The sequence below is a fragment of the Arthrobacter sp. genome, from assembly GCF_031179985.1.
In the GTDB taxonomy this organism is placed as follows: domain Bacteria; phylum Actinomycetota; class Actinomycetes; order Actinomycetales; family Micrococcaceae; genus Arthrobacter.
On record NZ_JAPSHJ010000008.1, the window covers coordinates 56498 to 112584 of the forward strand.

The following is a 56087-nucleotide window of genomic DNA, read 5'->3' on the forward strand; positions in this document are numbered from 1 at the left end:
GGGTCCAGCCCGCCCACCGGCACGATCTCCGACACCTGAACCACCGTGTGCCGGGCGGCGGCGGCCATAATGGGCCCGAAGTTGCGGGCAGTTTTGCGGTACACGAGGTTTCCCTTCCCGTCCGCCTTGAGTGCTTTGATGAGGGCGACGTCGGCGTGGATGGGAGTCTCGAAAACCTGTCCCCTTCCGTCGATGATCCTGGTTTCCTTGCCTTCAGCCAGGATGGTGCCGTAGCCGGTGGGGGTGAAAAAACCGCCGATCCCGGCCCCCGCGGCGCGGATGCGCTCGGCCAGGTTCCCTTGCGGTACCAGTTCCAACTCGATGTGGCCGGCCCTGTACTTGGCATCGAAATGCCACGAGTCAGACTGCCGTGGAAAGGAACAGATCATCTTGCGGACCCGGCCCTCCTTGATCAACAGAGCCAGCCCTTGATCCCCCTGGCCTGCGTTGTTGTTGACCACGGTCAGCTCCTTCGCGCCGCAATCCATCAAGGCGTCGATCAGCTCGAACGGCTGCCCGGCGTTGCCGAACCCGCCAATCATCACCGTGGAGCCGTCCTTGATTCCGGCAACGGCCTCTTCAACGGTGTCCATGACGTTCAACATGTCCTAGGCCTTCCAGTTGTCAGGGTCACCATCTGCAGCGACGTTTTCCAGGACCACTGCAAGCCCCTGCCCTACACCAATACAGATCGCTGCCACGCCCCACCGCTGACCGGATGCCTGCAGGCTCCGCGCTAAAGTGCCCAGGATCCTCGTACCGGAAGCACCGAGCGGATGTCCCATCGCGATCGCCCCGCCATGCTGGTTCACGATGGAAGGATCCACACCCCAGGCGTTGATGCAGGCCACTGATTGTGCGGCAAACGCTTCGTTTAGTTCGACGGCGCCCACCTGGTCCCAGCCGATTCCCGCCTTCGCGAGGGCCCTGTTCGCGGCTTCCACCGGGGCGTAGCCGAAGTACTGGGGGTCATTCGCGTGGGCTCCGCGACCGGCAATACGGGCCAGGGGGTTCATGCCGAGAAGCCCGGCGGCACGTTCGCTGCCGATCCAGGCTGCGGAAGCGCCGTCGGACAGCGGGGAAGAGTTGCCAGCTGTGACGGTGCCGTTCTCGGTGCGGAAAACGGTTTTGAGCCCTCCCAGTTTTTCCGCCGAAGAACCGGCCCGGATGCCCTCATCCCGCGTCAGATCGGTTCCGGGCACCACTGAGACGAGGCTGTCATAGAAACCCTCGTCCCAGGCCTTGGCGGAAAGATTGTGCGAGTCCGCGGCGAATCGATCCTGCTGTTGCCGCGTCACACCGTACTTTTCGCGGAGCCGTTCTGTGGCCTCTCCAAGGGAAATGGTCCATTCGGAAGGCATGGCATTGTTCACGAGGCGCCAGCCCAGCGTGGTCGAGGCCAGGGTGAGATCACCCGCGGGGTAGGGCTTCTCCGTCTTGGGCAGCACCCACGGCGCGCGGCTCATGGATTCTGCACCGCCCACCAGCATGAGCTCGGCATCGCCCGCGTTGATCTGGCGGGAAGCGATGATTGCGGCATCAAGGGAAGAACCGCATAGGCGGTTGACGGTGGTGCCGGGGATGGAGACCGGCAGGCCTGCGAGCAGGGTCCCCATGCGGGCGATGTTCCGGTTTTCTTCGCCCGCGCCGTTGGCGTTGCCGAACACAACCTCATCGATACGCTCAACGTCGAGCCGGGGTGCACGCTTAACGGACTCTCGGATCACATGGGCCGCAAGATCGTCCGGGCGGATGGAGGCAAGCCCCGAACCGAATTTACCGAAAGGCGTCCGGACGGCGTCGTAAATGTATGCCTGGTTCATGAATTCTGGTCCATTCCTCTGTCAGCCCTTGCTGTGTTGTCCATTGCTGCGTTGTCCATTTCATGGAAGACCTCCTGGGCGGTCTTGAAAGCTGTGTTGGCGGAGGGAACCCCGCAATAGATGGCTGTCTGCAGCAGGATTTCCTTGATCTCATCCCGACTCAGGCCGTTAGTGACAGCCGCCCGGATATGCATGGCCAGTTCTTCCCAATGCCCGTGCGCAACCATCGCCGTGATGGTGACGGCAGACCGCATCTGCCGGGAAAGTCCTGGCCTGGTCCAGATTCCACCCCACGCAATCCGCGTGATCATGTCCTGGAAGTCCTCAGTAAACGAATCCATGTTCGCGTTCGCGCGGTCCACATGCGCGTCGCCCAGCACCTCGCGGCGGACCACCATACCGCCGTCGTACATTTCCTGGCTCGTGGCGTCGGGACGGACCACTCCACTTTGTTCTGCGTCACTCATTGTCGATTCCTCCCATGAAGTCCTCCAGCAGTTCGGCTACCCTGGCCGGAGCCTCCGCAGGTGCCAGGTGGGCAACGCCATCCAGGGCAATGGCCCTTGCTGAGCCTCCTCCGGCTCGAATGCCGGCAACCACGTCTTCAGCGAACGACGGCGGGGCCACCCCGTCCTCCACACCGGCCACTGCAAGGGTCGGGACCCGGATGCTGCCGAGTTCTTCACGGACGTCAAACGTAGCGAGGGCCTCGCAGCAGAAGGCGTAGCTGAAGCGGTCGGCGTCGCGCAGGGAATGAAGCAACCGGCTGCTCACTTCCGGTTCGCGGTCCATGAAGCCCGGGGCGAACCAGCGCTGCGCTGATCCTTGGATCATCACCGGCGTACCTTGATTCCGGACGGTTTCCGCACGCTCCAACCAGCCCTCGGCGGTGCCGATTTTAGCGCCGGTGCACTGAACACAGAGGCTGGCCAGGCGCTCACCATGCTTGATGCCGAGCTGCAACCCCGTTGCGCCGCCCAGGGAAACCCCGGCGTAATGGAAGGTGGCGCCCGGCGCGATGGAATCGACAAGTCCGACGACCGCGTCAGCCAGCTCGCCGACGTCGAAGGTCCCCTTCGCGGAAGGTGAGACGCCATGTCCAGGCAGGTCCCAGGCCACCACGTCGCAGTTGTCGCCAAGGAGCGCGGCGGTCTGCCCCCACAGCACTGCAGACGACGTACCGAGGGACGGGCCAACCACCAATAAAGGCTTCTGGCCGAGTCCCCGCTGGGGCGAAAGCAGCGATGCCTTGAGTGCAGGCCTGGTCATACCGGCCTCCCTTCGGTTCCTTGCGTTTGCTTCGCCGAGAATTCGGGAAAGGCTGCGAAAATACGGCGCGAGATCTCATGGCTTTGGCCCAGGTAGTTGGCAGGGTCCAGGAGTTCCTCGAGGCGCTGGTCCGAAAGCTGGTCCTCCGTGACGGCTTCGCGCAGCAACCGGCGGTAGGTGGCACCCTGCTCAGCTGCCGGCGCCAGAAGAGTCTGGTCCACCGCGGCCTGAAGCCGGTCCCTGCCGTCCTCACCCAGCAGTGGAGCCAGGGCGCTGGTCACGGCTTCGCTCAACAGGAGCGGCCCGGAAAGATCCAGGTTGTGGCGCATTGCTCCCGGGAAGACCTGCAGGCCTTCGGCGAGCTCCCTGGCCAGGCCGGCTGCTCCGAGGGACAGCCGGAGCAGTTCCCGGAACGCCTGCCATTCGCTGTGCCAGGCACCGTCGGGGCGTTCGTCGTTGAAGCTTGCGGCGGCCTGGTGCAGCTGAGCGGCAAGGTTGGGGGCCTGGAGGGCGGCGCTGCGGACCAGAACGGACAGGACGGGGTTTTGCTTTTGCGGCATGGCCGAGGACACTCCCCGCCCTGCCGCCCGCGGTTCGGCCAGTTCAGCAACTTCGGGCCTGCTGAGGAAGAGGATGTCGGCAGCGATCTTGCCCAAGGCATCGGTCACGCCTGCCAGCGCATCCCCGAGGGAAGTCACTGCGAATCGGTTGGTGTGCCAAGGGGCCGGAGTTGGGGTGAGGCCCAGCCGCGCGGCGAGCCGGTCCGAGAGATCCAGCGCGCTCACGGCTGTTCTCGGTGTGCGTCCCGTTTCCCTCCCGGAAGAAGTTTCGGTTAACACGGTTCCGGATGCCAGGGTTCCGGCCGCGCCGCCGCTCTGCACCGGCAGCGGGACCGACTCAAGCTTCCGGGCAGCAGCAGCCAGTCCGTGGAACCACTGCGCCGTCCTGAGGCCAAAGGTCACGGGCAGGGAATGCTGGGTCAGGCTGCGGCCCACGCACAGCGTGTCCGCGTGCTGTTCGGCGAGGGACGCCAGCGCCGTCGTCGCGCTGTGAACATCTGCCAGCAGGGCAGCGATAGCGTTCCGGGCCAGCAGCATAAGGGCCGAATCCAGGACGTCCTGGCTTGTCAGCGAGGTGTGGACCGCTCGAATGGCGCCGATGTTGCCGGTGTCCAGTTTCTTGACCTGGGCGCGGAGATCGGCGAGCAAAGGTATGACCGGATTTCCGCCGCCTTGGGCACGCACCGCGATGTCCCCTGCGTCGTAGCGGCTGACGTCAGCGGCGGCGGTGACGACGGCGGCCGACCCTGCCGGTGCCAGGCCTGCCTTCTCCAGGACTGAGGCCCAGGCTGCCTCGACGGCCAGGATCGCCGCCAGTACCGCCCCGTCGCCCGTCAGGATCGCTACAAGGGGCGACGCCGAAACGGGAGCCAGCAGGCCGACGTCGCCGTCGAGGCGGGACTCGGGACCGGTCATTGACGGTCCTTGCCATCAGCGGGTCCGCCATCGAAATCAAGGAAAACCGTCTCGCCCTCACCCTGCATCCGGACATCCCACGTCAGTCCGCCGTCCGGATCACGCCGGGCAATCAGGGTCTGCCGGCGATCCGGATCGAGAGAGTTCAGCAGCGGGTCCGCGGCAAGTGCTTCCTGGTTCTCCGGCAGATAAATACGGGTGAACAGGCGGTTCATCAGTCCCCTGGCGAACACAGTCACGGCGATGAACGGGGCAGCACCCGGACCGGTGGGGCCCGGGTTGACAGTGGTGAACGTATAGACGCCGGAATTGCCCACCGAACTGCGGCCCCAGCCGGTGAAGGTGTAGCCGTCACGGACAAGGGAGCCTGTCCGGTGCACGATCTTCCCGTCAGCGTCAGGCTGCCAGATTTCCAGGATGGCGTCCGGAACGGGGTGACCCGCGCCGTCGTACACGGTGCCTTGGAGGCGGATGGACCCGGGCGACCCGGGCGGAAGGAGCTCGCCGTCCTTCTCGTAGGGCAGGGCGTAACCGTAGAACGGGCCAACCGTCTGGCCTGGTGTCGCGGTGAGTTTGGAGTCACTCATGGTGGTCACCTTCCGCCCCGAGGGCCTCATTTTCGGTCCAGGTCCGCTTTGACCCCGTCAGCACGATGTCCCAGTTGTAGCCGAGAGCCCATTCCGGTTCGGTCAGCTCGTGGTCATAGCTGGCCACGAGACGGTCGCGGGCGTCCTGGTCAACGATCGACTGGTAGATGGGGTCCAGGGGGAACAATTGATCGCCCGGGAAGTACATCTGGGTGACGATGCGCTGTGTGAACTCATTGCCGAACAGCGAGAAGTGGATGTGCGCAGGACGCCAGGCGTTGAGATGGTTCTTCCACGGATACGCGCCAGGCTTGATGGTGGTGAAACGGTAGGAGCCGTCCGGCCCGGTGATGCAGCGCCCTACACCGGTGAAGTGGGGATCGAGCGGGGCGGGATGCTGGTCCCGCTTGTGGATGTAACGGCCGGAGGCGTTGGCCTGCCAGATCTCCACGAGCTGCCCGGCGACAGGACGGCCATCGCCGTCGAGCACCCGGCCGGCCACGATGATGCGTTCACCCTGGGGCTCGCCGTTGTGCTGGATGGTGAGGTCGGATTCCAGCGCGTGCACGTCCTGGTGCCCGAAAGCCGGCGAGTAGAGCTCGATCGTTTCAGGATCCGCATGGTGCAGGCTTTTGGTGGGGTGGCGGAGGATGCTGCTGCGGTAGGGCGCGAAGTCCAGCCGTGGCTGCGTCTCCGGCTCGCCGCCGCTGCTGAGCTTGGCGGCATAGGCATAGCCGATGGCCTTGAGCTCGGCGCTCAAATCCGCTTGCGTCTCCACTTTTGGTGTTACCGCTTTCGGGGTAACTTCGGCTGCGTCGGACAGATCCTCGGTGAGGGAATCAGCGTTGTACGTTTCGGCCGTGAAATTCTCTGGCACAGCAACCTCCTTCGGGTTATCGGTGTTGGCTCGGACAAGGGGTGGTGCTAGCGGGAACGCTTCATTTGATGCAGGTGGTCGTATTGGACGGCATGCCTGACAGGGGCGTTGGGCGCGCCGTAGCCGTCATAGGCGCCGCGGCGTTCCACCATTTCGAAAAACACGCTCCCGACGGTGGCCGTGTAGAAGTGGAGGAACTCCCCGTCAGCATCCCGGTCGTAGAGGAGGTTGAGTTCCCGCAGGGTGGCAAGGAAATCCGGCTCAAGCGCGAACCTGGCGTCCAGGTCCTCGTAGTAGTTGTCCGGGATGTGGAGGAACTCCAGGCCTCGGTCACGGCATTCCTTCGCGGTGGCCACGAGGTCGGCGACAGCGAAGGCAATGTGCTCCTGGTACGTCCGCCGAAGGCGACTGCTGCCGCCGTACCTGCTGTCCTGTTGCCCGCCGTCCTGCTGGAGAAGCGGGGCAAGGTTCAGCACAAGGCGCACCGCGCGGTCCTCAGTAAGCATCACCTGCGAACGGACCAGGCCTGTAGGGCTGGGAACCTCCGCATACGGCTGGGGCTGCAAGGCCAGCGCGCTGGTGTAGAACAGAACGGCTTCATCGAAGTGCTGCCACGGCTGCGCCAGGTTCACATGGTCAATCACGGCACCTGTTGTGGGGGATCCGGATCCTCCACCTGACGCTCCTAAAGCAACCGGAAACTGGTGAGTTGCCTGCTCGTCGCCGAATTCGGAAGTCCACGCCGCCGTTCCATCAGGGTTGCCCTGGCAGAGGAAGATCTCCGTGGAGTCCGGCGCAGCGAACCCCTGGAACACCTCCTCATTGGCCTGGCTCTTACGCGGCACGGCCGGGGCCTTGAGCTGCTGGGCGCGGGCGGAGGCAAGCAAGGGTGAATCGACGTCGAATCCCAGGGCGGCAATGGTGGGCGCGACGCTCAGTGGCCCCGATGCACCCGACGCGGGTTCTTCGTTGATGATCACGCGTGCGTGCCCCATAGTCCACAGTTGCACAGCCTTTGTGCGGTGGCGTCCGTTGAACTCGAAACCCAGCTGGCCCAGGACCTTTTCCAGCCCGGCCGCGTCCCCTGCCCTGACTTCGGCAAAGTTGAAGCCCGCAGGTTCAGCCACCTTCGGGAGGGTTGCCAACTCCATGGGATAACGACGGCGGACAGCGGCCCCGCTCACTGCAGGTGTGCCGCTGCTGTTGCCAACCCGTGGGTGGATATCAAGCCACTGGGCACTTTGCTCTTCCAGCCAAATGAGGGAGCGCATGGCATCAACAGCGGTGCGCTCGACGTCGGACTGGCGGAAGACGTCGTTGAAGACTTCGAGCGAGACAGGGCCCGCGTATCCTGCCCGGACAACATGACCCATGAATTTGGCGAGCTCAAACTGACCCTCTCCGGGGAAGACACGGTAGTGCCGGCTCCAGGAGAGTACGTCCAGGGAGAGCTTGGGCGCGTCGGCTACCTGGACGAAGAAGATTTTGGCGGGGTTGATGCCTTCAATCGGAGCCGTATCCCAGTCGCGGGAGAGGATGTGGAAAGAGTCCAGGCACGTCCCCAGGTTTGGATGGTCCACCGCCTTGACCAGCCGGTGGGCATGCTCGTAGTCGTTGACATACTTGCCCCAGGCCAATGCCTCATAAGCCACTTTGACGCCGTAGTTTCCCGCAAGCTCCGCAAGGCGCGACAGCTGCTCTGCCCGGAGGTCGTCGTCGTCGATGGTGGCTGTGGCGACGTTGGTGCAGGCCAGCATGGTGTCCATGCCCAAGCGGGACATGAGCTTGAACTTCGCCTCAGCGCGGCGCAGGTTCCCCGGAAGCAGGTCCTCGTTGACGCTGTCGAAATCGCGGAACGGCTGATAAAGGTCCAACGTCAGTCCGAGGTCTGCGGCCATGGTCCTGACGTCCTCAGGGCTCAGCGGCGAGGTCACCAGGTCCTGTTCGAAAATTTCAATGCCGTCGAAACCGGCAATTGCACACGCCTGCATCTTCTCCTTCAGCGTCCCCGACAGGCACACTGTAGCGATTCCCGTGCGCATCAGACGGTCACCCCTTCCGCGGCCACAAGCTCCAGGAAGTGGGCACGCATCCGTTCCGCATCGGCTTCGAGTCCGGTGAAGATCCGGAAAGAATCTGCTGCCTGACCCACCGCCATCCGCCCGCCGTCGAGGACATCGCAGCCCTTGGCCTTGGCTTCACGTACGAGTTCGGTTTCGATCGGGCGGTACACGATGTCTGCCACCCAGTGGCGGGATTCCAGGAGTGACGGCTCCAACGGCGTGCCGGGATGGGCGGCCATGCCGGTGGGAGTGCAGTGGACCAGGCCGTCCGCCAGCAGCATTAGCCGCGGCAGCTCCGCCGTCGTCCGGGCGGTGATGGTCCTGTCCGGGAAGAGAGCGGAAAGCTCGACGGCGCGTTCGGCGCACCGCGCTGTGTCCATATCCACGAGGTCCAGCGTCTGGGCGCCGGCCATCAGCAGCGCGTACGCGACGGCGGAACCAGCCCCGCCGGCTCCAAGCTGGACCACCCGGCTGAGTTTGGCATCGGGAAGGCCCGAGGATAGGGCTGCACCGAAGCCGGAACAGTCGGTGTTGTGACCGATTAAGCGGCCATCCCTGATTACCACGGTGTTCACGGCGCCCAGCTTTCGGGCGTCCGGCGACACTTCATCAAGATGATCCAGAACCAGTTGCTTGCAGGGATGGGTGATGTTGAGGCCGTTGAAGCCGAGGCGGAAAGCTGCCGTCAGCAATTCGCCGACTGCCGCGGCCGGGACGTCGATTTCGCCCAAATCGATGGGGCGGTAGAGATAGCGGAGGCCTTGCCGGTCACCTTCGCGTTCATGCATGAGGGGCGTCAGCGAGGGCATCACACCGTCCCCTATGAGTCCTACGAGAAAGGACTCTGCTCGATTGCTCATCCGGTTAGCTCCTTTGACAACACCACGCGGCCGCTTTGACGCCGCAGCGTCGGCTCACGCCGGGTGGTACGAGTTACAGTACAGGAAATGTTCATATGATGCACTCTTGTTCTTATCCCGAACAAAGTTAGCGTTCGGGCAGGCGGGCCGCGAGTTCAGCGGCTGCTTCCTGAAGCACAGGCACAAGGGCCACCAAGGCTTCCTGGTTGAGCCGGAACACCGGAACGGCTGTGGCCAGCGCCGCAAAACCGTGGCCCTGGGAATTGAAAACCGGAACGGCGACGGCGCGCATCCCGAGCTCGTTCTCCTGATCCATGGTGGCGTAGCCGCGCTTTCGGACCAGGTCAATTTCCGCTCGAAAGGCATCTCGGTCGGTGATGGAGAACTCCGTCAGCGGCGCCAGTTCCAGGCTTTCAACAAGTTCCTTGCGGGTGGCTTCGTCAGCAAAGGCCACCAAGGCTTTCCCCACGGCCGTGGTGTGAAGCGATCCGAGATGTCCGGGGTCGCTGGTAACCCGGAACGTTTGCGGACCGTCCACCTTGTTCACCGTCAGGTGATGCTTTCCATCGCGCACCGAAAGGATTGTGGCCTCGGCCGTCAATTCGGTAACTCTGCGCAGGATGGGCAGGGCGGTGCCGGCGAAGCCGTGATGATTGGAGACCCGCTGGCCGAGCTGGAAGACCCGCAACCCGAGATGGTAGCGACGGCCCTCCGGTTCGTAGTCCACAAACCCGTCCCGCGTGAGCGATCCGAGCAGCCGGTAAGTGGTGCTGAACGGGAGCTCGGCCCGGCGGGAGATCTCGGCAGCACTGGCACCGCGTGGCTCGTCCCCAAGCAGTACCAGCAGGCCGAGCGCCTTCCCGACCATATCCGTGCGCGAATCATCCTTGCCTCCCTTCAATGCCCTGACAGCAATGCCTCCCTTGGCGTCCGCGGTTCCATTGGAGGCATCATGGCCTGTGTTTTGACTCACACTCATAGCTCGATGTTGCCACATAGTGAGAGCTATTGCTAGATCATGAAAGTTTTTCTTGACAGGTGACTGTGCTCACATTCATGCTTGCTGTATCGCAACAGTAGCTCTCACCATGTGGCTACGGGTCTTCCCAAAGACCTCGCGGCGCCCCACACTGAACCGGTAGCCGTTGAGAAGCGCATGATTCATCCGCGACATAGTCGTCACGCAAAGGAACACCATGAGCCAGACCCTCCCGTCCAGCACGCCGGACGTCTCAGCACCGGCCGGGACCCCCAAGAAAGCAGCCATTGCAAGTTTCCTGGGCAGCGCCGTCGAGTACTACGACTTCTTCATCTTCGGTTCTGCCGCCGCCCTGATTTTTCCCACCGTGTTCTTCCCCGATGCCGACGCCAACGCGGCCATCATGTCCTTCGCCACCTTCGGCTTTGCCTATGTGGCACGGCCGGTAGGTGCCGTCATCCTGGGTCACTTCGGCGACCGTGTGGGCCGGCGGAAAGTACTCATGTTCACCCTCCTGCTGATGGGTGCCTCCACGTTCCTGATTGGATGCCTGCCGGACTTCAACACTGTGGGCTGGTGGGCCCCGGCCCTGCTGGTGGTGGCACGTCTCTGCCAGGGGCTCTCCGCAGCTGGCGAGCAGGCCGGCGCTTCCTCCATGACACTGGAGCATGCACCTGACAACCGCCGCTCCTTCTTCACGTCGTGGACTCTCACCGGTACCCAGGGCGGCCAGATCCTTGCGGCCCTCGTCTTTATCCCGGTCCTCGCCCTTCCTGATGAGATCAAGTACGGCATCGGCTGGCGGATTCCGTTCTGGCTCAGCGCAGTGGTGGTTGTGGTGGCCTTCTTTATCCGCCGCACGCTGCACGAGCCGCCGGCCTTCGAGGAAGCCCAAAAGAATGCCGAGATCTCCAAGCTTCCTGTGGCTGACCTTCTCAAGTCACACTGGCGCGACGTCCTCCGGGTTGTTGCCTGTGCCTTCATCGCCGCAGTATCCACGGTGTTCGGTACCCTTGCGATCAGCTATGCCAAGACCGTCGCCGGCGTAGACGGGACCACCACACTGTGGCTCGTGGTCGGCGCCAACCTGGTGGCCCTCGGCACGCAGCCCCTGTTCGGGCAGCTTGCCGACAGAATCGGCCGGAAGCCGGTCTTTATCTATGGCGCACTGGCCAGTGCGGTGCTGACGCCCGTATTCCTGCTCAGCCTCGAATCCGGCAGCGTGCCTCTGATGTTCCTTGCAGCCATCGGCTTCTTCTCCTTTGGTTACGCGGCCTCCAACGCCGTCTGGCCCTCCTTTTACGCCGAAATGTTCAGCACCAAAGTAAGGTTCTCCGGCCTGGCTATCGGAACCCAGCTCGGCTTCCTTATGGCAGGCTTTGCTCCGGCCATTGTTGCGGCTTTGGGCGGCATCAAGCCCGGCGGCTGGGTGCAGATCAGCATCTTCACTGCCGTCATCTGCGTCATTGCCGCCACCTCGGCGCTCACTGCCAAGGAGACCTTCCGGGTGCCCACAAAGGAGCTCGGCCTCAAGTAGCCTGCTCCGCCGTCGTGACCCTGTTTCCTTGCGAAGCTCACGGCACCACGGCGAGTCGTCGGCCTAAAAGGTCAGTTCAGCCTCAAAGAAGGTCACGACGGCGGTCCAGCGGTTAAATCTTGGTAGCCAGCACCTCGGCCAGATCATAATTAACGGGTTCTTCAAGCTGGTCATAGGTGCAGGACCGGGGATCCCTGTCCGGGCGCCAGCGCACGAACTGCGCCACATGGCGGAAACGCTCGCCTTCCATGTGGTCGTACGCAACTTCGAGGACGCGCTCCGGCCGGAGGGGCGTGAACGAGAGGTCCTTGCCCGCACTCCACCGGCTGCCCTCAGCCTTGCGCGGGGTGCGTTTGCCTTCCTCCTGCTTGGCCCAGGCCCAGGGGTGGTCATCGAAGTCGGTGACCAGGGGCTGCAGTTCCTCGAAAAGTTCCTTGCGGCGCTTCATGGGAAAAGCGCCCACCACCCCAACACTCGCGAGTACGCCGTCGTCGTCATAAAGCCCAAGCAGCAGGGAGCCGATGAGGTCCGTTCCGCTGGTATGCACGCGATAGCCGGCCAGGACGCAGTCAGCTGTGCGGGCGTGCTTGACTTTGAACATTGTCCGCTTGTCCGGCTGGTACTTGCCGTCCATCGGTTTGGCGATGATGCCGTCCAGTCCTGCACCCTCAAACTGATGGAACCATTGCTCGGCCCTCATCTTGTCGTGGGTGACGGCGGTGAGATGAATCGGGGCGTTGGCACCGGAAAGCGCCTCTTCCAGGGCACTGCGCCGTTGGGAGAACGGCTGGCTGGTGAAGTCCTGGTCCTCCAGGGCCAGCAGGTCAAACGCCACAAACTTCACGGGCGTCTGCTCGGACAGCAGCTTTACCCGGCTCGCGGCCGGGTGGATCCGCTGCTGGAGGGCATCAAAGTCGAGCCGGTCCCCGGACGGTCCAACCAGGATGATTTCGCCGTCGAGCACGCAGCGCGTTGGCAGGTTGGCTTTCAGTGCTTCCACCAGTTCAGGGAAATAGCGGGTCATCGGCTTGCCGTTGCGGCTGCCGATTTCCACGTCCTCTCCGTCGCGGAAGATGATGGACCGGAATCCGTCCCACTTCGGCTCGTAGCTCATGTTGCCGTCCGGGATGGCTGTGACGGATTTGGCGAGCATGGGGGCGACAGGGGGCATGACTGGCAGCTGCATGAGGCCCATTCTTGCCCGGACACCCGCTCAGCGCTACCCCCGTTGCCACATCTGGACCCAGCAACAAAACGGGGCAACAGAGGCCCTGAAGTCCTCGACATCCGCCGGGCAGCGACGTAGACCTTAACGATGGCTACCTTCGGATTTCACGCATCGCATGAACAGATCAGTCCAGGCCAGTTGCTGAAAGACGTTCAGCTGGCAGAACAGGCCGGGTTCGACGCCGCAATGTGCTCGGACCATATCGAGCCCTGGTCAGCAAGCCAAGGGCATTCCGGCTTTGCGTGGTCCTGGCTTGGGGCAGCCCTCGCCACCACATCCCTTCGCTTCGGCGTGGTCACCGCACCGGGCCAGCGCTACCACCCCACGATCATTGCCCATGCCTCGGCAACTCTCGCCGACATGTTTCCCGGCAGGTTCTGGCTGGCCCCCGGGTCCGGCGAAAACATGAACGAGCACGTCACCGGTGATCCCTGGCCCCCGAAAGAGTTACGCCAGCAACGGTTGGAAGAGTGCGTTGAGATCATTCGTCGCCTGCATGCGGGTGAGGAAGTCACGCACCACGGGGTGGTCACGGTGCAACAGGCAAGGCTCTGGGATGTTCCGGAGATCAAGCCCTTGCTGATCGCGCCTGCCGTGAGTGTGGACACTGCGCGTCGTTCCGCGGCGTGGGCTGACGGGCTGGTCACCGTCAACCAGCCCGCTGAAAAGCTCCGGGAAATGCTTGCGGTGTACCGGGACAACGGCGGCCGCGGTAAGGCAGTGCTTCAGGTGCATCTGTCCTGGGCGGAGCGGGAAGAAGATGCCGTGGCCATCGCCCTGGACCAGTGGCACTCGAACGTCTTCTCGCCGCCGGTGATCTGGGACCTGCCAACAGCAGCGCATTTCGACGGCGTCAGTGCGGCCGTGGGAGAGGAGCAGATCCGCAAGGTGGTGAACGTCTCCGCAGACACAGCCCAGCATGCAGCCTGGCTGCAGGCATACGTGGACCTTGGCTTCGACGAGTTGTATCTGCACTTCGTCGGCCAGCATCAGGAACCGTTCATCAACACTTTCGCCGAGCGGGTCCTGCCCGAACTCCGGGGATCCAACGCCCGCTCGCTGAATTCGGTCCCTCCTGACCGCTCTGTCACCCTCGACCAGGAGGTTTCGCCGTGAGACTCGCTCAAACTTCTGATCTCTGGTGGAAGAATGCCGTGATCTACTGCGTGGACCCCGAAACTTTCTTCGACAACGACGGCGACGGCACCGGCGATTTCGGCGGCCTGACCCAGCGTGTGGACTATCTGGCCGCTCTGGGTGTGAGCTGCATCTGGCTCATGCCCTTCTATCCCTCCCCCGACCGGGATGACGGCTATGACGTCACCGGCTTCTATGGTGTGGATGCGCGCCTGGGAACGCTGGGGGACGTGGTGGAGTTCATCAGGGCAGCCAAGGACCGGGGAATGCGGGTCATTGCCGACTTTGTCATCAACCACACCTCTGACCAGCACCCCTGGTTCAAGGAAGCCCGCAAGTCGGTGGACAGCCCGTACCGAGACTACTACGTCTGGCGCAGCGATCCTCCGCCTGACACTTCTGACCAGGTGGTGTTCCCCGGAGAGGAAACTGCCATCTGGACCCAGGATTCAGCCTCGGGTGAGTGGTACCTCCACATGTTCGCCAAGCACCAGCCGGATCTCAACGTGGCAAATCCCAAGGTCAGGGACGAAATCGCCAAGTCCATGGGCTTCTGGCTCCAGGTTGGACTCGACGGTTTCCGGCTGGACGCAGTTCCCTTTTTCCTCGAGCTGCGTGGAGAACCCGAGGACGAGGCAGCAAGGACCGATCCCCACGACTACCTGAGCGCCCTGCGCAGCTTCCTCAACAGGCGCAACGGGAGCGCAGTACTGCTGGGAGAGGTCAATCTGCCCTACAAGGAGCAGCTGAAATACTTCGGCGGGCCCGAGGGCAACGAACTGAATATGCAGTTCGACTTTCTGACAATGCAGAACATGTACCTCTCCCTGGCACGGGAAGATGCGCGTCCCTTGGCGAAAACGCTGGCTGGCCGGCCAGCCATCCATCCGGACAACCAATGGGCAATGTTTGTACGCAATCATGATGAACTGACCCTGGACAAGCTCAGCGTTACCGAACGCGAAGAGGTGTTCGCAGCCTTCGGACCGGACGAGGACATGCAGATGTACGGGCGGGGACTTCGCCGCCGTCTGCCCACCATGCTGAACGGTGATCCGGCCAGGATCCGCATGGTCTATTCGCTGCTGTTCTCCTTGCCGGGCACCCCCGTGCTCTTCTACGGCGAGGAAATCGGCATGGGCGAAAACCTAGAGATCAAGGGACGGGGAGCAGTCCGCTCCCCTATGCAGTGGAACGACACCCAAAACGGCGGCTTTTCCATTGCTCCCGCAGACCAGCTGGTGGCACCCCTCGTCGAGGGCTACTTTGGGCCGAAGAACGTCAACGCGGCCGGGGCCAAACGCGATCCCGGCTCGCTATGGAACTTCATGGCCACGCTCATCCAGCGCTACCGCGAAAGTCCGGAGTTGGGCTGGGGCCGTTTCGAGGTGATTGAGCAGCCGCATCCACGGGTTCTGCTCCACCGCTGCACCAGCGATGGTTCCACCCTGGTTCTTGCCCACAACATGGGCTCCCAACCTGCGGCACTGATAGCCAGCGTGGCATCACCTAATGAGCCCGAACGAAGCTACGGGGGGACGGTCCTGCTGGACCTGCTGGACGGGGAGGACATCGAAGTGGAGGACGACGGCGGGTTCGAACTCCAGTTGGACCGTTACGGCTTCCGGTGGTTCAGGCTCCAGCACCCGCAGGACCGCCGGATTCTGTAACCGCGGCGGGTTCCTAGACGGCGATCAGGTCGCCACCAGGCAGCGCCCGGGAGATGGGCCCCGTCTTCTGAGCTCGCAGAAGGGGCCACACGACGTCGTGTCCTCCAACCTGCAAAATCAGGCCCTGGGGACTGACTGGACGGTACAACACCTGCCCAGTCGGCCTTCCAACCTCCGGGTTTTCTATCGCGACGTCGACAAGTTCGTTCGGTTCACCCTCTCCGGCAGGAGCCAGATACGCCACTACCGAGCTGCCTTCAGGGAAGGCCCGGCCATAAGACGAAAGATCGCTCTGGACGGGTTGAAAGAACTCAATGTAGGCCCGCCCGTCGGTTCCTGGCTGCAGTTTCCCCTTCACCGCCTCGGTGACGTTCACTATCAGTACGATGGACGTCGTCCCCTCCGCCTGGTCATTTTGCGGGTAGTAGAGCGTTCGGCCCTCCCGGACGCCCGCGACCGTTCCGGCAATGACCAGCCCGCTGGCTTTCGCCAGTTCAGCCGGAGTTTGAAAGGGATCATAGTCAGCATTCGGGCCGTTGCTCGCGAAGGCGGTGAGCGTATCCTCCTCGGTATATGCCTCCAGCGCTTCGGAAGCGGACGCGCCTGAACTCGGCGCAGTTGGCGTGCCCGGCGCCGCACATCCGGCGAGCAGCAGGACCGCCGCAACCAGCCCCGCCAATAAGCCCCTGCCCTGCTCTTTGAACCCAGTCACCGTTTTCCCCCTGCCAGTCCCGTTCCAGCGCCATTGCCCTGAAGTGTCCGGCAGCACCAAAAAGGTTTCAAGTTTGCGGAAACCCCAGAAACAAGTGAGGCGCAGAAAGCTAACCCAGCGCTTACCGACGTGAAACGCCTTGGCAATAATGGGGCGGCACACTGGAAGTGCCGGAACAGCCGGCGCCAGCTCCAACCAGGAGGCCAGCAATGTTGAAGGAAGCCAGAGCCCACATAACCCGCGTTCGTGCCCTCGACCAGTTGCATCGTGGCGACGAGATTGAAGCCCGCCTCTCAGTAGGTCCCGGCTATGACGACGTCGTAATCCGCCGAGGGAGGGTTCAGGAGACAGCGCCAGGGATCGGCGTCGTGTGGATCATGGACCACGTCAGCGGAATGCGTAAGGCAATCAGCGCAGATGAATGCAGTGTGTGGCGGGTTGCTTGAGGCACTTTGCGGCTTCCGTTGACAGCTCAACCCTTCCGCCGGCAGCTCAGCCGCCGGCCACGGACTGGATGACCAGCACTTCCTGGCCAGCAGCCACCTTTGTATCAAGACCCTGCAGACGCCGGACCTCATCCCCGTTCACGTAAATATTCACGTAGCGGCGGAGGGCACCGGTTTCATCCCGCAGCCGCCTTCCGAGCACCGGATAATCCCCGGTCACCACGTCCAGCAGCGACGCCACAGTAACCGCTCTGTCTACGGGCGCAGTCAGTACGGACTGCCCGCCGGCGAGTGGCTGCAGAACGCTGGGCAACAGAACGCTGATCTCAGTCATTGACTCACCTTAGGAATCCTCGCCTGGTTCCTTACCCCGTCTGGGCAACTACCGCGGCCCGCACGCACAACACGTCGGGCAAATGCGATGCGACCTCGGTGAACGTTTCGCCCTCATCGGCACTGGCATAGACCGAACCGCCGCGGGTTCCGAAGTACACCCCGGCGGGTTCCGCGGAATCCACGGAGGCAGCGTCACGGAGCACCGCGTTGTATTCGCCGTCCGGCAACCCGGAATCCAAACGTTTCCAGGAACTGCCGGCGTCGTCGGTCCGGTGCACGGCGAGGTTTCCATCCGGCGGAATTCTCTCGCCGTCGGCCTTGAGGGGAACCACCCAGGCGGTACCCTCCCTGCGCGGATGCGACAGCATCACGAATCCGAAGTCGGCCGGGAGCCCGTCCGCGATGGACTCCCACGAGTCTCCGTTGTCATCCGTCCGGTAGACGCCGTGGTGGTTTTGCGCGTACAAGCGGCCCTCGACGGCGGGATCAGCAGCTATCTTGTGGACGCATTGACCGAATTCAGGATTGGGATCCGGCATGAAATAGGCGGAAATACCCTTATTCCTGGGCTCCCAGGAGCTTCCGGCGTCGAGCGAGCGGTAAACACCCCCGGTACTCATGGCCACATGAACGTTGTCCCCGGATGGATTGACCACGATGGAGTGGGCGGCCGCGCCACCGTAGCCGGCTCCCCATTCTCCACGGTGGGGATGGTCCCACAGCCCCCGATTCAGCTCGAAGTGCTCGCCGCCGTCGGTAGATTTCCAAACCGAAATGGGCTCGGCACCAGCCCAGACGACACCCGGACGGGAGTCTGCATCAGGGTAAATCTGCCAGATACGCTCCAAGGCCGCATCGGTGCCCTCGGGAAACTTTATGGCCCCTTGCTCGGGCTCAGTCCAGGTTTCACCAAGGTCATCGGAATGGGCGACGGTTGGTCCCCAATGCTCAGAGCGAACACCCACCATGATCCTGGTCCGGGCGTCCCGAGTGTCGATTCCGATGCTGGGAATCTCACTCATGAGGAAATGGGGGCCGGAAAGAGACCATTGCTTCCGGTCCGGGCTGTTGGCCAGCCAGAGGCCTTTTTTGGTTCCGATCGCCAAGAGATAACGTTCTGCGGTTGCCATGCCCACCATGCAACCACTCCGGCCGGAAGGAGGCAATGGTTTCCAAGCACCTGCGGCGGCAGATCAGTCGACGAACTCCGATTGCGTCTCGATGAAGTCCCAGTCGGCTTCAGTCAGTACATTCCTGGGCGAGCCGGGGTGCGGTCCGCCTGCTTCGGCAATCCCCTGAAGAACCGGAAGCGGGAGTTCCTCGGCCCGCAGATTCTCGCGGAGCCATTCTTTGCTGTCAAGATCCAGATCAAGCCACCACATAAAGATTTGCATCAATGCCCACCTCTCCTATGCCTCAACGTTAGGCCCGTTGGCGGCAGCGGACAATGTCCCGGCAGGACAACTATCCGGAACCGGACGCTGCCTAAGCCTGCTGTCCAGTGCCCTCGGATTGGTCCGGATTGCAGGCGTCCAGCGGAGTCGAGACCGCAATCCGGCGGCCGCCATCAGGAGCGGTGACAAGCTCGTATGGTTTGTTACCCGTTGCCTGCACATCGTTTTTCCAGGACAATTCACGACGCTGATTCCTGTCACTCCACGCCTAGAGCCGCTTCTGGAAGATCACCGTGTCCCGCCACTGGCCCGCGAACGGCCCGTGATTCATCAGGGCGATTCGCTCCATCCGCCCCACCTCCCGGAAGCCGGCTTTGTGATGCAGGGCGATGCTTCCTGCATTCTCCGGGAACACAGACGCCTGGATGCTCCAGTAGCCGAGGTCACGCGCGCATGCGCAGAGAGCTTCCAGCAGTGCCCGGGCTACTCCCCGTCCACTGGATTCGATATCTACGTAAACGGAGTAGTCCACGACACCTGAGTAGACGGGGCGGCTCGATGTGGGGGCCGCAGCCGCCCAACCCATGATGCCGCCGTCGTCCTCTGCCACAAGACTCAGGCCCGGGATCCGCCGGCTGTAAAAGTCATCTTCAGTAGGGGTGGTAGCGTCAAACGTGGCATTGCCACCTAAGATGCCGGCAGCATAAATACGCTCCACCGACGACCAATCGGAACGGGACATCTGCCGCACGCGGATACCGGAGGACGCCTGGAGTATTTGGACTGCAGTCATAGCTCCATTATGCACAACATTGACAATCGTCGATATTGCTTTTCAAGCTGGATCGACAGGGCCACAATGAGGGTATGTCCCCGGAACCTTCCAACAGCCAGCCCTTGGTGGTCGGCGTCCTTCCCGGACAGCACCCTGAGGTGCTGAATACGGCCGCCGCCCTGGCCGTGAAGCTCGATGCTCACTTGATCTGCAGTTACGTGGACGAGGCAAGCTACCTGGTGGAATGGGATCCTGCCCGCTCCGCTCACAGGCTGTCCTTGCACCCCGACGCGGACGACGCCGAAATCCGCTCTGTGACAGAGGATTTGCAAACCAGGGTATCCGCCGCTTGCGAGGACAAAGGCATTACGTGGTCCTTGCGGATCCTTGCCGGTGATCCCGCCCGCGCTCTGGGCAGGCTGGCCGCAGAGGCCCATGCTTCCATGATTATCGTGGGAACCAGTGAACGTGGACTCGTTCACAGAATCTCCGAGGTGCTTAACGGTTCGGTAGCCGCCTGGCTCAGCCACCATCAAGAGCACCCTGTCCTGGTTGTGCCTCCCCACCTTGGGGCGCACAGGGAACTCCCGGAATAGCACCCCCACCAGTCCGCTCACTTAACTTGCACTCAGTCAGCGCGGGTTATCTTGGTCTCCCCCAGGTCTCTGAAGCGCAAATGTAAATAAAGTGAAAGTAGTAATTCTCGGTGCTGGCATGCACCGACGTCGGACAGTATGCTGGAATTCGCAGGCACAAAGAAGAGCCTGCCCATAGACGGCTCCGGAGTGCGTATCCCCCAATAACGCACTCCGGAGCTCCTTTTTGTCCAACGATCGGTGCACATACCCCTAGGGGGTACTTGACCCATACCCCCATGGGGTATAGCTTGATTGTATGAACGCACCTGAAGAAGCTGTCACGGGCCTTGCGGACGCAGAGTCTCAGCATCAACACGGCTACACCTCCAATAAGGAGGCGTATTTGCGCCGGCTCAAGCGCATCGAAGGGCAGGTCCGCGGAATCGCGCGGATGGTGGATGAAGACAAGTACTGCATTGACATCCTGACTCAGGTTTCTGCTGTTACGAAGGCCTTGCATGCCGTCAGCCTTGGATTGGTTGAGGAGCACATTGGGCATTGCGTCGTAGGCGCCGCTGGTGAGCCTGACGCTGCTTTGCGTGCAGAAGCCATCGAATTCAAGGTCAAGGAGGCCACCGATGCCATCGGGCGCCTGCTGCGGTAGCGGCAATCAAACCCATCACACCATCCGGCTGATGAACCACAGCACGCCGGCTGACTCCAACGAGAAGGACCCAACCATGAGCCCCGTTTCCACCATCGTCAACGTATCCGGCATGACCTGCGGCCACTGTGTCTCAGCCGTCAGCGAGGAACTGGAGTCATTGGACGGCGTGGAAAACGTCGACGTCGACCTCAACGCCGGAGGCATCTCCACCGTCACTGTGACTTCCGAAAGGGAGCTTTCGGCGTCGGAGGTCGGAGAGGCTGTGGCGGAAGCCGGATACCTGGTAGTGGCTACTAACGCCTGAGAGCATACGGCTCCCGCGATTCCGCCACGCCCGCTTCAGCCTGAACCACCAATCCCCGAGGACACACCGTGAGTAACGAGCAACTGCTGAACCAACCCGGAAGCCGGGTGATTGAACTTGATATCCAGGGGATGACCTGCGCGTCCTGCGTCAGCCGCGTGGAACGGAAGCTCGGCAAGCTCGACGGCGTGGAGGCCTCAGTCAACCTGCCGCTGGAGTCCGCCCACGTCACAGTTCCGGACGGCATCACAGACGAACAGATCACGGCCCAGGTAGCATCGGCGGGTTACAAAGCGAGCATCCGTCGGGCAAGGCGTTCAGGCAGCGTCGAGCCCGAAAGAGACGAGGTTTCGGTTCCGACCGAGCATGCCGGGCATGTGACCGGTGGGGGCGCGGAGGTTCTCAAACCCAGACTGATCGTCGCGGCCATCCTGACCGTCCCGGTGTTCGTGATTTCGATGTTTCCGGCTTTCCAGTTCGCCAACTGGGGCTGGGTTGTGGGTGTTCTCGCTCTGCCTGTTGTCAGCTGGGCCGCCTGGCCTTTCCATCGGGCTGCCGCCATCAACGCCCGCCACTTCGCCTCCACCATGGACACCCTGGTTTCCATCGGAGTTATTGCCGCCTACGTCTTCTCGGCCTGGCAATTGCTGATGGACCCTCGTATGACCGAACACGTCGGCATGGCGGAGATGGAAGCAGGCGGGCTCTATTTCGAAGTCGCGTCAGTGGTCACCACCTTCCTCCTGCTCGGCAGGTGCCTGGAAGCGAATGCAAAGCAAAAAGCCGGGGATGCCCTCCGGGCGCTGATGAACCTGGGCGCCAAGGATGCAACAGTGCTCGAAGGTGGAGCCGAATACCGCATCCCAGCCGACCAACTCGTGGTGGGGGACGTTGTCGTCGTCCGGCCGGGCGAGAAAATTGCCACTGACGGCGAGGTGATTGATGGAGTATCTGCCGTTGACGCCTCCTTGGTCACTGGCGAATCGGTGCCGGTGGAGGTGGCTCCGGGCAGTCTGGTTACGGGTGCCACAATCAACACTTCCGGGCGCCTTTTGGTGCGTGCCACCCGTGTGGGCTCTGAGACCACCTTGGCCCAGATGGGACGGCTCGTTTCCCAGGCCCAGACCGGAAAAGCGCCAATCGCACGCCTCGCGGACCGAATCAGTTCCGTGTTTGTACCCGTCGTTCTGATAATCGCAGCAGTCACGTTCGGGCTGTGGCTGCTGGCTGCCGGTCCCCAGATCTCAGACCACGAGGTACGGGCAGCCTTTACGGCCGCCGTCGCAGTCCTGGTCATCGCATGCCCCTGTGCCCTCGGACTCGCAACGCCGGTCGGACTGCTGACAGGCACTGGCCGCGGGGCTCAGCTGGGCATCTTGATCAGGGGCCCGCAGGTCCTCGAGGACACCAGGACAGTGGACACTATCCTGCTGGACAAAACCGGAACGGTCACCACGGGTCAACTTGCGGTGGACTCGGTGCAGGCATTCGGCGCACTTTCAGAAGCAGACGTTCTGCTCATGGCCGGCGCTGTGGAGGCTGCGTCAGAGCACCCGATCGCCCATGCCATTGCCGCCGCGGCGCGCTCTACTGTTGGAGCCGGACGGCCGGCTGACAGCACTTCACTTCCGACGGGTAACGACGACGCTGGCCGGTTACCCGCCGTCGAGCACTTCGCCTCCGCTCCCGGCGGAGGAGTCCTGGGAACGGTTGACGGACACAAAGTGTTGGCCGGCCGCACCGGTTGGCTCCAGGAGAACGGCATGTCTGTGTCTTCGGCGCAGGGGAACGCCCTCAGGACCGCCGAGGAGTCGGGTGCCACCGTCATCTGGGTGGCGGTGGATGGAGAAGTGGCAGGCATTGTCGCCCTGCGTGACACCATCAAGCCCGGTTCCGCCGTCGCCATCGAGCGGCTGCGGAACCTCGGCTTGCGCCCGGTCCTGCTGACCGGCGATAACACTGCCGTGGCCGCTCAGGTGGCTGCCGCCGTCGGGATTCATCCTGACGACGTGTACGCGGGCGTTACACCCGAGGGGAAAGTCGAGGCTGTCCGCCAACTGCAGGCTGCCGGCGCAACAGTGGCCATGGCCGGCGATGGCGTGAACGACGCCGCTGCACTGGCACAGGCTGATCTTGGCATTGCTATGGGTTCGGGAACCGACGTTGCCATCGAGGCGGCAGATCTCACCGTGATGGGTAACGACCTCGGGCAGGTGGCCCAGGCAATTGAGCTCTCGCGACGCACCCTGTCCACCATCAAAACGAACCTGTTCTGGGCGTTCTTCTACAACGCGGTGGGGATCCCGGTAGCCGCCTTGGGCCTCCTTAACCCCATGATCGCGGGCGCAGCCATGGCTGCCAGCTCCGTGCTGGTGGTGGCGAACTCGCTGAGGCTGCGTCGTTTCGGCGCTGCGGATTCCCAACCCGGATAAGGTCTACACGACGGGGATCAGGCGGTGCCGTAACGGATGGCAGCCTTCGCCCTCGCTTTGGCAGCTTCTTCGGCACGGTCCTTCGCCGGGGCATGCGTCACCAGGGCGTCGAGGAGGTGCTCAGTGATGTGGGCGATCTCGTGCACAGCCCGGTTGAAGGCCTCTTCATTGGCCTTGGACGGCTTGGTGCTCCCGCTGATCTTGCGCACGTACTGGAGCGCGGCGGCCTGAACCTCATCCGGTGTGGCGTGCGGTTCAAAGTTATGCAGGGTCCTGATATTGCGGCACATAGCTCCATGCTAGGCTCTGGAACGCCTAGGATCGACCCCGAAGCCACGTCCACGCCCCTCATCCGCCACCCGGATAACACGCAATGCCGGCAAGAAATGGGGAGCAGTGTATGGGGAGCGGTGCCCATCGACACTCTTTGGGATGCGGGATAGCTTCTAGGTAATGGATCTTCCGGATCAGCCGGAGGCCGCTGGGGATGCCGATTGTTGAATCGAATCCGTTGAAAAGAAGGAGATAATCATGGCTATTTGGGGTGCAGACGTACAGTCGCTGCGGGAATTGGGCAACAAGCTGCAGCGGGGATCAGAGGAGATCCGGAACACCAAGTCTCAGCTTACGAGTGCCGTCCAGGGCGTCGACTGGAAGGGCCCGGACGCCGAGGCTTTCAAGAACGACTGGAACGGGGAGCACACCGCCGCGCTGAGCAAGGTCATTCAGGCGCTTGACGAAGCCGGCCGGAAGGCAAAGAGCAACGCCCAGGCTCAGGAAAGCACTTCCAACGCCCACTAGGCTTTAAAACAGGATGGCCCGGATGCACAGCATCCGGGCCATCCTTTTGTCTGCCTACTTTTTTGCCAGTGATTCGGGAGCGGTGCGGCACAGAGGTTCGACGTCGTTCGCGTGGTCGAGAACCTTGGCAGCAACGGACGCCGCCGCATCAGGCTGCACCTGGGAGGCGAGCCGGAGCTCGTCCAGCCGGACAAGAATCACGCCGCCCACAATCAGGGCGCCGCCCAGCAGCTGGATGGGACCGGGAAGTTCACCCAGCAGCAGCCACGCCCAGATGACAGCGAACAGCACTTCCGTCAGCGACACAAACGAAGCAACTTTTGAGCCCAGGGCACGGGCAGCCATAACGCCGGAAACGTACGCAAGCACCGTGGCGAGAACCACCAATCCCGCCACCGATACCCACCAAGGCGTGACCCAGGGACCAAGTTTTGTGTCGGCGGTGCTGAAAGCCATGGGCAAAAGTCCGGTCGCGGCGGCGAGCCACATCAGGGCCGCGCCTACCAGCAGACCGCTTGAGGCCAGGACGATCGGAGGCAGCGTGTCGTTCTCCTTGGCCGTGATGAAAAAGTAGATGGCAAGGCAAACAGCCGCCGCCAGCCCCCACAGAACTCCGACGAAGTCGATTTTCACAGCTCCGGTGAGATCCAGGACGAGGACCAGTCCAGCCAGGGAGAGCAACGTGCCGGCAATCGTCAGAGGCCGCGGACGGCGGCGGCTGGCAACCCATAGCCACAGCACGATCAGCACTGGTGCCAGGTATTCGAGCAGCAGGGCAACACCTACCGAGAGTCTTTCGACCGCGTTGAAGTAGAAGAGCTGGCAGGCGGCCACACCGATCAACCCGAACAGCAGAATGGTGATCCAGTTGTCCTTCAGCTGATGCCAGCGGCCGCGAAGCGCCGGGATGGCAGGGATCGCGAGGATCAGGGCCGCTCCTGTAAGTCGTGCCGTAACAGCGGCGCCGGGAGTCCATCCCGTTTCAAGCAAAGCTTTGCCGAACGAACCTGAAAGGCCAAAAACTGCTGAGGAAAACAGGGCAACTCCCAAGCCGGAAGCCAGAAAGCCCGTGGCCGGCCGTGGCTGGCGTGCGTCCTTCGCGGTGGCCGGGATGGAGTTGTTTGCGGCAGGCACAGTCTGCCTCCTGTCAGGAGTAAAGTGGGGTAATGGTCATTACATTACGCTCAGTCCCAGTAAGGGGTCAAGGTGATCTTTGCCCCTGACACAGAGGTGGCTCTCCGCACAGTCGTCAACCTCATCAACAGCGCTGCCAATGGCGAGGAGCATCTGGCCACCGTTGAGCAGCTGGACGCCTTCCTGGAAGCTGAGGGGTTCAGCGGTTCCAGAACCCGTAACGCGGCCGAACTGGCCAGCATCCACGAGCTACGGACGCAACTGGCTGAGGTGTGGGAGGCAGACGAGGACACCGCCGTCGCCACTGTTAACCGGCTGCTGCGTGAGGCGAACGCCCTCCCCCAACTGATCAAACACGATGGCTGGGACTGGCATCTCCATGCCACCACGCGAGAGGCGCCATTGTCAGACAGGATGAGTACGGAGGCGGCAATGGCCTTGGTGGATATCATTCGCAGCAAGGAAATGGACCGGATGCTGGTATGCGCCGCGGAGGATTGCGACGCCGTGGTGCTGGACCTCAGCCGCAACCGCTCAAAGCGCTACTGCGATACCGGAAATTGCGCCAACCGGGCGCATGTTGCGGCCTACCGCGCCCGCCAGGCTGCGACAACCAGCTGACGGATCCGTCCGGACGGAGAGCGCTACAGCCTGTCGGCTTCCGGCCCGTCGGAGGTTTCAGCGCCCGTGGCTCCGGAAGCACTGTCCCCTGAACCTGCACGGTAGCCACCATGACCGCCGGGTTTCTTGGAACTGAGATTCACGCCGGATCCTTTACCCAGGTGCTCGGCATTGTCCTTGTAACTCATGGACAGCATGGCGGCGATGACGAGGGTAACGATGAAAGCAATGCCGGCGCCGGTCAGGGCGAGATCAAAACGGGGCGAGCGTGAGCTTCCCCCCGAGGCGAAGATGAGGACAGCAATAAACGCCACCACAGCCCAGAACGCAGAGAACATCAGCGGTCCCTTCACCGAGGTCCGCAGGTTGCGCGGCTCTCCTGGTTTCTGGTCTGGCACGATGATTCCTCCACTGACTTGTCGTCACGTTCAACACAAAAATTTCTACACGAGGTAGAAGCCTGTTCCTAGTTTACGGCCTTTGCGGAAACAGCACGCGCATCGTAGCGGAGCGTCAGTCCGGCCAGGATCCACAGAACACCGGAAATAATGGCGCCTCCTCCCGCGACTCCCAGCAGGGCGTGCGCGCCGAGGGAGATGAAGAACGGCAATGCGACTGCGGTTCCCAAGCCAATAACGCCCGAAATGCCCCAGTCCCGCCCCAGTGGATGCCGGCGATAGCGGATACCGACATAGAGCTCAACCGCCCCCACAACAGTCAGTGCCAGTGCGGCAAATACTCCGAACATCAAGTCCCCGGGCAGGAACAGCAAAGCAACTCCGGCTCCGGTCATGATTGATGGACCTGCCGCAAGGAGCCGGCCCGGCAGTTCGTCCCGCCTGAAACCGGTTTTTCTGACCGACCACAGGAGCGCCAGTCCCGTTGCCACCAGATACAGCCCTCCGGCACCGCCAAGGACGAGCACTGATGGCTCGGCCCAAAAGATGGTCACCGCACCGAACACCAGCGCAACACTTGCCCTCGTGAGAACCGGCTTCCAGAGGTCGGCCGAGGGGACAGGGGCAGCAGGTCCGGCAGGAGTTGCGGGTAGAGTCACGGGTCCAGTTTAGTGCGGCCAGGAGGGCGTCTGAACCGGACTCGACCCCGTGGGTCAGTGTGAGCCAAGGACCATCCAGCGGTCGCCGCGGGCTCGCAGTGCGAGTGTGACAGCTCGGGCCAGCATGTAGCCCAGCGCAAAGGCAACCCAGAGCCATACCAGCCCCGCCACGCCGTCGGCCGCCCAGAACGCGACAGCCAGCAGCATCGGCACATAAAAGACCAGATTTACGACGCCGGCAATTGCCAGGTACTTCGCATCGCCGGCACCGATGAGGACTCCATCGAGAACGAAGACGTATCCGGCCAGTGGCTGCCCCACGGCGAGGACCCACAAGGCCAGCGTCAGGGCTGAGCGGACATCGTGGTCGGAAGTGAACAAAGCGCCAGCCCAGGGGGCCGCTGCCGCCAACAGGATTCCCGTCAGAACTCCAAACCCGACACCCCAACGGACCATGGTTGCCGTAAACTGCCGCGCTTTAGCCGCCCGGGCAGCACCCAGTTCCTTGCCGATCAGGGCCTGTGCGGCTATGGCGAGGGCATCGAGTGCGAAGGCAAAGAAGGTGAAGATGGTCATGGCCAACTGGTGTGCAGCCAGGTTTACGGGTCCTTGGGAAGTGACAACCAGAACGGTCGCCAGGATGGCCACACGGAGGCTGAGCGTCCGCAGCATCAACCAGGAACCGATCGTCGTCATGGCTCGAATACCGCTCCAGCTGGGAAGGAGGGAGATCCCGTGCTGGCGCCCTTTTCGTTGAAGCTTGACCACATACACGAGGGCCATGGCCCACTGCGCAATGCTTGTACCTACGGCCGAACCCATCACTGACAAGCCCAGGCCATACACCAGCACAAGGTTCAGGACGATGTTCAAACCGAACCCCGCAGTAGCCACAAGTAACGGCGTTCTGGTGTCCTGCAGGCCGCGCAGAACCCCGGTTCCCGCAAAGATGAGCAGCATGGCGACAAGTCCGGGCATCGACCAGCGCAGGTAGTCAACAGCGAAGTCCAGGACTGCTCCGCGGGCTCCCATCAGTTCCAGAACCGGGGTTGCGAAGGCAGACCCCGCGGCAGCAAGGATGGTCCCGAGTCCAACAGCAAGCCACACTCCATCACGTCCGGCAGCCAGTGCCTTCGGGAGTTTCCCATCGCCGATGGCCCGTGCCACCGCTGGAGTCGTGGAGTAGGCAAGAAAAACCATCAGACCCACTGCCGTGTGGAGAACCGCGGACGCCAGTCCCACTCCGGCAAGCTCTGCCACGCCCAGGTGTCCCACAATGGCGGAGTCCGCAAGGAGGAACAGCGGCTCGGCGATCAAAGCCCCAAACGCGGGCACTGCCAAACGCAAAATCTCACGGCGGTGACCGGTGACTGGCTCGGGCCGGGTCACGGAAGGCGTTTTTGGCACGGATTTAGCCTAGCGGCATGCTTTGCGCCACAGTTAACCGAAATTTAGTTGACAGTTCAAGTATTGATGGGGAAGACTCGGAGGCTGAAACAACCGCAAGGCTTAGCAGTCAATCAAATGACGGTGCGGCCCCCTACGAAACGGTGACCAGAATATGAACCAGTCCACCCTGACCACAACGGCCTTGACCGCCCTGCGCGTTATCGCAGGTTTTCTCTTCGCTGCCCATGGCTGGCAGAAGTTTAATGAGTTCACCATCACTGGAACCCAGGCTTCCTTCGCGAAGATGGGCGTTCCCGCTGCCGATCTTGCCGCCCCCGTTGTGGCCTCCCTGGAACTGGTGGGCGGAATTGCCCTCATTCTTGGTGCCCTGACCCGCGTCTTCGCAGCCCTCTTGGCTCTGGACATGCTCGGTGCTCTCGTCCTGGTTCACGCCCCCGCGGGTGTCTTTGCTGCTAATGGCGGCTACGAGCTGGTTCTGCTCCTGGCAACGGCCGCCGCTGCTGTTGCCCTGACCGGCGCCGGCAGACTTTCAGTGGACAACGCCACCTTTGGCCGGAGCAGCAGCAAACTCAGCGTGCTTGCTTAGCCTGCTTTAGCCCCTGCGGGCCTGGCCTCCAGTGGACAAGCCCACAGGCCAGAACTACGACGACGGCGGCCCGGTCACCATTGCGGTGGCGGGGCCGCCTTCGCCGGTTAAACGCTCCCGCCAAACCTTCCGATCCAGGGCCCGGGGCGATCGTCAAATGTGCGATCAGAAACAAAAACTCACAGGAATGAACCAAAAGGCCTTGACGTTTGAAACGATCCACTGATAAACCTTGGTTCCAATGCATGGTGGTCCCGCGCCATTCCGATGCCACAGGTCTCCCCCACCCGTGCAGCACCTTCAGTTCTGGGAAAACGACAGACTGTAAGGCAGATTGAAACGTTCCACTGCCCCACAGTGTGGTTTGGCATATCCACGCGCCATCAAAGGAGATGTTCGTGAACTACCCCTCTCAAGATCCGCCAGGGCAAGATGTCGCACGCCTAACCCGACACAGGCCAGCCGAGCTGCTACAGAGCCCAGACCGGCACAAGCCGTCCCGGCCGAGTTCGGCCCCAGTCCACGCGATCCGTGCCAGGCCTGCCGGAAGCAGCGCTAAGGTTCTCACGGCAGCCACCGCCGCGGCAGCCATTGCCTTTACAGGCCTCCCCGCCGTGCATGCCGAAACCGGGCTTCCGGCTGCGGGCTCTGGATTCCATTTCGACTTCGGCCCCGGTGCCACGGAAGAGGGCTACACGCAGGTAAATGCCGCCCTGGCCTACAGCCCTGAATCAAAATTCGGGTTCACCAACACCTCCGCCACTACCGGGGAGGACCGCGGCACCCCCGATGCTCTGCGTTCCGACTTTGTGCAAGCACAAGGAAGCAGCTTTCTCGTGGACCTGCCTAACGGGGACTACACAGTAAAGCTCATCGCCGGTGATTCTGCTGCCGCCACCAACATTGGAATCACGGCTGAAAAAATCGCAAAGGTGCAGCTCACGGACAAGCCAGCGGGTCAGTTCCTCGACATGGAATTCCCTATTTCCCTCATTGACGGTCAACTGACCCTGGACTTCACCGGAACCGCCGCCAAGATCAACTCCCTGGTCATCTCTGCCCGCCAACCCCGCAGCGCAACTGCCGATCCGGGCGTCTATCTTGCCGGCGACTCAACTGTTCAGACCTACGACCCCGGCTTTGTGCCCCAGGCCGGATGGGGCCAGATGATCGGGCGCTACTTCGACGAAAAAGTCGCGTTCTACAACCACGCAATCGGCGGCCGCAGCTCCAAGAACTTCATCAGCCAGGGCCGCCTGGACGAGATCCTGAGAGTCATCAATCCGGGCGACTACCTGATGGTCCAGTTCGGCCACAATGACGCTACCGTAGGCGTCGATGACCGCTACGCCTCACCGGCCGACTATAAGGAATACCTGCGCACCTATGTCGATGGAGCGCGGCAGCGCGGCGCAACTCCTGTTCTGGTGACCCCGGTAGGCCGCCGCGACTTTGACGAGGCTACGGGCAAATTCAATGTCAGCTTCCCGGAATACGTTGAAAAGATGAAGGAACTCGCCGCCGAGGAGAACGTCGCGCTGGTTAATCTGTCCTCCCTCAGCCGCGCTTACTATGACGAAATCGGCCCGGAAGCCACCAAATCAGTTTTCCTGCACGTCGACGCCGGGGTCTACCCTAACCGCCCCAACGGAACCGTGGACAACACCCACTTCCAGGAATACGGCGCAATCCACATCGCCCGTCTGGTAGCCGGTGGCGTAAAGGGGCTTAGCGTTCCCCTTGCCTCGAGAGTCAAGGAAATCACACCCCCTGCCGCGGTTCCTGCCAAGCCGGCCGGCTTGGTCGCGGGGAGTGTTTCGAACGCTGGCGCCCTGCTCAAATGGCAGCCTGCTGAAGGCGCTGACATCTACAAGATCTACCGGAAACTCGCAGCCGAACCGGACTCGGCCTACAAACTCGCCACAACCTCCACCGTCCCCACCACGAATCTTGCCGGGCTGGCAGAGGGTACCGCTTACACCGTTCGCGTTACAGCGACGAACGGTAAGGGAGATTCCGAACCCAGTGACCCTTTGACTGTCACTACCAAAGAGGCCAAGTACCGGTTCGACTTCGGCCCGGTCGGTGCCCCCGTCGAGCCGAACTACACCGAGGTGAACCGCACCATGGCGTACAGCAAGGAGCGTGGCTTCGGCTTCAAGGATCTCTCCGTTCTCTCTGACCGGGACCGCGGCAGTGTCACCACCGCACTGCTTCGCGACTTCGTGCTCAGTGGCACCAGCTTCGAATTCCAGCTGGACGTCCCCAACGGCACGTATGCGCTGAAGACCTACCACAGCGACTGGATCGGCTCGACGCGTACGGACGTCGCCGCAGAGGGGAAAGGTTACGGCCAAGTCTCGTCCAGCCGGGCCTCCTCGGCCACAAAAATCATCAACCAGGTCCTCGTCACCGACGGCCAGCTCAACCTGACTATCAGCGGGTCCGGCCAGAGGCTGAACGGGCTTGAAGTGACACCCCTGCTCATCGGACCGACGAACCTGCGGGCGACGGGCATCGACGCGGCAGCCGAGCCTCCCGCCGTCGAACTGGCCTGGGATGCGTCAGGGGACGCAGCAAGTTACCGGGTTTTCCGCCAGGCATCTTACGAAAGCCAGGCGACTCTGGTGGCTGACAACGTCTCCACCCCCGGATTCAAGGACACCACCGCCTTCGCCGGACTTCCCTACAAGTACCACGTCACCGCTGTTGACAACACCGGCCTGGAGTCCGTTCCGTCCAACGTTGCGGACGTTTCCCTGACTGACCCGAACACGCCCCTCCCGGCTGCACCTGCGAAGGTGGACGTGAAGGGCATTGAAAAGGCCAGCGTGAGCCTGAAGTGGCAGAAAGTTACAGGCGCTACCGCGTATCACGTCTACCGTTCGACCTCCCCGGAAGGCGCGTTCAGCTTTGTGGGACGCTCCACTGAGGTGGACTTTACTGACCCTACGGTGCTCACCACCATCAGGTACTACTACCGGGTATCAGCCATCAACAAGGGCGGGGAGTCCGCTCCTTCGGATGTGATTGGCACAGAGAAGGTTACGGTTGTGAACCGCCAGATGGAGAATCTGGACCGTGCACCTGTTGCCATACTGACCGATCAGGGAGTAAGGGTGGGCTGGCGGATGCTCGGCCGGGACCCCCAAAGCATCGGTTTCCACGTGATCCGTGACGGCGTCCAGCTAACGGTTGATCCCGTCAAGGACAGCACCACGTATCTGGATGCGGCAGGCACCGCGTCATCCAAATACATCATCAAAGCAGTGGGCAACGGATCTGACCAGCTGACAGTGGAGTTCACGCCCCTGGCCCAGGACTATCTGGCCATCAAGCTGGACAAGCCGGCCAACGATTACACCAAGGACGGCCAGCCCTACAGCTATTCGGCAGGCGATGCCACGGTGGCGGACCTGGACGGCGACGGCACGTACGAGGTCATCCAGATGTGGTCCCCGTCCAACGCCAGGGACAACTCCCAGGCAGGCTACACGGGCACGGTCTACGTCGACGCCTACAAGATGGATGGCACCAAACTCTGGCGGATCAACATGGGTCCCAACATCCGCGCCGGGGCGCACTACACACAGCCGCTCGCCTACGACTTCGACGGCGACGGCAAGGCCGAAGTCGCGATGAAGACGGCTGACGGAACCCGGGACGCCGCGGGAACAGTGATTGGAAACCCCAACGCTGATTACCGCAGCAGCGCCGGGTATGTCCTGACCGGCGACGAATTCCTGACCGTCTTCCACGGCCAGACTGGAACCATCATGGACACGGTCAAGTACGATCCGCCGCGAGGTGACGTCGCAGCCTGGGGTGACGGGTACGGGAACCGGGTTGACCGTTTCCTGGGTGCCGTGGCTTACCTCGATGGCGAACGGCCCTCCATGATGTTCAGCCGCGGCTATTACACCCGCACGGTTCTCGCCACGTATGACCTGGTGGATGGCAAGATCGTCAAACGCTGGATCTTTGACTCCGACTCCGCCGGCTCACAGTATGCAGGGCAGGGGAACCACAACCTGTCCGTCGCCGACGTGGACGCCGACGGCAAGGATGAGTTCGTTTTCGGTTCAATGACCATCGACGACGACGGCAAACCGCTCTACTCCACCCGCCTGGGCCACGGAGACGCCATCCACACCAGTGACCTTGACCCGTCCAGGCCCGGCCTGGAGACGTTCGCGGCGCACGAGGACATGGGAGCAAGCGGAAACCGCGGCGCCACCTTCCGCGACTCCGGAACGGGTGAAGTTATCTGGAGCATCCCCGCAACCAAGGACACGGGACGGGCCGCTGCGGGCGACATCGACCCGCGTCACCCTGGCGCTGAAGGCTGGGCCGTCGGAGGAGACGCCGCCTGGAACTCACCTGTCGGGCAGTTGCGCTCCGCAAAGGGAGAACTGCTCTCGGAGAAGATCCCGGCCGCCAACTTCCTCGCCTGGTGGGACGGAGACCTGCTGCGTGAGATTGTGGACCACGACTGGAACGCGACCTCAAACAGCGGAACCCCCACCATCGCGAAGTGGAACTGGGAGACCCAGGCAAGCGACAGGCTGCTCACGGCCGTCGGGGCAAAATCCAACAACAGCACCAAGGGAACGCCCGCCATCCAGGCTGATCTTCTTGGTGACTGGCGGGAAGAAATCGCCTGGGCCTCAGCGGACAGCACGGAACTCCGGATCTACACCACGTCCGCATCCACAGACGTCCGGCTCCGCACCCTGATGCACGATCCCGTGTACCGGCTCTCTGTTGCCAGGGAGAACATCTCCTACAACCAGCCTCCACACCCGGGATTCTTTATTGGTGTGGGGATGGAAACGCCCGCGATGCCGGACATCACCTACACCGGAACCCGGTAGCCAGCGCTGCCCGTAACCAGCAACAACTGAAAGGGCTGCCCCACCGTTTTGGCGGGGCAGCCCTTTTTGTCAGAACCTGTTGGCCTCAGAACCCGCCGCCGGCGTCGGCTGCCATATTGGCAAACCGCGAATAGTGCCCCTGGAAAGCAACCACGATGTCCTTGGTGGGACCGTTACGGTGCTTCGCCACCAGGATGTCTGCTTCCCCTGCCCGCGGGGACTCTTTGTCATAGACGTCTTCGCGGTGCAGCAGAATTACCATGTCGGCATCCTGCTCGATGGATCCTGATTCACGGAGGTCCGAAACCATGGGCCGCTTGTCCTGCCGCTGTTCCGATCCACGGTTCAGCTGGGAGAGGGCAATCACCGGAACCTGAAGTTCCTTTGCGAGAAGTTTGAGCGCACGGGAGAATTCAGATACTTCCTGCTGGCGGGACTCCACTTTTTTGCCCGAGCTCATCAGCTGAAGGTAGTCAAGGATGACCAGCTTAAGATCGTGCTGCTGTTTGAGGCGCCGGCATTTGGCCCGGATCTCCATCAGGGACATGTTGGGACTGTCGTCGATGAACAGGGGGGCATCATTCATCCGACCCATGGTGGTGGCGATCTTGGACCACTGTTCGTCCTTGATGGTGCCCTTGCGGAGGTCCTGGAGGCCGATGGTTGCTTCGGCCGAGAGGAGCCTCATGGCGATTTCGTTCCGGCCCATTTCCAACGAGAACATCACTGTGGCCAGATTGTTCTTGATGGCTGCCGAGCGCGCGAAATCCAGCGCGAACGTTGACTTACCCACGGCAGGGCGTGCGGCGATGACAATCATCTGACCGGGGTGAAGTCCATGGGTCAGCTCGTCGAGCTCGTAAAAGCCCGTAGGCACCCCTGTCATTCCTTCGCCACGGTGACCCGAGGCCTCGATTTCGTCAACCGTCGACTCCATGACGTCCTTGAGGACCACGTAGTCTTCGGCAGTCCGGCGCTCCGCCACGGCATAAACCTCGGCCTGGGCCTGGTTGACGAGGTCTTCAACCTCACCGTCCTGTCCGTAGCCAAGCTGCACAATCTTGGTACCTGCGTTGACGAGGCGGCGCAGAACGGCCCGTTCGGCAACGATCTCGGCGTAGTAGCCGGCGTTGGCCGCGGTGGGAACCGTCTGAATGAGTTCGTGGAGATATGCAGGCCCACCGATGCGGTTGATCTCACCGCGCTTGGTCAGTTCATCGGATACCGTCACGGCGTCAGCAGGCTCGCCGCGGCCGTAGAGGTCGATCACTGCCTCATAGATGGTTTCGTGGGCGGGCCGGTAGAAGTCCTGGCCGCGGAGAATCTCGACGACGTCGGCGATGGCGTCCTTGGACAGCATCATGCCGCCGAGTACCGATTGCTCAGCCGGAATGTCCTGGGGCGGTTTGCGGCTGCCTTCCGCGCTCCGAGTGCCCTCGATTGAGTCCAGGTGCGTAACTGACAAAGCTGCCGTCCTCCATAGTGCGCTGTGTGCACAGAACTCCAACACAGCCGCGCGTAAACCATCTGCCCTTCGGTGCCATGTCTTTAGCAGACCGTCCTAAGCGAACCGCCTTCACCAAGACTGTGTCACCTCACGGTGGGCCCTCTGCCAGTGGTATCAGCCCGCTACGACAGTTTTTGCGATCCAGCCCTGATTCGGTTATCCCCATTGGCACAGAGTTATCCACAGAAGAGCGCACAAAAAGCCAAAATATGGCCTGCTGTGAGCCATCCTTTGTACAGGAAGACACTTTTTGGCACCCGAAATTTTGGGTATTCCGCAACGGTAGTCTGCTGGGGAGAAAGCACCAAGCGGGGCTTTGTCCACGCCTGTGGATAACCTGTGTACTACCTGTTCCTGCTTGTGCACAGTCTGTGGGGGAAGCTGTGGAAACAAAAAATCTTTGCTCAGCATCAGGGCTCTGACCTGCGAAAACGTCGGACTGCAGGTGTGGATGAAAAGTTTTTTATCCAAAGCTTCATCCACAGCTTGCACCTTGGCCGCTGGGGAAAGCTTTCGGCAGGAAGGCATAGAAGCGGCAAAACGGCAACCCGGACGATGCCCTCCGTTTTGTCTCCGTTCATTTCAACACCTGCCGCCGCGCCTCCTTTATGCAAGCCGCGGAATATGCTGTGGATAACAGCCATCTGGCATAAGCTCTAAATATGGGCGATGTACTGCAAGTCATACTGCCCGCCGTAATTCTGGCGGCAGTTCTATGGGGGCTCTCCACCGCCTTAAGGCCGCGGAACCCCGGCATCTCAGATGCCGAACGGTATCAGCTGGATCTTGCCATGCGCTCCCAGGCCCACTATGCCAAACAGGTTCAAGCTGCAGAGGCCTTAAGGGCACGTGTGGACGCCTCCACCCGTCCCAGCCAAAACGAGCAACAGCAGTCGCAGCAGAGGGATAATGCCCGGGACAGGGCGCAGCATGCGCACGCTTCAAGTGGCAGCGGATACCACGCTCCGGTACTGCCAGGAGGCCAGCTGAATCCCCACTTCGAGCTCGAACTGCAAGCCCTGGCACGGAGCGGGCACAAGATTCAAGCCATCAAAAGACTGCGCGAGGCCACCCGCTCAGACCTTAGAACCGCCAAGAATTACATAGATCGGCTGTAGCACCATGGAATCGCTAGTGATCCCCGTCATTATTCTGGCCGTTGTCGGAGCCGGCGTTCTGTTGGCCGCCCGCGCCTGGAACCGCAGGGCACGCAACGCCTCAGACTCCCCTGGCCAGGCCCCTATGACCCAACTCGAACTGGCGCGGGCAGCGGCAGCCAAGCTGAGCGAGGACGAGCACCGCAGGCTATATGCCCTCATTGCGCAGGGGCAGGCCATGGCAGCCATCAAGCTCTACTACGAAGCCGCGGGAGAGGGTCTGCGTGCCTCACGTGACGCCGTCGGCGCCCTGGCCGCCCACCCGCAGCCCTTCCGCGCTCCAGCCGCAGAACAGACGCCGAGGGACGACGACGACGATGCGCCGCAGCGCTTCGCCTACCGCTACCGGGCTATCGCCAGCAAAGGCGACGTGACCCGGGAGGTGAGCAGCAACATGCTCAACGACGAAATCTATGGCCGGATCCGGACCCTTGCCAAAAGCGGAGATACTGAGGGGGCCGCCCTGGCCTTAACCCGCCACTCGGATATCACCATCAAGCAGGCCCGGGAATTCATCGACCTCCTGGACGACTAGCTTTAGAAGTCAAAGAGGTCTCCGAGCCAGCCTTCCTTTTTCTTGGGCCGCCGGCGGTCGTAGTCCCGGTCGTACCCTTTTCCGTAGTTGCGGTCGTGGCCGCGGTCATCGTAGCGGGGTTGCTCCGGGCGGTAGCGCTCTGACCTGTCATCCCGGCGGGGATCCATGTTGTAAAGCGGCGGAGGAACGATGCCCGCCGGAGGCATGGGAGCAGGCGGTGCCGCCGGAGCCTGCCCGGTTCCCATCTCGGCGGCGCGGTCAATGATCTTGTCCAGCTCCCCACGGTCCAGCCACACACCGCGGCACTGCGGGCAGTAGTCAATCTCCACACCGCTGCGTTCGCTCATTATCAGGTCAATTGAATCCACAGGACACTTCATGACCCCACAACGATCGGCACCACGAAATAGTTCAAAGGAGCGTTCAGGACGGAACGGCTTCCCTGGCGCTACTCGGTCCGGCCACCGGAAATGCCTGCCAGAAGTTGCTCGAACGGAAGGGACTCCAAGTCCTGAGAGTGTCCATTAGATGATCCCCTCGCCTGACGCGGGGCCGTAAGCATTTCGGCAAACTCCGCCGCCGCCCGCTCGGTCCGGGCAGAAAGCGGCGACCCTCCGCCGTCGATGTTTCCCCAGTCCTGGGGGCCAGCGAAGACTGCAGTCGGTGCAATGCGGGTCCGCAGGTAGTTGAACAGGGGACGCATTGCGTAGTCCAGAACCATCTGATGGCGGTCGGAGCCGCCGGTGGCGCCCAGCAGCACGGCTTTCCCTTCCAGGGACGCGGGGTCCACCACGTCCATGAAGGACTTGAAGAGGCCGCTGTAGGAGGCACTGAAGACCGGTGATACGGCGATGATGCCATCAGCCGCAGAGACTCCCGCCAAAACCCCGGCAAGGCGGGGAGCGGCGTAGCCGGTGACAAAGTTGTTGGCGATGTCCACCGCAAGGTCCCGGAGTTCGACGACGTCCACTTCGGCCAGGTAGCCGGCCGCGCTCAGTTTCCGGCTGGCCGCAGCAGCTAACTGGTCCGCGAGCAGGCGGCTCGACGACGGAACGCCAAGACCGGCGGTGATGACTGTAATGTGGCGGGTTTCCACGGCTGACTCCTGAACGGATCGCTGGTCTACATGCATTTGCATCTACCTTGAGAACAGACGCCCACGTTTGTTTATTCCGGAGCACCTGCCCGGCCCTAACTACTTCGTGCGGGTCCCCATGGCAACCACTTGCTGACAAGGTAATCAGGGTCTGGAAAACTGCCGTTATGGCTGAAAACAAGACCCAACCAACGCCGGAGTCCGTCGAGGATTTTTTGGAGGGGGTTGAACACCCGGTCCGCCGCAGGGACGGATTCCGCCTGCTCGCCCTGATGAAAGAGAACACCGGTGAGACTCCCGTGATGTGGGGTCCGGGCATCGTAGGCTTCGGCAGCTACCACTATCGCTACAAAAGCGGTCGGGAAGGCGACACGGTGGCCGTCGGTTTCTCGCCCCGCAAGGGTAGCCTCTCCCTCTATGGGCTTACTTATGCGCCTGAGGCCTCGGCACTGCTTCCCAGGCTGGGAAAGTACACCCTGGGGGCTGCATGCCTCTACATTAACAGCCTCGAAGATGTCGACGAGGACGTTTTGGTGGAGCTGATCCAGGCCGCCCACCGCCACAACACCACGGTGATGCACCACAGTGCCGAGCGTTAAAGCAAAGGCCCCCGCAACCACAACCTTGGAGGTTATGGTACGGGGGCCTTCAGCAGTTCAGGACTGCGTAACCGACGGCCCGAAAGCCGGAAGACTACTTGCCTGCGACTACGTCGAGTTCGATCACAGCAGCAACGTCGTCGTGGAGACGGACGTTGGCCTGGTAGGAACCAACCGACTTGATGTGTGCCGGCAGTTCAACCTTGCGCTTGTCGATGCGGCCAAGGCCAGCGGCCTCAACAGCGTCAGCAACGTCGCCCTGCTTGACGGTGCCGAACAGGCGTCCGGTCTCGCCAGCCTTGACAACGAGCTTGACGGGCTTCGCGGACAGAGCCGCGGCCTGCTTCTGAGCATCTTCCAGGGAAGCGTGCTCGCGGGCGGCGCGGGCAGCCTTGATGGACTCAACCTGCTTCTCGCCACCCTTCGACCAGGTCAGGGCGAAGTTGCGGGGCAGCAGGTAGTTACGTGCGTAACCGTCCTTGACCTCGACAACGTCACCAGCAGCACCGAGACCGGTTACTTCGTGGGTCAGAATGAGCTTTGCCATTTTAGTTAATCCCTTTCCTTAACCGCGGCCAGCGCCGGAGTAAGGCAGCAGAGCAACTTCGCGGGCATTCTTGATTGCCTGGGCGATTTTGCGCTGTTCCTGCACCGTGACGCCAGTGACGCGACGGGCGCGGATCTTTCCGCGGTCGGAGATGAACTTGCGCAGCAATGCTACGTCCTTGTAGTCGATGACAGTGATGTCAGCGGCCTTCAAGGGGTTGGACTTTGGTTTGGGCTTACGGAGTTCAGCCTTAGCCATCGTGGAGCTCCTTATCTATGGAGCCCGTGGATAGTGATCCACGGGATGGTGGTGGTCCGACGGCGATGGTCGCCTTGGTGCCGTTGGCACCCTGGCGGGTCTCGACGTCGGCCCTTTAATGAGTGGTTAGAAGGGAGGTTCGGAATCGGGGCCGTTGCCCCAGCCGCCTGCATTGCTGACTCCGGGCGTAGCCCAAGGGTCATCCTGCGCAGCAGGCTGGTTGGCGCCCCAGGTTCCACCGGAGTTGCCACCCTGGCTTGCACCGGGGTTGCCACCGAAGCCGCCGCCCGCGTTTCCGCCGCCGAAGCCACCCTGACCACCTTGAGCGCCGGAGCGCTGGGTGCGGTTGACCTTGGCGTTGGCATAGCGCAGGCTCGGGCCGATTTCATCGACCTCAAGCTCGATAACGGTGCGCTTCTCGCCTTCTTTTGTTTCGTAGGAACGGCTCTTCAGGCGGCCTGAAACGATAACGCGCATGCCCTTTGTCAGGGATTCGGCGACGTTTTCGGCTGCCTCACGCCATACCGATGCGCGAAGGAACAGGGTTTCCCCGTCCTTCCACTCATTGGATTGACGATCGAAGGTACGCGGAGTGGAAGCGATGGTGAAGTTCGCTACTGCCGAGCCTGACGGTGTAAACCTCAGCTCGGGGTCACTGGTGAGGTTACCGATGACCGTGATGGTGGTCTCGCCTGCCATCTACTGCCTCCTTGTTCGTTCCTGCGGGGTAAAGAATAAAAGGGTGGAGCTGATTACTCAGCAACAACCTTCTGCTCTTCGGGGCGGGTGATCTTGGTGCGCATGATGGTCTCATTGAGACTCAGCTGGCGGTCAAGTTCCTTGGCGGTGTCCGGCTTGGCGGTGAAGTTCACCACGGCGTAGATACCTTCGGACTTCTTTTTGATGTCGTAGGCCAGACGGCGACGGCCCCAGATGTCAACCTTTTCGATGGTTCCACCATCGTTGGTGATGACATTCAGGAACTTCTGAAGCGACGGCTCAACGGTACGCTCTTCGACCTCGGGGTCGATGATTACCATCAATTCGTAAGGACGCATATGTGAACCCACCTCCTTTGGGCTAAGCGGTTACGGCATTTCCGTAACAGGAGGTTCATTTGCGGAGTCATGCAAGCCCGGCTCCCATAGTGGAGGCAGGGCGCAGCACAGACTTCACTATCTTAGTGCATCCGAACCGGATAGGCGATTTCTCTTGGACTGCAGTCGTGGACTGGAGCTGATACTTAGGTTAGTGTCAGGTTGAAGGCCCTCGGAAGGCTCCCCGGCTGCCATGTGGATAACCGGCGTCAGTCCTCCCGGCGCCAGCCTGCGACAGCCTGCCGATAGGCGGCCGGCGGCGGGATTAGAGTACAGAACATGGACTCCCTCTCCCCGGAACTGCCAGCCACCATCGTCAGGCGCAGCAGGATCCGCTTCGTGGTGATGGTTCTTGCCGGGCTGGCAGCAACGCTGGCTGCCGGTCTTTCGGGTCGCTGGATCGAAGCCCCGGCCATCGGCTGGGCCGTCGCCTCCCTGACCTATGTGGTTTGGGTGTGGGTTGTGATCGGAAGGCTTGATCCCGCTGGGACGCGCTCCCATGCTGTAACGGAGGACCCCTCCAGAAGTGTGACTGACCTGCTCATTCTGGTCGCAAACCTGGCCAGCCTCGCAGCTGTTGCCGCGGTCGTCGTCGATTCACACCGCGGCGCCCCCGGCAGCCGGGAGGTGATGGCCGGGGGCCTGCTCGCCCTGTCCTGCGTTGCTCTGTCCTGGATGCTGGTGCAAACACTCTTTACCCTGCGATATGCAGAGTTGTACTACGACCCCGAAAAACGAGGGGAAGAGCCTGGCGGCATCAGCTTCAACCAGGACCGCCCGCCCCAGTATTCAGATTTCGCTTATCTTGCCACGAGCCTGGGCATGACGTATCAGGTTTCCGATACCAATCTGGAGCACCACAGGATACGGGCCGAGGCACTGAAACACGGGCTCCTGTCCTACCTCTTCGGCACCTTGATCCTGGCCACCACCATCAATCTGGTGATCGGCCTCGCAAGCTGACCGGCTTGGCCCACGACCTGCAGGTTAACTGGATGCCTGCCTGCTACGACGCCTCTTGTTTCGACTGCATCCGGTAAGCATGCGCCCCATAGACGCCAAGGATTCTCACTTCCGACGTGAAGAATTGAAGTTCATTGAGAGCCAAACTCAGGGGGACGTCTTCGGGGTGCCCCTCCACGTCCGCCAGGAACATGGTGGCGGCGAACTCAGCCCCCACCATGTAGCTTTCGAGCCGCGTCATGTTGACTCCGTTGGTGGCAAATCCGCCTAATGCCTTGTAAAGGGCTGACGGAACGTTCCGGACCCGGAAAACCAGACTGGTGACCACAGCTTCCGGTAACTCGTCGCGGACCGGAAGGGGACGCTTCTCCCCAAGGACCACAAAGCGGGTGGTATTGGTAGGGTCGTCCTCGACTTCAGTCGCCAGGACATCGAGTCCGTACATTCCGGCAGCCAACGGCGGCGCCAACGACACTTTTGTGGGGTCATTCCAGTCCCGCACCTCCCGGGCGGACCCTGCAGTGTCTCCTGCAATAACTGGCTTGAGCCCTCGGGAACGGATCAGTTTCCGGCACTGGCCCAGGGCGTGGAGGTGGCTGTGTACTTCCTCCGCCTGTTCGATGGTGCTACCCGGGATTCCAAGCAGATCAAAGCGGATCCGGAGGAAATGCTCTCCGACAATCTGGAGATCTGAGTCGGGGAGGAGGGCATGGATGTCAGCTACCCTGCCTGCAATCGAGTTCTCGATGGGGATCATCGCCAACTCCGCCTCACCCGCCGTGACCAGCCCAAAGGCGTCCTCAAAGCTGGCACAAGGCACGGCAAGCATGTCCGGATACATTTCCATGCAGGCGATGTTTGAGTTGGACCCGGGTTCACCCTGGTATGCAATTTTAGGAACCATAGAGCACATGCTCCCATATGCCTCGTAAGGCATGTGCCCGGATGTGGCTCGTGGATGAACGCATCTGCGTCGTGCAGCTGCTGGCAGCAGGCTCTGTGAGCCTGCTGCCAGCAGCGTTCAAGCTAGGATGACGGTCCGGCGCCGACGCCGACGCTCACATCATCGGCATCCGGGGCGGGAGCCGCTGCCTGCGGAGCCTTGGGAGCTGAGTTGCGGTAGCGGAACAGGCCGATCCCGACCACTACGGCAGCGAGGGCGAGCGAAAGCAGGAGAGACTCGCGGGTGGATTCGAGGATCACCATTCCGATAAGGAGTGCCACGATGCTGACAATCGCAACCCACGTCAGGTAGGGGAAAAGCCACATCTTCAGGGAAAGATCCTTGGCGGCTGCGCCCATCCGGCGGCGCAGGATGAGCTGTGATGCGGAAATGACCAGCCATACGAACAGGGCAATGGCACCTGAGGTGTTGACCAGGAACAGGAACACGGTATCCGGGGCGATGTAGTTCAGTCCGACGGTGATGAATCCCACCACAGTGGAAGCGAGCACTGCGGACGCCGGAACACCCCTGGAGGAGATCTTGGTCCAGGACTTGGGGGCGTCGCCGCGCTTTGACAGGGAGAACAGCATGCGGCTTGCGGTGTACAGGCCTGAGTTAAGGCAGGACAACACTGATGTCAGGACCACAATGTCCATGATGGTGCCTGCCCCGGGAATACCGAAGAGCTCGATGACGGCGACGTACGGGCTCTTGGCAACGGACGCATCGTTCCAGGGCAGGAGAGTGACCACAACGGCGATGGAGCCAATGTAGAACACCAGGATCCGCCAGACGGTGGAGCGTACGGCCTTCTTGACCGCATCTACGGGGTTTTCCGACTCACCGGCGGCAATGGTGGCAATTTCGGCCCCGAAAAAGGAGAAGACGACGACGAGGATACCGGCGAGCACAGCTCCCGGACCGTTCGGCAGGAAACCGCCGTTCTCCACAAGGTTACTCAACCCTGGTGCGGGTACTCCTGGAACCAGGCCCAGAATTGCAGCTGCACCGAAGAGCAGGAACAGGACAATGGCGGTCACCTTGATGGACGCGAACCAGAACTCAAACTCCCCGAACGATTTCACCGAGCCGAGGTTGGTCAAGGTGAGGAGGACCATCAGGATCAGGGCCCAGACCCACTGGTCGATTCCCGGAACCCAGCGGTGCATGATGGCTGCACCCGCTGTGGCTTCGATGCCCAGCACTATGATCCAGAACCAGGCGTACAGCCATCCGATGCTGAACCCGGCCCAGCGGCCCAGCGCCTTGTCTGCATAAGTGGAGAACGAACCCGTTTCCGGATTTGCTGCAGCCATTTCACCCAGCATCCGCATCACCAGGATGACCACGAGCCCGGCCGCCATGTAGGCGAGGAGAATACCTGGGCCCGCCTGCTGGATGGCGGCGCCGGAGCCTACAAACAGGCCGGCGCCGATGACACCTGCAATGGCGATCATGGAAAGGTGCCGCGGTTTAAGCGACTTCGAGAGTTGCTGTTCAGCCTGCATGGGCGGTTGTCCTCGTCTTCCTGGGTTCAGTGGAGATTTGTACCGTGGATCACATCGCTCCTACCTTAAGCGTCAGACACCCTGAAGCGATCTGTGCAGTTAAACAGTCTGCTGCTGTGCAAAAAGGAGAAGTCCACAAAAACTCGGCCAAATAGGCATTCGCTGTTGCCTGCAGGGCAATTCAGAAACACGCCGGAAACCGTGCCAATTGGGAGGTGCGTGACGACACCGCCCAAATCGCTGGTGGAAGCTCTCCTAGTTAAGGACTGTGGCGGGCGTTCTGAAGAAGGCCTCGGTGACGATCGCGAGCCGCTTCGGGTCCTCCACCCCGCACAGCTCGCGGGCCGAGTGCATGGAAAGGAGCGGTACACCGACGTCGACTGTCCGGATGCCCAGCCGTGTTGCCGTCAGAGGCCCGATGGTGGAGCCGCATGGCATCACGTTGTTGGACACGAACTCCTGGTACGGCACACCGGCGTCCGCGCACAGACGTGCCCATAGTGCCGCGCCGACGGCATCTGTGGCGTAGCGCTGGTTGGCGTTGATCTTCAGTAGTGGGCCTCCGTTGAGGACAGGCTTGTTCGCGGGATCGTGCCGCTCGGAATAGTTCGGGTGGACCGCGTGCCCGGCGTCGGCAGACACACAGAACGACGCCGCAAAGGCCTGGCGCCGCTGGCTCGCGGACGCGCCAAGGCCATCCGAGATGCGGACCAGGATGTCTTCGAGGACGGGGCCGCAAGCACCTGACCGGGATGCTGACCCGATCTCCTCGTGGTCGAATGCCGCCAGTACGGCGATGGGCGCTTGCCCGTCGGTACTGCCTGATGAGGCGGCGTGACTGATCAAAGCCGTCAATCCGGCGTGGGTCGCGGACAGGTTGTCCAGTCGCCCGGAGGCGAAGAACTCCCCCTTTGCCCCGAAAACCGCTGGTTCCTGCGTATCTGCAATAACGACGTCGTACCCTCCGATCTGCCCCGGGTCCACTGTCGCATCGCCCGCCGCATTCCCGGCAAGGAGCGCAAGCAGGTCCTCTCCGTTTGGCTCCCCGAGCCCGAAGACGGGATTCATATGCTGTTGCTTGTCCAGCGTCAGGCCATCATTAGCTGAGCGGTCCAGATGGATGGCCAGTTGGGGAAAGCGGAGCAGGGGCCCTGTGGCGGTGAGGTGTTGGGTGCCATCCAGCATGACCAGCCGGCCCGCGAGCCGCAGCTCCCGGTCCAGCCACGAGTTCAGCAGCGGACCCCCATAAATCTCCGCCCCTGCCTGCAGCCAGCCGAACTTGCCCGTTGTGGATTTGGGCTTGAGCTTAAAGGAGGGCGAGTCCGTATGGGCGCCCAGGATGTTGAACGGGGTGGTGGGTCCCGCCCCGGCCGGAGTCACCCAGGCGATCAGGGCGCCGTCGCGGATCACATAGAACTCTCCAGTGCCGTTGCTTCCGGCGCCCGCTGCATCCCAGGACGCCAGCTCGTCCAGCCGCGTGAACCCGGCTTGGTCCAGGCGCCGGCCAGCTTCATGGACGGCGTGGAAACTCGACGGCGACGCCATGACGTACGCCGAAAGGTCCTGGATGTGATCGGCGGGGGTGGTTTTGGAAGGCATGGCGTCGAGTCTATCCCCGCCAATATCTTTGCCTAAACCGTAACGTTGAGGCCGGCCGTGTAACCCGCTGATACCGATCCGCTCATGGTTGCGAGCTGGTGGATGCCGCCGTCGTCCCCGAAGACCATGTCTGATTGCAGAGTGGTGCTGGGGAAGTTGCTGGCGCTGGTTTCGTACCCGGAGGAAGCGTAGACCTCGCGGCAGGCTGCATCCGTCAGCGCGATCTGCGAGACCGCAAGCACCTGGCCCGCGGCCGTCGCGTTGCTCATGGATTCAAAAACCTCAAAGTGGATGTGGGGCCAGCGTCCCCTGTAGGCGCCGGGGAAGATGGTCTTGAACGTGACCTGGCCATTCGCATCGGCCTCCTGGACGCCACGAAGGTAATTTTCGTTTTCCAGCCCGGAATCGTACATGGAGTACTTGCCGTCCCGGTCGCAATGCCAGGCATAAACGGCTGCACCCGCTAGGGGGACGCAGCCGTTGGAGTTGTCCAGGAGGATCATGGTGACGGTCAGCGGGACGCCGTCCACCTTTGTAGTCGATGTTCCGAAGCTGGAGCTGATGTCCTGCCGCACTACGCCTGAAGCCTCCAGGACATTCGGGCCGTTGGAGCCATCGCCAGGGTAGGGACCTGCCGTTTCCGCTGGAATCTCCGCGCCACATTCGGCTATGGCCCTGGTCAGGGTCGGTGAAGCTGTGGCGGTCGCTGTGCTGGCGGGCGCCGTCGTCGTACTGGTTGCGGTGGCGGTCGACGTCGCCGCGCTGGTGCCGCCCCCGGTTGATCCGCCAGGAGTGCACGCCGCCAAAGCTGCCGCCGTACCGGCACCGAGGAAAACACCCAGCGAACGGCGGCTTATTAGCGTTGAAAGGTCGAATTCCAGGCCGCGATCGTGGTTCGGGTGCGGTTCGTGGGGTTCAGGGAGGTTGTTCATGGGTCAATAGAACCTCCACCGGCTATGCACTGCATAGACCGTTCCTGTGTGTCGGCTGTGCTTGAGTCTCTCAGGGGTTCCAGTGGTCCTCAGATTGCTCTCAGTAATCGGGGTTGCTGGGCACCACGAGGCCGGTTTCGTAGGCGTAGACCACCGCCTGGACGCGGTCCCGCAGATGGAGCTTGTTGAGGATGCGCCGCACGTGAGTTTTCACTGTGGCTTCCGAAAGGAAGAACTTCCGGGCGATTTCGGCATTGGAAAGTCCCTCCGCCATGGACTCCAGCATTTCCGTCTCGCGGGGTGTGAGGTCGTCCAGCAACGGATCGCGCTGTGGGGCGGCCACCTGCTCAATGTTTCCGCTGGCTTGCCCTGCGACTCCATTACCCCGGACATACGTCTCCAGCAACCGCTGCGTTACCCGAGGCGCTACTACCGCGTCGCCGCTGGCCACCACTCTTACTGCACGGGTCAGTTCTGCCGGGGCCACGTCCTTGAGGAGAAAAGCTGAAGCCCCTGCCTGCAATCCGGCGAAGGCGTACTCGTCCAGATCGAAGGTGGTCAGGATAATCACCCGTGCATTTGAACCGGACGTTGAAATTGCACGTGTTGCCTCGATCCCGTCCAGCACCGGCATGCGCACATCCATCAGGACCACGTCGGGATCCAGCAGCCGCACCTGCTGGACAGCCTCCGCACCGTCTGAGGCCTCACCCACAACCTCAATACCATCCTCCCCCTCCATGATCAGGCGAAACCCCATCCGCAGCAGAGGCTGGTCATCCACCAGCACAATACGTATGGCACGCATGCCGTTCATTTGATCCCCTCGTCAGTCATGTTCAGCACTGCCCTCACACTCCAGCCGCCGCCTGCCCCGGGACCGGCGTCCACTGTGCCGTTATAGATTCCTGCCCGTTCCTTCATTCCTTCGATTCCCTGGCCGGTCCCGGTCTGGCCCTGTCCCGCCTGAAGGTGGTGGATGGTCTGATGGCCGTTTAAGGACTGGCCCGACGGCGTACTCCCCTTCCCGTCGTCAGTTACCTCGATGGTCACCCGGGAGCCGTCCCGGACAATTTTTGCCTCCACCCGGCCTAAGCCCCGGCCATACCGGAGCACATTGGTCAGTGATTCCTGCACTATCCGATAAACGGTGAGCTGGAAGGCTGCGTCAGCCGGAAGCGCCGGCCCGGTATGCGAAAAGTGCAGCGGAAGTCCGGCTGTACGGAACCCGTCGAGGAGCTTGCCCAGCGTGGCACTTCCAGCAAGAGGTTCGCGAGGAGATTCTCCGGGGGCGTCATTCCGCAGGACGCCCAGCACGCGGCGCATGTCTGCCAAAGCCGTCCTGCCGGTTCGTGACAGTTCTCCGAGAACCTCACCAGCTTGTTCCGGGCTCCTTTTAACCGCGACGGCGGCACCGTCCGAAAGGGTGACCATCACGGTCAGGGAATGGGCTATGACGTCGTGCATTTCCCGGGCTATCCTGTTGCGCTCATTGACGGATCCCAGCTGGGCTGCCCGCGATGCCCATGCAGCAATTTCCTGCTCGTGAAGGCGCCGCTGGCGCACGGAAAAGCCGATGCCGGCAGCGATGACGTTGGAAAGTGTGATGGTGATGCCGGCCACGAGGCTGACCAAATGCAGATCATTTCCTGCCCCTCCAGCGTTCGCGGGAAGGGGCCCCACCAGCATCAGGAAGTAGACCAGGGAAAGCGGCGTCGTGGCCAGGGCCAGCGCCACGAGGGCAAACCGTCGGGTATGGGCAACAGCCAATGCATAGAGGGCGAACCATAAGCCGGCGGAGACGTTTGATCCCCAGGGATGGAGCATGGTGATTGCCACTTCAAGTATCGCAACCGCTGTCACAACCATGGCCGGCTGATCCCGGCGGGCCAACAGCACCACGGCGAGGGTGCCCATCAGAGCTATACCCGCCCAGTCGCCGTCGTTCGCCGCCTCAACGATGGTGGGCGTAACCAGCAGCAGATAGCACGCAGCAACCAGGAGGTCCACCAAACGGGGCCGCCCATGCAAGTAACGCCGCAGGCGGCCCCGCCGGCGGGCAGTAATCTCGGCAAAGGACGCGTCGACAGGTGTGGCCGACGCGCCCTTTACCGGCGCTATTTCACTCACTTCTGAATCAGATGCTGGTTACACGTCCCGTTTTTTCAGCAGGACCATGGCCAGGATCACTGGAACAACAACCCAGGCGCCGAGCACCAGGGCCGCCTGCCAGACTTCGAGCGTGTCCGGCAGGTGTTTGACAGCAGTCATCGGCTCCACGGTATTACCTGGCAGGTATTTCCTAATCTCTTTGGCGACGTCGCCTTGGATGATCTGCAGTGCAATGGGAGCCACGAAGAACAGACCGACAAGGCTCATGATGCCGCCGGCGGAGTTCCGGATGATGCTTCCCAGTGCCAGACCGATGGCAGCCACCGCCGCAACGTAAACGCTGCTGACCAGCAGGAGTTTCACGGACTGGGAACTGGCGAGGTCAAGTTTGAGGTCGTAGGAGTCCAGGATAGGAAGCGCAACGAGTCCAGCCAGGAACGAAGATACCGCCGTTAGCACGAAGGAGGCCACCACCACCACAATCAGCTTGGCTACGAATGCAGGCAGCCTCTTGGGCACGGCCGCGAACGTGGAACGTGCCATGCCCGTGGTGAACTCCGAACTCATCAGCAGCACACCCAGTGAGCCCAGGATCAATTGGGCAAAGGCGATGCCGGAGGTGGGTACGGTGATTGCCAGGTCGCCTCCTTGAGCCGCTATCGCGGCAGCGGCCTCCGGATCACTCAGGGCCTGCTCGGCGAAGGTGCCGGTTCCCCAGCCTGTCAGGGCGCCAAAGCCCACCATGACAAGCAGCGTGCAGGCCAACAAGATCAAAGTGGATGTAAGGGTACGGAACTTGATGAACTCGGAATTCAGGACCCGTAAAAAGCTCGGGCCGGGTCCGACGCCAGCTGCAGTTCCGCGACGGCTCGGTGCCGGGGTTGATGGGTTCAGTGACGACGTATTCACGTTTGATGTGGTCATGGCTTAGTTGCCTCCGGCCTGAACAGGAGTAGGGGCTCCCGCAGTGATCAGCGAGTGGTATTCGACCTCGTCCTTGGTCAGCTCCATATAGGCTTCCTCAAGGCTTGCCTGCAACGGCGTGAGTTCGTAGATCATGACGCGGTTCTCGAGGGCAATGCGAGCGATCCGGCGTGGATCAAGCCCGGTGACCTCCAGCAATTCGGGCTCCTGGACCTGGATGGCTACACCATCCCCGGCGAGGATGTTCATCAGATGCTCTGGCTGGTCAGTCCGCACACGCGCCCGGCTCTGTCCCTTGCCGTTGATGATCTCCTGGATAGGAGCATCAGCAATGATCCTGCCTCGGCCGATGACGATGAGATGGTCCGCGGTGACTGCCATCTCGCTCATGAGGTGGCTCGAGAGAAAAACAGTCCGACCTTCCGCAGCCAGATATTTAGCGAGGTTCCGGACCCACACGACGCCTTCAGGATCAAGTCCGTTGACCGGCTCATCCAGAATCACCGTTTGCGGATCGCCCAGGAGGGCAGCGGCAATTCCGAGCCGCTGACCCATGCCCAGGGAGAATCCCTTGACCTTCTTCCTGGCCACCTCGGAGAGCCCGGTCATTTCGATGACCTCGTTGACCCTCTTTTTCGGGATGCTGTGCGTGGCTGCCATGGCCAGCAGATGGTTGTAGGCCGTGCGCCCTGTGTGGACGGCCTTGGCATCCAGCAGGGATCCGATTTCGCGAAGCGGGGCTACGTGCTTGGCGAACGGAACACCGTTCACCGTGACGGATCCCGACGTCGGCCGGTCAAGTCCCATGATCATGCGCATGGTGGTGGACTTGCCTGCACCGTTGGGCCCCAGGAAGCCGGTGACCCGGCCTGCCTCGACCGTGAAGCTGACAGCGTCGACGGCGGTTTTGTCACCGTAGATTTTTGTCAGGCCTTTTGCTTCAATCATGGAAGCTTTCCTTTGGGTAGCAGTGAATGCGAGGTGCGTTGGTATGCAACCTCCACGCTACCCACGCTCCACCGGAAAATCGCCCGTCTCAGGGATGATTCAGGGGCGAATCAGGGTAGTCCGATCGGACGATCCTCAGGGCTCGGGGGAGTAATACGTCAGTGCGCCGCGCCGCACTGTGAACTCCACGCTGCGGACCCCGGGGATAGCCTCACCGTCCACCGCGAGAGTCAGCGGGGTGCCGCTTGCCTCGACCCTGATCCTGGTGGCCTCGCGAAGATGGGTGATTTTCGACGTCGCCACAGTCCCGGTGAGAACCGACCACAACAGGCGCAGCCTGGCAAAAGATTCGTCAGCAGTAATGAGGCGGAAGTCCAGGACGCCGTCGTCCATTACCGGCCGCACCAAGGGAGCGTGGTCCCGGGGGAAGTACCTGCCCCGGCCCACGTACAGCATCCAGAGCTTGTGATGCACTCCGTCCACGAACAAGGTTGTGGGGGTGCCGGCAGCGAATGTGCGGAGCATTGCTACTACGCCTGCAAGGGGCTTACCCATGCTGGGCTGAAGATGCTCCCTGCGCCTGACCATATCGGGATACAAACCGATGCTGGCGGTGTTCAACATCGTCAGCGCAAGGCGCTCGGGATTGTCGGGTAAGCCGCGTTCCACCACAACATGGCCAACATCTGCCCGGGCTGCCTCACCCTTTTCAGCAGCATTCAGTGCCAACGTGAGGGTGGACGTGCCTGCATCGCGGGCGAAGTGATTGAGAGTCCCGCCAGGCAGCACGAGCAGGGGCAGTTTTTCTGCCACGGCGCATGCAGCGGCGGCGCCCACAGTGCCGTCCCCACCCCAGACTCCTAAGGCTTCCGTTCCGGGATGGGTGCCAACGGCCCGGATTGCAGCTACCAAATCGTCATCCTGACCAACCTGCTGTATATACGCTGATGGGAATACTTTTTGCAGGGCGGCTACTGTTTCCGGGCCGTAAGATCCACCAAGCGTGTTGACGGCGACACTTAGCCCGAGTCCGCCCGCTATCTCGGGGGCATGGGTTCGGTTTCGCCGTGTATCAGGAAACGGGGGCCTGACCGGCCACCACTTTCTGGTGACCAGAGCGGCTCCCGCTCCGATGGCAGACCCGAAGAGCACATCAGATGGCCAGTGGGCGCCTGTATGCACTCTTGAGTATGCAACTCCGGCAGCGACAGGAGCGATTGCTGCTCCGATCACGGGGTGGACGAAACCGGCTCCCACGGCGAAGGCCACCGCTGAAGCCGAGTGCCCGGACGGCATAGAAGAACTGGTCGGTTGCGGATGAACGAAACGAAACACCGGCAGGTGCTCTGGCAGGGGGCGGGCGCGCGGCAGCAGGGTTTTGAAGCCGAGGTTAGTCACAGCAGAAGCCACGCCTTGCGCAATAAGGCCGTGAAGGGCAGCACGACGCGGCCTGCCCTTGAAGATGGCCAGCACAGCAGCTGCGGCAAACCACAGCTTGCCTTTGTTGGCAACGGCGGACAGCCGACGGAAGAAGTCGTCGTGTTCACCTCCGGGGAAACCCGAAATGGCCCTGACGAGTGCCCTGTCCAGACGGGCAATCCTTCCCGGCCCCCTCCTCAGCATCCTTCGCATTTCCCCACCCTACAACCGAAGGCTCGTTGGGGATTTGCAGGGCTTTGGTCGGGCATGGCGTCGGGGAAGGCACGCCCGTTGGATCATCGGTTCGATTTCCCGGTTGCTTGATGGGGCGAATGGTTAGGATGAATCAATGACGCGCGTCCTCGACCCGCAACGCTATTCCCCAGGCCCGGTAATCGCGGCCAGTACGGCCCTGCTCTCAGTGATGACCGTTCTGGGCGGCCTGCTCATGGCCAACAAGGTGGATCCACCCTTCCTGGCCCTGGACAACGGATGGCATCAGTTTGTGGAGAGGCTGCGCAGCCCTGCGTGGGACGGCATCAACGAGTTCCTTAACGTGGCGGGCTACCGCGGAATCTATGTGCTTCACGCATGCCTCGTCATCATTCTGCTGGTGCGCCGAAGGCCCCAGGCTGCCGTTTTCTCCGTTGTCGCCGCTGCCTCTGTGGCGCTACTGACTCAGCTGATCAAGGCGGGGATTGGCCGCGGCCGTCCGTCAAACACCATCGTCCTCACTGATACGGGTTCTTTTCCGTCCGGGCATGTCTCCGCCACGGCCGCATTTCTGCTGGTGGTTGCACTCCTGATCGGACGGCTGTGGATGTGGCTGCTGGCCATTCTGGGAACACTCACCATGATGGTCAGCCGGACGTACCTCAGCGCGCACTGGCTGATGGACACCCTGGGTGGCGCGCTGCTCGCCGCCGCCGTAGTGCCCCTGGTCTGGCTGATGTTTCAGGGCGCCTGTGTACGGGAAAACACGGACGCCCGCAGGTTGCTTACTTGGCGTGCAAGGGCTTCGCGGCGCCAGCGAGCAGCAAGGCAACCAGGATCGGGGCGAGGATAGCAAGGAGTGCAAAGTGTATTCCCGTGAGGTCCCCGAGGTATCCGAGCAAGGGCGGGCCGGCCAGGAACGACATGTAGCCTATCGTCGACACCACGGACACCCGTGCGGCGGCGTGGCGGGGATCATCTGCAGCGGCTGACATCCCCATGGGGAAGGCAAGGGCGGCTCCCACGCCCCAAAGAGCGGCCCCCGCCACGGCCAACCACACATTTCCTGCCAGGACGAAGAGACCCAGACCGGCGGCTGCCGCAGCCATGCTGGCCCGCAGCACCGCCACCCGGCCATAGCGATCGATGACCATTCCGCCTGCAAACCGCATCGCGGTCATGGCGAGGACAAAAACAGCAAAGAGCAAAGCGCCCGCGGACTCGGTTGTGCCTAGTCCGTCAACTGATGCTTTGGCGATCCAGTCATTTCCTGCGCCCTCCGTCAGGGTAGCGCCGAGGACCACCACGCCAATCAAAAGGGTCCGCCCGTCGCGCCAGGCAGAAGGTCCCTTGACGGGCTTGGGTTCCCCGTCCGCGGGCCGCTCTGCCACGATATGGGGAAGGAAGTAGCGGGGCACCACAAGGGTAAGGACGGCAACCAGGCCGGCGATGACCAGCAGGTGCACGGGCAGGCTTACGCCAAGGTTGGACAGGGCCGAACCAATCAGGGCTCCGACAAAAGCACCGCCACTGAAAGCCGCGTGGAACTGGGGCATGATGGTCCGCTTAAGCCGGTGTTCGACGTCGGCCCCTTCAATGTTCTGGGCGACGTCCCAAAGTCCGATGCCCATTCCGAAGAAGAACAGGGCCAGGGCGGTAGCCGGAACGGACTCCGCCAAGAGGGACAATGCAACACCTGTGCCGGCCAGCGCTGCGAGAACCCCGCTGGCGCGAACAGTGTTGGCTGTCCCGATCCGCCCGACAACCCACCCTGCGGTGGGCAGGGCAATCAGCGAGCCAATGGCCGTACACAGGAGCAGCGTGCCCATCTGACCCGACGTCAGGTTCAGGATTTCGGTGACAGCGGGGATCCGTGCCGCCCAACTGGCAAAGACCAGCCCGTTCACCCCGAAAATCAGGAAAGTGGCGACGGATGCCGCTTTCAGGCTGGGGCCGGTTGCGATGCTGACACTCATACAGTCACTACTTTCACCGAGTACGTCTCGAGTTGTGCAAGTTCTTCAGGAGTGAGGATTCTGTCCGTCACGAGGACATCAATGGACGGCAGGGCTGCTACGAGTGCAACAGCATTACCGTTCCACTTTGAGCCGGCGCAGGCAACAACCACCCTGGCCGCCGACTCCAGGCCAGCGCGCTTGACGGCGGCGTCGTCCACGTCATGGGCCAGCAGACCGTCCTTAAAGTTGAGGGCGCAGGGTGTCACCACGGCGGTATCGAACCTGAGGGAGCGGATGGTTCTTTCCGCCAACGGTCCACGGAAGGAAAACTCGCCCGGAATCAGGCTTCCGCCGGGGAGCAGCAGTGCCGGCCGATGTCCGCTCTGCCAATCATCCACGGCCAGTACGTTCACGGACCGCAAGGACATCGGCATCAGGGTAAGTTCACGCTGGCGCAGTTGACGGGCAATTTCTGTTGCCGTGGTTCCGCTGTCCAGCCAGACGTGTTCACGATCGCTTAAAAGGGAGGCTACACCTGCCGCAATCCTGACTTTGATCGCCTGGTCCTCAAGTTCCCGCTGACCATAGCCCGGGTTTTCGCCCCGCAGGACCAGGCTTTTTGCGCCGCCGTGGATCCGCCGGAGTACACCGTGCCCTGCCAGCACCTCAAGATCCCGGCGGATGGTGGCTCCCGAGGAACTGCATTCAGCGATGAGCTCCTCGACGCTGACCTCATCCCGTTGGCGCAGAAGCTCTGCAATCAGACGGTGTCTTTCTTCAGTCTTCACGATCAAATGATAGTCCGAAGTGATCATTTAGTCACGCTTGGTGGCGGTTCTACTACCGTAGTGGTCAGCTCAACGCGTACGCCGGACGAAGTAACGTACGACGTCGGCCGCAAAACCGGGGAATGGGTGACTTACGCCGTCGATGGGTCCGAGGGCAAGCGCAAAACTTTCATATAGAACCCTCCCTCACCTTTCACCCCAAAACGCCAAACCCTCCATCACTGAGTGAGGAAGGGTTTGGCGAAAAGCTGCGAAAGGTGAGGGAGCGTTAGGACTAGCGGACGCGCTCCACGCGTTTTTCATCCCAAACAGGTGCCTCAGATTCGTACACCTTGCCGTCGGAGCCGAATACAAGAAAGCGGTCAAACGTCCGGGCGAACCACCGGTCATGGGTGACGGCCAGGACCGTCCCCTCGAAATGGTCAATGGCCCGCTCGAGAGCCTCGGCAGAGTGGAGGTCGAGGTTGTCTGTGGGCTCATCGAGCAGCAGCAGGGTGGCTCCCGAAAGCTGCAGCAGCAGGATCTGGAACCGTGCCTGCTGCCCGCCGGACAGGGACTCGTACTTCTGCTCCGACTGCCCTGCCAAGCCGTAGCCGTCCAGCGCACCAGCGGCGGCTTCACGGCCCAACCCCGAGCGATGCTCGTCCCCGCGGTGGAGGATCTCCAACAGGGTTTTCCCAAGAAGGTCCGGGCGAACATGCGTCTGCGCGAAGAATCCTGGCCGGATCCTGGCGCCGAGTTTCACCGTTCCTTCATGTGGAACCTCAGCAATCTCCACTTCCGATACCGGCAGGTGTTCACGCTCAGGATCGGTCCCGCCGGTAGCCAGCAGTCGCAGGAAGTGGCTCTTGCCAGAGCCATTGGAGCCGAGAACTCCGACCCGGTCCCCAAACCAGACCTCGGTGGAAAACGGCTTCATGAGGCCTGTGAGTTCGAGTCGTTCGGCGACGATGGCACGCTTGGCCGTTCTGCCTCCCTTGAGCCGCATCTTCACGTTCTGCTCGATGGGCAGGGCTTCGGGAGGGCCCACTTCCAGGAATTTTGCCAGTCGGGTCTGCGCCGCGTGGTAGCGGTTAGCCATGTCAGAACGGAAGGCGGCCTTGTTCTTGTACATGTTGACGAGTTCTTTGAGCTTGATGTGCTCCTCGTCCCAGCGTTTGCGCAGTTCCTCGAAGCGGGCGTTGCGGTCAGCCCTCGCATCGACGTAAGAGCCGAAGCCGCCTCCGTGCACCCAGGCGCCGGCGCCGTTGATGCCCGGTTCAAGGGTGACGATTCGCCCGGCGGCATTGTTCAGGAGCTCACGGTCGTGGCTGATGAAGAACACTGTCTTTTTGGACTCGTTGAGCTTG

At 62.0% G+C, this 56087-nt stretch carries 57 protein-coding genes (2 of these 57 running past the window's edge); 17 read left to right on the forward strand and 40 right to left on the reverse strand.

Going from position 1 to position 56087, the window contains the following annotated elements:
- The 10 genes from RIN13_RS05845 to RIN13_RS05890 all read right to left on the reverse strand — a co-directional run.
- Window positions 1-605, reverse strand: partial view of a 3-oxoacid CoA-transferase subunit A gene (locus RIN13_RS05845; protein WP_309106400.1) — the 5' portion only. It extends 55 nt beyond the left edge of the window; the window shows 605 of its 660 coding nt (coding positions 1-605); the start codon lies at window positions 603-605; the stop codon falls past the left edge of the window.
- A 3-nt stretch (window positions 606-608) separates the two neighbouring features.
- Window positions 609-1823 (reverse strand): thiolase family protein, encoded by a 1215-nt coding sequence (locus tag RIN13_RS05850; protein ID WP_309106401.1) that lies wholly within the window; start codon window positions 1821-1823, stop codon window positions 609-611.
- The gene (pcaC, locus tag RIN13_RS05855) at window positions 1820-2290 is read right to left on the reverse strand and encodes a 4-carboxymuconolactone decarboxylase (RefSeq protein ID WP_309106402.1); all 471 of its coding nucleotides are present in this window, start codon (window positions 2288-2290) and stop codon (window positions 1820-1822) included. The genes RIN13_RS05850 and pcaC overlap by 4 nt, the downstream gene beginning before the upstream one ends.
- Entirely contained in the window at window positions 2283-3092 is an 810-nt protein-coding gene (locus tag RIN13_RS05860; RefSeq protein WP_309106403.1) for an alpha/beta fold hydrolase, read from the reverse strand. Before RIN13_RS05860 ends, pcaC begins: the two co-directional genes overlap by 8 nt.
- A complete protein-coding gene (locus RIN13_RS05865; protein ID WP_309106404.1) occupies window positions 3089-4567 on the reverse strand; it encodes a lyase family protein in 1479 nt (492 codons plus the stop codon). Before RIN13_RS05865 ends, RIN13_RS05860 begins: the two co-directional genes overlap by 4 nt.
- Window positions 4564-5154 (reverse strand): protocatechuate 3,4-dioxygenase subunit alpha, encoded by a 591-nt coding sequence (gene pcaG, locus RIN13_RS05870; RefSeq protein ID WP_309106405.1) that lies wholly within the window; start codon window positions 5152-5154, stop codon window positions 4564-4566. Before pcaG ends, RIN13_RS05865 begins: the two co-directional genes overlap by 4 nt.
- The gene (gene pcaH / locus RIN13_RS05875) at window positions 5147-5977 is read right to left on the reverse strand and encodes a protocatechuate 3,4-dioxygenase subunit beta (protein ID WP_309106463.1); all 831 of its coding nucleotides are present in this window, start codon (window positions 5975-5977) and stop codon (window positions 5147-5149) included. Before pcaH ends, pcaG begins: the two co-directional genes overlap by 8 nt.
- Window positions 5978-6078: 101 nt before the next feature.
- Window positions 6079-8073, reverse strand: coding sequence for a TIM barrel protein (locus RIN13_RS05880; RefSeq protein ID WP_309106406.1), 1995 nt, complete (start codon window positions 8071-8073; stop codon window positions 6079-6081).
- Entirely contained in the window at window positions 8073-8954 is an 882-nt protein-coding gene (locus RIN13_RS05885) for a shikimate dehydrogenase (RefSeq protein ID WP_309106407.1), read from the reverse strand. Before RIN13_RS05885 ends, RIN13_RS05880 begins: the two co-directional genes overlap by 1 nt.
- Window positions 8955-9081: 127 nt before the next feature.
- Window positions 9082-9933: an IclR family transcriptional regulator gene (locus tag RIN13_RS05890; RefSeq protein ID WP_375164729.1), complete on the reverse strand. Its 852-nt coding sequence runs from the start codon at window positions 9931-9933 to the stop codon at window positions 9082-9084.
- A 217-nt stretch (window positions 9934-10150) separates the two neighbouring features.
- On the opposite strand from RIN13_RS05890, the gene RIN13_RS05895 reads away from it, so the two are divergent.
- A complete protein-coding gene (locus RIN13_RS05895; RefSeq protein WP_309106408.1) occupies window positions 10151-11470 on the forward strand; it encodes an MFS transporter in 1320 nt (439 codons plus the stop codon).
- Between the two features lie 112 nt (window positions 11471-11582).
- Here RIN13_RS05895 and RIN13_RS05900 read toward each other — a convergent pair whose 3' ends face one another.
- The gene (locus RIN13_RS05900) at window positions 11583-12656 is read right to left on the reverse strand and encodes an ATP-dependent DNA ligase (protein WP_309106409.1); all 1074 of its coding nucleotides are present in this window, start codon (window positions 12654-12656) and stop codon (window positions 11583-11585) included.
- Between the two features lie 129 nt (window positions 12657-12785).
- Between RIN13_RS05900 and RIN13_RS05905 the strand changes: the two genes are divergently transcribed.
- The gene (locus RIN13_RS05905) at window positions 12786-13814 is read left to right on the forward strand and encodes a TIGR03885 family FMN-dependent LLM class oxidoreductase (RefSeq protein ID WP_309106410.1); all 1029 of its coding nucleotides are present in this window, start codon (window positions 12786-12788) and stop codon (window positions 13812-13814) included.
- Window positions 13811-15505 (forward strand): alpha-amylase family protein, encoded by a 1695-nt coding sequence (locus RIN13_RS05910; protein ID WP_309106411.1) that lies wholly within the window; start codon window positions 13811-13813, stop codon window positions 15503-15505. Before RIN13_RS05905 ends, RIN13_RS05910 begins: the two co-directional genes overlap by 4 nt.
- Window positions 15506-15518: 13 nt before the next feature.
- Here RIN13_RS05910 and RIN13_RS05915 read toward each other — a convergent pair whose 3' ends face one another.
- The gene (locus RIN13_RS05915) at window positions 15519-16217 is read right to left on the reverse strand and encodes a hypothetical protein (protein WP_309106412.1); all 699 of its coding nucleotides are present in this window, start codon (window positions 16215-16217) and stop codon (window positions 15519-15521) included.
- A gap of 209 nt (window positions 16218-16426) precedes the next feature.
- Between RIN13_RS05915 and RIN13_RS05920 the strand changes: the two genes are divergently transcribed.
- Window positions 16427-16663 carry a hypothetical protein gene (locus RIN13_RS05920; RefSeq protein ID WP_309106413.1) on the forward strand — a complete coding sequence of 79 codons (237 nt, stop codon included), beginning with the start codon at window positions 16427-16429 and terminating at the stop codon, window positions 16661-16663.
- 46 nt (window positions 16664-16709) lie between these two features.
- On the opposite strand, the gene RIN13_RS05925 is transcribed toward RIN13_RS05920, so the two are convergent.
- The 4 genes from RIN13_RS05925 to RIN13_RS05940 form a co-directional block, all read right to left on the reverse strand.
- A complete protein-coding gene (locus RIN13_RS05925; RefSeq protein ID WP_309106414.1) occupies window positions 16710-16997 on the reverse strand; it encodes a MoaD/ThiS family protein in 288 nt (95 codons plus the stop codon).
- 31 nt (window positions 16998-17028) lie between these two features.
- A complete protein-coding gene (locus RIN13_RS05930) occupies window positions 17029-18138 on the reverse strand; it encodes an exo-alpha-sialidase (RefSeq protein ID WP_309106415.1) in 1110 nt (369 codons plus the stop codon).
- A gap of 54 nt (window positions 18139-18192) precedes the next feature.
- Window positions 18193-18393, reverse strand: a complete 201-nt coding sequence (locus tag RIN13_RS05935) for a hypothetical protein (protein WP_309106416.1) — start codon at window positions 18391-18393, stop codon at window positions 18193-18195.
- Between the two features lie 268 nt (window positions 18394-18661).
- Window positions 18662-19186 carry an N-acetyltransferase family protein gene (locus tag RIN13_RS05940; RefSeq protein ID WP_309106417.1) on the reverse strand — a complete coding sequence of 175 codons (525 nt, stop codon included), beginning with the start codon at window positions 19184-19186 and terminating at the stop codon, window positions 18662-18664.
- Between the two features lie 74 nt (window positions 19187-19260).
- On the opposite strand from RIN13_RS05940, the gene RIN13_RS05945 reads away from it, so the two are divergent.
- From RIN13_RS05945 to RIN13_RS05960, 4 genes are all read left to right on the forward strand, one after another.
- On the forward strand, window positions 19261-19764 hold the full coding sequence (locus tag RIN13_RS05945) for a universal stress protein (protein WP_309106418.1): 504 nt from the start codon (window positions 19261-19263) through the stop codon (window positions 19762-19764).
- Between the two features lie 298 nt (window positions 19765-20062).
- Complete coding sequence (locus RIN13_RS05950) at window positions 20063-20410, forward strand: metal-sensitive transcriptional regulator (protein ID WP_309106419.1); 348 nt, start codon at window positions 20063-20065, stop codon at window positions 20408-20410.
- Window positions 20411-20486: 76 nt separating this feature from the next.
- Entirely contained in the window at window positions 20487-20717 is a 231-nt protein-coding gene (locus tag RIN13_RS05955) for a cation transporter (RefSeq protein WP_309106465.1), read from the forward strand.
- A 68-nt stretch (window positions 20718-20785) separates the two neighbouring features.
- On the forward strand, window positions 20786-23149 hold the full coding sequence (locus RIN13_RS05960) for a heavy metal translocating P-type ATPase (protein ID WP_309106420.1): 2364 nt from the start codon (window positions 20786-20788) through the stop codon (window positions 23147-23149).
- A gap of 17 nt (window positions 23150-23166) precedes the next feature.
- Here the strand turns inward: RIN13_RS05960 and RIN13_RS05965 are convergent, their stop codons facing one another.
- The gene (locus RIN13_RS05965) at window positions 23167-23439 is read right to left on the reverse strand and encodes a DUF2277 domain-containing protein (protein WP_247048560.1); all 273 of its coding nucleotides are present in this window, start codon (window positions 23437-23439) and stop codon (window positions 23167-23169) included.
- Window positions 23440-23680: 241 nt separating this feature from the next.
- Between RIN13_RS05965 and RIN13_RS05970 the strand changes: the two genes are divergently transcribed.
- Entirely contained in the window at window positions 23681-23950 is a 270-nt protein-coding gene (locus RIN13_RS05970) for a WXG100 family type VII secretion target (protein WP_309106421.1), read from the forward strand.
- Window positions 23951-24004: 54 nt separating this feature from the next.
- On the opposite strand, the gene RIN13_RS05975 is transcribed toward RIN13_RS05970, so the two are convergent.
- The gene (locus tag RIN13_RS05975; RefSeq protein WP_375164730.1) at window positions 24005-25084 is read right to left on the reverse strand and encodes a DMT family transporter; all 1080 of its coding nucleotides are present in this window, start codon (window positions 25082-25084) and stop codon (window positions 24005-24007) included.
- A 72-nt stretch (window positions 25085-25156) separates the two neighbouring features.
- Between RIN13_RS05975 and RIN13_RS05980 the strand changes: the two genes are divergently transcribed.
- Window positions 25157-25705: a CGNR zinc finger domain-containing protein gene (locus RIN13_RS05980; RefSeq protein WP_309106422.1), complete on the forward strand. Its 549-nt coding sequence runs from the start codon at window positions 25157-25159 to the stop codon at window positions 25703-25705.
- Between the two features lie 23 nt (window positions 25706-25728).
- Here the strand turns inward: RIN13_RS05980 and RIN13_RS05985 are convergent, their stop codons facing one another.
- The 3 genes from RIN13_RS05985 to RIN13_RS05995 form a co-directional block, all read right to left on the reverse strand.
- Window positions 25729-26103: a hypothetical protein gene (locus tag RIN13_RS05985; RefSeq protein ID WP_309106423.1), complete on the reverse strand. Its 375-nt coding sequence runs from the start codon at window positions 26101-26103 to the stop codon at window positions 25729-25731.
- Between the two features lie 68 nt (window positions 26104-26171).
- Entirely contained in the window at window positions 26172-26762 is a 591-nt protein-coding gene (locus RIN13_RS05990; protein WP_309106424.1) for a hypothetical protein, read from the reverse strand.
- Window positions 26763-26816: 54 nt separating this feature from the next.
- On the reverse strand, window positions 26817-28169 hold the full coding sequence (locus RIN13_RS05995; protein ID WP_309106425.1) for an MATE family efflux transporter: 1353 nt from the start codon (window positions 28167-28169) through the stop codon (window positions 26817-26819).
- A 154-nt stretch (window positions 28170-28323) separates the two neighbouring features.
- Between RIN13_RS05995 and RIN13_RS06000 the strand changes: the two genes are divergently transcribed.
- Both RIN13_RS06000 and RIN13_RS06005 read left to right on the forward strand, forming a co-directional pair.
- A complete protein-coding gene (locus RIN13_RS06000) occupies window positions 28324-28758 on the forward strand; it encodes a DoxX family protein (RefSeq protein WP_309106426.1) in 435 nt (144 codons plus the stop codon).
- A gap of 398 nt (window positions 28759-29156) precedes the next feature.
- A complete protein-coding gene (locus RIN13_RS06005) occupies window positions 29157-33632 on the forward strand; it encodes a fibronectin type III domain-containing protein (protein WP_309106427.1) in 4476 nt (1491 codons plus the stop codon).
- An 85-nt stretch (window positions 33633-33717) separates the two neighbouring features.
- Here RIN13_RS06005 and dnaB read toward each other — a convergent pair whose 3' ends face one another.
- On the reverse strand, window positions 33718-35097 hold the full coding sequence (dnaB, locus tag RIN13_RS06010) for a replicative DNA helicase (protein ID WP_247041818.1): 1380 nt from the start codon (window positions 35095-35097) through the stop codon (window positions 33718-33720).
- A gap of 704 nt (window positions 35098-35801) precedes the next feature.
- Between dnaB and RIN13_RS06015 the strand changes: the two genes are divergently transcribed.
- Together RIN13_RS06015 and RIN13_RS06020 are read left to right on the forward strand one after the other, a co-directional pair.
- Window positions 35802-36257, forward strand: coding sequence for a hypothetical protein (locus tag RIN13_RS06015; protein ID WP_309106428.1), 456 nt, complete (start codon window positions 35802-35804; stop codon window positions 36255-36257).
- A 4-nt stretch (window positions 36258-36261) separates the two neighbouring features.
- On the forward strand, window positions 36262-36831 hold the full coding sequence (locus tag RIN13_RS06020) for a hypothetical protein (protein ID WP_309106429.1): 570 nt from the start codon (window positions 36262-36264) through the stop codon (window positions 36829-36831).
- A gap of 2 nt (window positions 36832-36833) precedes the next feature.
- Here the strand turns inward: RIN13_RS06020 and RIN13_RS06025 are convergent, their stop codons facing one another.
- Window positions 36834-37211, reverse strand: a complete 378-nt coding sequence (locus RIN13_RS06025) for a zf-TFIIB domain-containing protein (protein WP_309106430.1) — start codon at window positions 37209-37211, stop codon at window positions 36834-36836.
- Between the two features lie 68 nt (window positions 37212-37279).
- Complete coding sequence (locus RIN13_RS06030; RefSeq protein WP_309106431.1) at window positions 37280-37927, reverse strand: FMN reductase; 648 nt, start codon at window positions 37925-37927, stop codon at window positions 37280-37282.
- Window positions 37928-38094: 167 nt separating this feature from the next.
- On the opposite strand from RIN13_RS06030, the gene RIN13_RS06035 reads away from it, so the two are divergent.
- On the forward strand, window positions 38095-38526 hold the full coding sequence (locus RIN13_RS06035; RefSeq protein WP_309106432.1) for a DUF1801 domain-containing protein: 432 nt from the start codon (window positions 38095-38097) through the stop codon (window positions 38524-38526).
- Between the two features lie 94 nt (window positions 38527-38620).
- On the opposite strand, the gene rplI is transcribed toward RIN13_RS06035, so the two are convergent.
- From rplI to rpsF, 4 genes are all read right to left on the reverse strand, one after another.
- Window positions 38621-39073, reverse strand: a complete 453-nt coding sequence (gene rplI, locus RIN13_RS06040) for a 50S ribosomal protein L9 (protein ID WP_050057159.1) — start codon at window positions 39071-39073, stop codon at window positions 38621-38623.
- Window positions 39074-39091: 18 nt separating this feature from the next.
- A complete protein-coding gene (rpsR, locus tag RIN13_RS06045) occupies window positions 39092-39331 on the reverse strand; it encodes a 30S ribosomal protein S18 (protein WP_003800144.1) in 240 nt (79 codons plus the stop codon).
- A 126-nt stretch (window positions 39332-39457) separates the two neighbouring features.
- Window positions 39458-40030 (reverse strand): single-stranded DNA-binding protein, encoded by a 573-nt coding sequence (locus RIN13_RS06050; RefSeq protein WP_309106433.1) that lies wholly within the window; start codon window positions 40028-40030, stop codon window positions 39458-39460.
- Between the two features lie 53 nt (window positions 40031-40083).
- The gene (rpsF, locus tag RIN13_RS06055; protein WP_050683795.1) at window positions 40084-40389 is read right to left on the reverse strand and encodes a 30S ribosomal protein S6; all 306 of its coding nucleotides are present in this window, start codon (window positions 40387-40389) and stop codon (window positions 40084-40086) included.
- Between the two features lie 318 nt (window positions 40390-40707).
- Here rpsF and RIN13_RS06060 point away from each other — a divergent pair, with 318 nt between their 5' ends.
- Window positions 40708-41391 (forward strand): DUF1345 domain-containing protein, encoded by a 684-nt coding sequence (locus tag RIN13_RS06060; protein WP_309106434.1) that lies wholly within the window; start codon window positions 40708-40710, stop codon window positions 41389-41391.
- Window positions 41392-41434: 43 nt separating this feature from the next.
- Here RIN13_RS06060 and RIN13_RS06065 read toward each other — a convergent pair whose 3' ends face one another.
- The 9 genes from RIN13_RS06065 to RIN13_RS06105 form a co-directional block, all read right to left on the reverse strand.
- A complete protein-coding gene (locus RIN13_RS06065; RefSeq protein ID WP_309106435.1) occupies window positions 41435-42295 on the reverse strand; it encodes a prephenate dehydratase in 861 nt (286 codons plus the stop codon).
- A gap of 122 nt (window positions 42296-42417) precedes the next feature.
- The gene (locus tag RIN13_RS06070; RefSeq protein ID WP_309106436.1) at window positions 42418-43845 is read right to left on the reverse strand and encodes an amino acid permease; all 1428 of its coding nucleotides are present in this window, start codon (window positions 43843-43845) and stop codon (window positions 42418-42420) included.
- A gap of 255 nt (window positions 43846-44100) precedes the next feature.
- Window positions 44101-45444 (reverse strand): M18 family aminopeptidase, encoded by a 1344-nt coding sequence (locus RIN13_RS06075; RefSeq protein WP_309106437.1) that lies wholly within the window; start codon window positions 45442-45444, stop codon window positions 44101-44103.
- 32 nt (window positions 45445-45476) lie between these two features.
- Window positions 45477-46376 (reverse strand): intradiol ring-cleavage dioxygenase, encoded by a 900-nt coding sequence (locus RIN13_RS06080; protein ID WP_309106438.1) that lies wholly within the window; start codon window positions 46374-46376, stop codon window positions 45477-45479.
- A gap of 100 nt (window positions 46377-46476) precedes the next feature.
- Complete coding sequence (locus RIN13_RS06085) at window positions 46477-47193, reverse strand: response regulator transcription factor (protein WP_309106439.1); 717 nt, start codon at window positions 47191-47193, stop codon at window positions 46477-46479.
- A complete protein-coding gene (locus RIN13_RS06090) occupies window positions 47190-48506 on the reverse strand; it encodes a histidine kinase (RefSeq protein WP_309106440.1) in 1317 nt (438 codons plus the stop codon). Before RIN13_RS06090 ends, RIN13_RS06085 begins: the two co-directional genes overlap by 4 nt.
- Window positions 48507-48524: 18 nt before the next feature.
- On the reverse strand, window positions 48525-49412 hold the full coding sequence (locus tag RIN13_RS06095) for an ABC transporter permease (protein ID WP_309106441.1): 888 nt from the start codon (window positions 49410-49412) through the stop codon (window positions 48525-48527).
- Window positions 49413-49415: 3 nt separating this feature from the next.
- The gene (locus RIN13_RS06100; RefSeq protein WP_309106442.1) at window positions 49416-50360 is read right to left on the reverse strand and encodes an ATP-binding cassette domain-containing protein; all 945 of its coding nucleotides are present in this window, start codon (window positions 50358-50360) and stop codon (window positions 49416-49418) included.
- Between the two features lie 135 nt (window positions 50361-50495).
- Window positions 50496-51992, reverse strand: coding sequence for a phosphatase PAP2 family protein (locus RIN13_RS06105; protein WP_309106443.1), 1497 nt, complete (start codon window positions 51990-51992; stop codon window positions 50496-50498).
- 136 nt (window positions 51993-52128) lie between these two features.
- On the opposite strand from RIN13_RS06105, the gene RIN13_RS06110 reads away from it, so the two are divergent.
- Window positions 52129-52845, forward strand: coding sequence for a phosphatase PAP2 family protein (locus RIN13_RS06110; RefSeq protein ID WP_309106444.1), 717 nt, complete (start codon window positions 52129-52131; stop codon window positions 52843-52845).
- Here RIN13_RS06110 and RIN13_RS06115 read toward each other — a convergent pair.
- The 3 genes from RIN13_RS06115 to RIN13_RS06125 form a co-directional block, all read right to left on the reverse strand.
- A complete protein-coding gene (locus RIN13_RS06115; RefSeq protein WP_309106445.1) occupies window positions 52778-53968 on the reverse strand; it encodes an MFS transporter in 1191 nt (396 codons plus the stop codon). The genes RIN13_RS06110 and RIN13_RS06115 overlap by 68 nt on opposite strands.
- Window positions 53965-54738, reverse strand: coding sequence for a DeoR/GlpR family DNA-binding transcription regulator (locus tag RIN13_RS06120; protein ID WP_309106446.1), 774 nt, complete (start codon window positions 54736-54738; stop codon window positions 53965-53967). The genes RIN13_RS06115 and RIN13_RS06120 overlap by 4 nt, the downstream gene beginning before the upstream one ends.
- Before the next feature lie 274 nt (window positions 54739-55012).
- Window positions 55013-56087 carry the 3' portion of an ATP-binding cassette domain-containing protein gene (locus RIN13_RS06125; RefSeq protein ID WP_309106447.1) on the reverse strand. Its footprint extends 608 nt past the window's final position, so the window shows 1075 of its 1683 coding nt (coding positions 609-1683); its start codon lies beyond the right edge, outside the window; its stop codon occupies window positions 55013-55015.

Excerpts from the sequence above, each read along its gene's own strand:
- RIN13_RS05850 (WP_309106401.1), bottom strand. The coding sequence starts at position 1,823 with ATGAACCAGGCATACATTTACGACGCCGTCCGGACGCCTTTCGGTAAA.
- pcaC (WP_309106402.1), bottom strand. The coding sequence starts at position 2,290 with ATGAGTGACGCAGAACAAAGTGGAGTGGTCCGTCCCGACGCCACGAGC.
- RIN13_RS05860 (WP_309106403.1), bottom strand. The coding sequence starts at position 3,092 with ATGACCAGGCCTGCACTCAAGGCATCGCTGCTTTCGCCCCAGCGGGGA.
- RIN13_RS05865 (WP_309106404.1), bottom strand. The coding sequence starts at position 4,567 with ATGACCGGTCCCGAGTCCCGCCTCGACGGCGACGTCGGCCTGCTGGCT.
- pcaG (WP_309106405.1), bottom strand. The coding sequence starts at position 5,154 with ATGAGTGACTCCAAACTCACCGCGACACCAGGCCAGACGGTTGGCCCG.
- RIN13_RS05880 (WP_309106406.1), bottom strand. The coding sequence starts at position 8,073 with ATGCGCACGGGAATCGCTACAGTGTGCCTGTCGGGGACGCTGAAGGAG.
- RIN13_RS05885 (WP_309106407.1), bottom strand. The coding sequence starts at position 8,954 with ATGAGCAATCGAGCAGAGTCCTTTCTCGTAGGACTCATAGGGGACGGT.
- RIN13_RS05890 (WP_375164729.1), bottom strand. The coding sequence starts at position 9,933 with ATGAGTGTGAGTCAAAACACAGGCCATGATGCCTCCAATGGAACCGCG.
- RIN13_RS05895 (WP_309106408.1), top strand. The coding sequence starts at position 10,151 with ATGAGCCAGACCCTCCCGTCCAGCACGCCGGACGTCTCAGCACCGGCC.
- RIN13_RS05900 (WP_309106409.1), bottom strand. The coding sequence starts at position 12,656 with ATGCAGCTGCCAGTCATGCCCCCTGTCGCCCCCATGCTCGCCAAATCC.
- RIN13_RS05905 (WP_309106410.1), top strand. The coding sequence starts at position 12,786 with ATGGCTACCTTCGGATTTCACGCATCGCATGAACAGATCAGTCCAGGC.
- RIN13_RS05920 (WP_309106413.1), top strand. The coding sequence starts at position 16,427 with ATGTTGAAGGAAGCCAGAGCCCACATAACCCGCGTTCGTGCCCTCGAC.
- RIN13_RS05925 (WP_309106414.1), bottom strand. The coding sequence starts at position 16,997 with ATGACTGAGATCAGCGTTCTGTTGCCCAGCGTTCTGCAGCCACTCGCC.
- RIN13_RS05930 (WP_309106415.1), bottom strand. The coding sequence starts at position 18,138 with ATGGTGGGCATGGCAACCGCAGAACGTTATCTCTTGGCGATCGGAACC.
- RIN13_RS05935 (WP_309106416.1), bottom strand. The coding sequence starts at position 18,393 with ATGCAAATCTTTATGTGGTGGCTTGATCTGGATCTTGACAGCAAAGAA.
- RIN13_RS05940 (WP_309106417.1), bottom strand. The coding sequence starts at position 19,186 with ATGACTGCAGTCCAAATACTCCAGGCGTCCTCCGGTATCCGCGTGCGG.
- RIN13_RS05945 (WP_309106418.1), top strand. The coding sequence starts at position 19,261 with ATGTCCCCGGAACCTTCCAACAGCCAGCCCTTGGTGGTCGGCGTCCTT.
- RIN13_RS05950 (WP_309106419.1), top strand. The coding sequence starts at position 20,063 with ATGAACGCACCTGAAGAAGCTGTCACGGGCCTTGCGGACGCAGAGTCT.
- RIN13_RS05955 (WP_309106465.1), top strand. The coding sequence starts at position 20,487 with ATGAGCCCCGTTTCCACCATCGTCAACGTATCCGGCATGACCTGCGGC.
- RIN13_RS05965 (WP_247048560.1), bottom strand. The coding sequence starts at position 23,439 with ATGTGCCGCAATATCAGGACCCTGCATAACTTTGAACCGCACGCCACA.
- RIN13_RS05970 (WP_309106421.1), top strand. The coding sequence starts at position 23,681 with ATGGCTATTTGGGGTGCAGACGTACAGTCGCTGCGGGAATTGGGCAAC.
- RIN13_RS06000 (WP_309106426.1), top strand. The coding sequence starts at position 28,324 with ATGAACCAGTCCACCCTGACCACAACGGCCTTGACCGCCCTGCGCGTT.
- RIN13_RS06015 (WP_309106428.1), top strand. The coding sequence starts at position 35,802 with ATGGGCGATGTACTGCAAGTCATACTGCCCGCCGTAATTCTGGCGGCA.
- RIN13_RS06020 (WP_309106429.1), top strand. The coding sequence starts at position 36,262 with ATGGAATCGCTAGTGATCCCCGTCATTATTCTGGCCGTTGTCGGAGCC.
- RIN13_RS06025 (WP_309106430.1), bottom strand. The coding sequence starts at position 37,211 with ATGAAGTGTCCTGTGGATTCAATTGACCTGATAATGAGCGAACGCAGC.
- RIN13_RS06035 (WP_309106432.1), top strand. The coding sequence starts at position 38,095 with ATGGCTGAAAACAAGACCCAACCAACGCCGGAGTCCGTCGAGGATTTT.
- rplI (WP_050057159.1), bottom strand. The coding sequence starts at position 39,073 with ATGGCAAAGCTCATTCTGACCCACGAAGTAACCGGTCTCGGTGCTGCT.
- rpsR (WP_003800144.1), bottom strand. The coding sequence starts at position 39,331 with ATGGCTAAGGCTGAACTCCGTAAGCCCAAACCAAAGTCCAACCCCTTG.
- RIN13_RS06050 (WP_309106433.1), bottom strand. The coding sequence starts at position 40,030 with ATGGCAGGCGAGACCACCATCACGGTCATCGGTAACCTCACCAGTGAC.
- rpsF (WP_050683795.1), bottom strand. The coding sequence starts at position 40,389 with ATGCGTCCTTACGAATTGATGGTAATCATCGACCCCGAGGTCGAAGAG.
- RIN13_RS06060 (WP_309106434.1), top strand. The coding sequence starts at position 40,708 with ATGGACTCCCTCTCCCCGGAACTGCCAGCCACCATCGTCAGGCGCAGC.
- RIN13_RS06065 (WP_309106435.1), bottom strand. The coding sequence starts at position 42,295 with ATGGTTCCTAAAATTGCATACCAGGGTGAACCCGGGTCCAACTCAAAC.
- RIN13_RS06070 (WP_309106436.1), bottom strand. The coding sequence starts at position 43,845 with ATGCAGGCTGAACAGCAACTCTCGAAGTCGCTTAAACCGCGGCACCTT.
- RIN13_RS06075 (WP_309106437.1), bottom strand. The coding sequence starts at position 45,444 with ATGCCTTCCAAAACCACCCCCGCCGATCACATCCAGGACCTTTCGGCG.
- RIN13_RS06080 (WP_309106438.1), bottom strand. The coding sequence starts at position 46,376 with ATGAACAACCTCCCTGAACCCCACGAACCGCACCCGAACCACGATCGC.
- RIN13_RS06085 (WP_309106439.1), bottom strand. The coding sequence starts at position 47,193 with ATGAACGGCATGCGTGCCATACGTATTGTGCTGGTGGATGACCAGCCT.
- RIN13_RS06095 (WP_309106441.1), bottom strand. The coding sequence starts at position 49,412 with ATGACCACATCAAACGTGAATACGTCGTCACTGAACCCATCAACCCCG.
- RIN13_RS06100 (WP_309106442.1), bottom strand. The coding sequence starts at position 50,360 with ATGATTGAAGCAAAAGGCCTGACAAAAATCTACGGTGACAAAACCGCC.
- RIN13_RS06105 (WP_309106443.1), bottom strand. The coding sequence starts at position 51,992 with ATGCGAAGGATGCTGAGGAGGGGGCCGGGAAGGATTGCCCGTCTGGAC.
- RIN13_RS06110 (WP_309106444.1), top strand. The coding sequence starts at position 52,129 with ATGACGCGCGTCCTCGACCCGCAACGCTATTCCCCAGGCCCGGTAATC.
- RIN13_RS06115 (WP_309106445.1), bottom strand. The coding sequence starts at position 53,968 with ATGAGTGTCAGCATCGCAACCGGCCCCAGCCTGAAAGCGGCATCCGTC.